The organism is Dermacoccus abyssi (genome assembly GCF_003515945.1).
Classification (GTDB): Bacteria; Actinomycetota; Actinomycetes; order Actinomycetales; family Dermatophilaceae; genus Dermacoccus; species Dermacoccus abyssi.
This window is the reverse complement of the sequence record NZ_QWLM01000001.1, coordinates 1-56167: the sequence shown is the minus strand read 5'-3', so window position 1 is coordinate 56167 and position 56167 is coordinate 1. Positions and strand designations below refer to the sequence as shown.

Below are 56167 nucleotides of genomic sequence, written 5' to 3'. Positions count from 1 at the left end.
GACCTCGATGACGACGCCCGCGTCGCGCAACACCTCGACGGTCATGTCGATGTGCGGGATGCTCGGCAGCGCCTCGCCGGTGTGAACGACCGTGACGCCCTCGCTGAAGCGCGCGCCCGCGAGCAGGAGGGCGGAGACGAACTGGGAACTCGTGGAGGCGTCGACCTCGACGCGGCCACCGTCCACGCGACCCTGGCCGCGCACGGTGAACGGCAGGGCGCTCGCGGGACCACCGTCGGCCTCCTCGACGGGGACGCCCAGGTCGATGAGGGCCTCGAGCACGGGGCCCATGGGGCGCTTGCGGGCGTGCGGGTCGCCGTCGAAGGTGACCGGGCCGTCGGCGAGCGCGGCGACCGGCGGCAGGAACCGCATCACGGTGCCGGCGAGGCCGCAGTCGACGTTCGCAGGGCCCCGCAGGTCGCCGGGCACGACGTGCCAGTCGGCGCCTTCGGGGGAGTCGCCCTCGACGTCGTCGACGCGGACGCCGAGGCTGCGCAGGGCCTCGGCCATGAGCAGCGTGTCGCGGGAGCGCAGCGGCGCTCGCAGGAGCGATTCGTCGTCGGCGAGCGCTGCGAGGACGAGGTAGCGGTTGGTGAGGGATTTGGAGCCGGGGACGCTGAACGTGCCGACGACCGACCGGCGCGCCACGGGGGCGGGCCAGTCGGTCGTCACGGGACTACCAGGGGTCATGCGGGAAGCGCGTTTCCTGCCTGGGCGGCGAGGAGCTTCGCCTCGCGACGGGCAGTCTTGGCCGCACGAGCGGCCTCACGGCGCGAGGTCTTCACGCCGTGCGAGGCGCGCCAGGCGAGGCCCGGCTTGCCCGCGGTGTCGGCGGCCGCGAGCAGCACTCCGCCCACGATCGCGACGGTGCGGAAGAAGTTCGACTGCTTGCGGCCGCGAGCGGCCGGGTCCTTCTCGGCCCAGAAGGCGTCGTGCATGTAGGCGTTCGCACCGACGGTCGGCGTCAGCAGCGCCGCCGAAAGGCGCGGGAACTTGCCGAGCGCGAGCGCGGCACCGGCGCCACCCATGAGGGCGCCCTGGGCCTTGACGACGAGCTCGGGGTCGTTCGGCACCTTCTTGCCGCTCTCGCGGCTGACGAACTCGACGAACGGCGCGGCCTCCTCGGCCTGCGACTGGGTGTTCTTGAACGCCTTGGCAGCCTCGTTGAGGAAGTAGCTGGCGAGAGCCGCGCGGGCGATACGACGAATGGGCATCGTGTCCTCCTTGGTCGAATGATCTCTACCTCCAACTTAGTCGGCGTCGTGCGACGTCGCGACCTCCCGGGCCGGAACGTTTTCCAAACGGATGCCCCTACGCTGGGGCTCATGTGTGGCAGGTATGCGGCCAGCGCCGGGGCGGGTGAGCTCGTCGAGGAGTTCGAGGTGGACGTCGACGCGAGTGGGGAAGCGACGCGTTCGCTCCTCGTCTCGGCGCAGGAACCGCCGGTGGGGGCGCCCGACTACAACATGGCGCCGACGAAGCAGGCGCCCGTCGTGCTCACGCGTGCGAGCAAGCTCGACGACGGCAGCCGCGGCGAGCCCACCCGGCAGCTGCGCCACCTCACGTGGGGCCTCGTGCCGTCGTGGTCGAAGGACACGAAGGTCGGGTTGCGGATGATCAACGCGCGCGCCGAGACCTTGCTCGACAAGGCCTCGTTCGCGAAGGCCGCGAAGGCGCGCCGCTGCCTCGTGCCGGCTGCCGGCTGGTACGAGTGGCAGGTCTCGCCGGTGGCGCACGACGCCAAGGGCAAGCCACGCAAGCAGCCGTTCTACATGCACCGCACCGACGGTCACGACACCGCCTTCGCCGGCATCTACGAGTTCTGGCGTGACCGGACGCTGCCCGAGGGTGACCCGGACGCGTGGGTCGTCTCCTTCTCGATCATCACGACGAGCGCGGGCGAGGGGCTGGACCGCATCCACGACCGTCAGCCGCTCAGCCTCGAGCCGGAGCAGTGGGGCGACTGGCTCGACCCGTCGCTCAGCGACGAGGCCGACGTGGCGGCCTTCCTGCGCCCGGGGGACAGTTCACCCTTCGAGGCGTATCCCATCTCCAGCGCGGTGAGCGCGACGCGCAACAACGGCCCGGGTCTGCTCACCCCGCTGCCGAGCGACCAGCTCGTCGGGGTCCTCGATCCCGTCACCGGCGAGATCATCGGAGGCTGATGATGGCGACGTCCGTTCCGCCGACCCGTGCCCACCGCACGGTCGACGTCGAGACACCACCCGGCACCGCCCGCGTCTACGTCGTCGACCCCAATGGCGCCGCTGACGGCACGCTCGTCCTGGGCCATGGTGCCGGCAAGGGCACGAACACCCCCGACCTCGACGGACTCACGGCGCTGGCCGATGACGGCTGGCGCGTCGTCCTCGTCGACCAGCCGTGGGTCGTTGCCGGACGGCGCCTCGCCACCCCACCCAAGGCCCTCGACGAAGCGTGGTTCGCCGTGATCGAGCACCTACGAGCGGCGGGGGAGATCGAGGGCCGGTTCGTGCAGGGCGGACGCTCGGCCGGGGCCCGTGTCGCTTGTCGCACGGCGGCGCAGTGCAGCGCAGACGCCGCTGTGGCACTCGCGTTCCCCCTCATGCCGCCGGGCAAGCTCGACGTACCCGAGAAGTGGCGCACGAGTGAAGCGCAGAGCGTCGTCGAGGCCGAGATCCCGCTCCTCGTCGTGCAGGGCGCGACGGACACGTTCGGCGGACCCGACGCGGTGCGCGACGCCGTTCCCGGTGCGCAGGTCGTCGGCGTCAAGGGGCCGCACGGTTTCAGCAAGAACCCGACCGACGTCATCGACGCGGTACGCGGCTGGCTGACGAACCTCTCTGAGTGAGGGTGCGTCCGACTGATTGACACGAGCCTGTACTCGGCCGAATTCCCTTTCGGGAATGACGTTCGTCCACCTCCTGTTGACGTGAGCGAACAGCAAGCCCGCCCGCGGGCTTTCGAGGAACCGAAAGTGAATCAGGATGCTTGTCACACCTGTGGTGCCGGTGGAGCCGTCCGGCCTGAGCCTTGGGGCCGGCTTCGTGGCCACGCCCCCGCAACGCGCTCGTGCCGCGTCGCGACCCGCGCTAGGGTTGAAGGCGATGAGTGAGAACACCACGGTCGACGCCGAGAGCTCCACGGACTCCGCCGCCACCGACCCGAGCACGGAGACCCCGGCGGAGCGCGCCGCGCGTTTCGAGCGCGATGCCATGCCGTACCTCGACCAGCTCTACAGCGCCGCCCTGCGCACAACGCGCAATCCCAGCGACGCCGAGGACCTCGTCCAGGAGACGTTCGCGAAGGCCTTCGCGGCCTTCCACCAGTACAAGCCGGGCACGAACCTCAAGGCGTGGCTATACCGCATCCAGACCAACACCTACATCAACAGTTACCGCAAGAAGCAGCGTCAGCCGCTCGAGTCGGATGCGGCCGAGGTGGAGGACTACCAGCTGGCCCGCGCCGAGGCGCACTCGAGCACCGGGTTGAAGTCGGCCGAGAACGAAGCTCTCGACCACCTGCCCGACAACGACATCAAGCGCGCTCTGCAGAACCTTCCGGAGGACTTCCGCCTGGCGGTGTACTACGCCGACGTCGAGGGGTTCCCGTACAAGGAGATCGCCGAGATCATGGACACGCCCATCGGCACCGTGATGTCGCGCCTGCACCGCGGACGCAAGCTCCTGCGTGAGCAGCTCGAGGACTACGCGCGTGAGCGCGGCTTCCTCAAGGAGTCGAAGGGGGAGACGAAGAAATGAGCGACAAATGCCCCGACTACGTCGCCAACCTCTACTCCTACGTCGACGGTGAACTCTCCGCGGAGGAGTACGAGGAGCTGCGTCAGCACCTGCTCGACTGCCCGCCGTGCCTGACGGAGTACGAGCGCGACATGCTGCTCAAGAAGCTCGTCAAGCGAGCGTGTGGCCGTGAGCAGGCGCCGGAGCAGCTCCGGTCCATGATCATGACGCAGATCAGCTACAGCTACACCCAGGTGCGCTACGAGAACTGACGCCCCGAAGCCATGACGAAGGCCCGCTCACCCCGAATGGGGGAGCGGGCCTTCGTGACTCACTGCATCAACGCTCAGGCGTTGGGCTTCTTACCGTGGTTCGCGCCCTTGCCCTTGCGCGAGCGACGCTTGCGTGCGCGCTTGCTCATCGTGAACTCCCTGTGTCGGGGTTGATTCCCCCCGAAAGTCGGGGGCCAACCTGTCCATTCTGTCATATGCGAGGCTGGCGACCACATCGCCGGATTCCTGCCGAGACGCCGAACGGCCCCGACCTGCCACGCAGGCAGTGTCGGGGCCGTTCGTTGCGCAGTACGCGTGCGACGAAGGGTCAGCCCTTCTTCGTCTCGGCGAAGATCTCCGCGATGCGGTCGATCTTGGCGAGGAGCTCGTCGGCCTTGCCGGCGTCGAACTCACCCTTGGTGCCCGTGGCACCGGCGAGCTTCGTGGCCTCGTTGATGAGGGTGTGGAGCTCGGGGAACTTCTCGAAGTGCGGCGGCTTGAAGTAGTCCGTCCACAGCACCCACAGGTGCTCCTTGACGAGCTGGCTGCGCTGCTCCTTGATGACGACGGCGCGCGTGCGGAAATCGGGGTCGTCGTTGTCGGCGACCTTGGCGATGATGGCCTTGACCGACTCGGCCTCGATACGGGCCTGGGCGGGGTCGTAGACGCCGCAGGGCAGGTCGCAGTGGGCCGAGACCTCGGTGGTGGGCGCGAAGAAACGCTTCAGCATGGGGAACTCCTTCTGCTGGTGGTGGACAGTTGCCGAACAGCAACTCTGGTTCCAACCTATCGCTTTTCTCGCTTCTTCCGAAAGGTGGCAACCAAGGTGCGACAGCGTCGCATTGCCGCGACATGGCGCGGTTTTCGCGGCCACAGCACCCGTGCCAGCACCGCGTCGTCGGCGAGCGCACCGACCAGCCAGGAATCCACACCCTCACGGGTGCTGTCGCGTTCGACCCACCAGCCGTCGGGGCCACGTGAGGTGACGCGCTTGACGGCGATGGGGCGCGGCCCCTCCGGCCCGTCGGGCAGCCGCACGACGTGAGGATCGCCGATCCGCGGTTGCGCGCCGTAGACGGCGAGCAGCACGTCGCCGTCGACGTACGTGGGTTCCATCGATCGACCTCTGACGACGACGAAGCCCAGCTGCATGACCCCAGGGTAGGGGAGCAGCCGGGCTTCGCGTCGAGCGCTGCCTCGGGTCAGATGGCCTCGCCGGCCACGAGCGCCGCGACGGTATCGTGCTCGGAGCGCATGCGGGCGAGGAACGACTTCGTCCGCTCGTGCTGGGGGTTGTTGATGACCTGCAGCGGCGGGCCCGTCTCCACGACAACCCCGGCGTCCATGAAGACGACCCGGTCGGCCACGTCACGGGCGAAGCCCATCTCGTGAGTGACGACCACCATCGTCATGCCCTCGCGAGCGAGTTCCTTCATGACCGACAGGACTTCGCCGACGAGCTCGGGGTCGAGGGCCGACGTCGGCTCGTCGAACAGCATGAGCTTCGGCTTCATCGCAAGAGCGCGCGCAATGGCGACACGCTGCTGCTGACCGCCGGAGAGCTGGCTCGGGTAGTGCCCGGTCTTCTCACCGAGACCGACCCGCTCGAGCAGGTCGACGGCCTGCGACTTCGCTTCCGCCTTGGAGACCCCCTTGACCTGCACGGGCGCCTCCATGACGTTCTCCAGCGCCGTCATGTGCGGGAAGAGGTTGAAGCGCTGGAACACCATGCCGATCTCGCGACGCTGGGCCGCGATCTCGGAATCCTTGAGGCGGTACAGCTGCCCGTCCTTGTCGCGGTATCCCATGAGGTCCTCGTCGACCCAGATGCGGCCGGCGTCGATCGTCTCGAGCTGGTTGATGCAGCGCAGGAACGTCGTCTTGCCCGAGCCGGAGGGGCCGAGCAGGACGACGACCTCACCGGGGTGCACGTCGAGGTCGATGCCCTTGAGCACCTCGTTCTTGCCGAACGACTTGCCGACGTTGACGGCGTGGACCAGTGGTTTGTTCATGTTGCCTTCCATGTTCACCCCGTCACCCGAAGCTCAGTGACTTGACCTTGGTCATGAGACCGCCGTCCGTCGCCGAGCCGCCGAAGCCGCGTCCGTACTTTCGCTCGAGGCGGGCCTGCACGAGCATGAGCACCGAGCAGATGATGAGGTACCACAGCAACGCGGCGAAGTAGCTTGGCATGATCTTGTACGTGTTGTTCGCGACGACCTGCGCCTGGTAGAAGAGCTCGGCCGAGACGGGGACGGCGACGAGCAGCGAGGTGTCCTTGACCATGGAGATGGCCTCGTTGCCGGTGGGCGGCACGATGACGCGCATGGCCTGCGGCAGGACGATGCGGCGCATCGTCTTCGAGCTGTCCATACCGAGCGCTTCGGCTGCCTCACGCTGACCCCTGTCGACCGACAGGATGCCCGCGCGGCGATCTCCGCCATGTACGCGGCCTCGGACAGGCCGAGACCGATGATGCCGACGGTGATGCCCGAGCTGATCGTCTTGACGTCGAGCGAGTAGAACGTCAGGCCGAAGTCCTTCATGAACGGCACACCGATGTCGAGCGTCGGGTACAGGTACAGCACGCCGAGGCCGAGGATGACCATGAGGACGTAACGCGGCACCGCGCGGAAGAACCAGGTGTAGACGAACGAGACGCCGCGCAGGACGGGATTGTCCGAAAGGCGCATGATCGCGAGGAGGATGCCCAGGGTGACGCCGATGATCATCGACGCGACAGTGACGATGATGGTGCCCTTGGCCAGGCCTTCGAGCACCGGCGAGTAGTTCATCACCTTGAAGACGAACGGCCAGTCCCACTTCGGGTTGGTGACGAACGAACTGATCATCATCGCGATGACGATCGCGATGACGGCGACGGCAACCCAGCGCCCCGGGTGTCGCACCGGCTTGGCGTCGATGACGCCGGGCCGCTGCTCGTCCGGGGCGGGGGGCGGGGTGGAACCAGACATGGGGTGTGATCAGGCCTTCGGGTTCACCGGGAACTCGTTGACGGCGCCGTCACCGTTGTTCCACTGCTCGAGGATCTTCTTGTAGGTGCCGTCCTTCTCGAGAGACTCGAGAGCCTTCGAAAGGGCCTCGGCGAACTTCGTCTGGTCCTTCGCGACGACGATGCCGTACGGGGCGGCCTCGTAGACGGAGCCGACCTTTTCGAGCTTGTCCTCGTTCTTCGCGACAGCCCACGCCGTGATGGGGGAGTCGGCGGCGAACGCATCGACCTTGCCCGCGATGAGGTCGGCGGTGACCTTCGACTGCTCGGCCTCGACGACGAGCTTGTTGGCCTTCTTGCCCTCGGCAACGCACTTCTTGTTACGGGCCGGCAGGTCGTCGTCGGCCTGGACCGTGCCCTTCTGGACGCCGATCGTGAGACCGCAGGCCTTGTCGACGTCGACCTTCTTCGGGTTGCCCTTGGCGGTGGCCCACGACGTGCCGGCGTTGAAGTACTGCACCATCGAGACCTGCTGCATGCGCTTCTCGTTGATGGTGAACGAGCTGATGGCGAGCGGGTACTTGTTCGACGTGACACCGCCGATGAGCGAGTCGAAGCCACCGTTCTGGAACGTGAGCTTCAGGCCGAGCTTCGCGGCGACGGCCTTGAGCAGGTCGATGTCCATGCCCTGGATCGTCTTGCCGTCCGCGGCCGTGAACTCGTTGGGGGCGTAGGAGGCGTCGGTGCCGACCGTGAGCGTTCCCATCTTCGCGATGTCGGCGGGAACCAGCTTGGCGAGCGCATCGTCCTTCTTGACGGCCGGGGCCGCACTCGAGGACGAGGACGAACCCCCCGAACCGGAATCCTTCGAGTCATCGAGCGAGTCCGAGCCACAGCCGGAGAGCAGGAGTGCGGCGGCGCCGAAAGCGGCGACGGCCGAAGTGGTGGTACGCATGGAGGATCCTTCCGCGGACGGGACGAGTCGCTCGTCCCAGTTGTGGGTTAAGAGTGCCACCCGGTTTGGCGCCGTGGAAGAACTACGCGCATTTGTGTTCCCGATCGTGACCTTTTTGGGCTGGACGCCGCCCCAGCCTGCGTTAAACGCTGGTTCAGGTCGTGTTTGCGGCCCCGCCAAGGCGTTCGCCGTGGCTCGAATTCAGGAATAGGTCGAGTCGCATAGTGAGCGCTAAGATGCTTCGTGCCCCACAACTTCTCCCAGGCCGACCGAGGAATCCTGACACCACCATGACGACACCGACCGCGAAGCAGGGAGCTTCCCCGCGAAGCGACTGGCGACGCAAGATCGTGCTCGTCCTGTTCGTTCTCGACCTCGCCGTCGTGACGTTCAGTGTGGTGGCAGCCTTCTTCGCACGATTCTGGACGGCCGAGACGTCCCTCGCAGCGGTCGACGGTCAGTTCAAGCTGTATGTCGCCGTCGTTGTCAGCCTCGTCGTGGGATGGGTCGCGGCGCTCCAGTGGAACCAGGCCTACCACGTCGACGCCCTGGCCATCGGCTCCGACGAGTACCGGGGCATCGTCCGAGCGACGTTCGGTACGTTCGGCGCGCTCGCCATCGTCAGTGAGTTACTTCGTCTCCAGGTGGCGCGAGGCTTCCTCGCCATCGCACTCCCACTCGGGCTCGTACTGCTCCTCATCGAGCGTGCGCTCGTCCGGCGCTGGATCGTGCAACGGCGCCGTCGTTTCCGGCTCGTCGACGGCGTCATCGTCGTCGGCTCGCCGCAGGAGGTTCGCTACGTCGCCGAGGGCATCACCCGTAACCCCGAAGCCGGCCTCGTCGTGCGCGGGGTGGCCACCGAGACTCACGATGTTCCGACCTTCGAGTTGGCCAACGGACTGGTGGTGCCGCAGATCGGTGGGCTGGCCGATGTTGTGCCGGCTGTGCACAGCCACCACGCGTCGATGGTCATCGTCGCGGGTCACAACCGCGTCAACCGCAAGCAGCTTCGCGAACTCGGGTGGCAACTCGAGGACACCGACATTCGTCTGGCGCTCGCGAGCCGTATGACGGATGTCGCGGGCCCGCGCATCCACTGGCGTCCGATCGAGGGCCTGCCGCTCATGAGCGTCGAGATGCCGCGCTACAGCGGCCTCAAGTACTCGCTCAAGCGACTCTTCGACGTCGTCGTCGCCATTGGCATGCTGCTCCTGCTCTCGCCGCTGCTCCTGCTCATCGCTCTGGCCGTGCGCCTCGACAGCCCGGGGCCCATCTTCTTCCGTCAGACACGCGTCGGCGTCAACGGCTCCCCGTTCAAGATGACGAAGTTCCGTTCCATGGTGGTGGACGCCGAAGCGCGCCTCGCCGCACTGCGAGCCCAGAACGAGGGCTCCGGCCTGCTGTTCAAGATGAAGGACGACCCACGCATCACCCGCGTTGGCAACGTCCTGCGCCGCTACAGCCTCGACGAACTGCCCCAGCTGTTCGACGTCGTCGCCGGTTCCATGTCCCTCGTCGGGCCGCGCCCGCCACTGCCGCAAGAGGTCGACGAGTACGAGACGCACGTCCACCGCCGCCTCAACGTGAAGCCGGGTATCACCGGCCCCTGGCAGGTCGGCGGACGCTCCAACCTCTCCTGGGAAGAATCGGTCCGCAAGGACCTCTACTACGTCGAGAACTGGTCGCTCTCCGGCGACCTCGTCATTCTCTTCAAGACCGTCTGCGCAGTGCTCGCGAGGGACGGCGCGTACTGACCCTCCTTCCGGCCGTCTTCCGGCCAGGCCCCGAGGGGGCCCGGCTCGGTGCGACAGCCGTTCAGGCACGCTCGCGCCCCTGGAGTTCGCCGGGCCCATCCCGATGTTGAGCGGGCATGTGGGCACTGGTGCCTCGTTTTGAAGGCAACATCGGATGGTCATGCGGATTCCTTGTCCCACGCGGGTTCGTGAAGGCACCACAGACCCGAGCGCGTGAAGCGTGAGGCCCGAAGGCCTGTCGCACCGAGCGAGGCTACCGAGCTTGCGAGGTAGGCGCGCCTGAAGACAGGACTAGGGAAGGCTCAGCCAGTCCTGCCACCCCGCGTGGAGGACGAGCCAAGCCATGAGGCCGTAGCCCGCCTGGCCGGGGTGGTATCCGTCGCTCGCGGCGAGGTCGGACTGCCACTGGTCGTGCCCCAGCAGTGGGCGGAAGCAGTCGACGTAGGTGACGCCGCGGCGCGCGCAGACGTCGGCGTGAGCGTCGACGAGCAGTTCGAGCTTCGCGTTGAGCTCGGGGTCGCTCGTGGGCGGCGGGCCGACGACGAACGTCGCGATGCCGTTCGTCGACGCGTCGTCGAGGATGTTGGCGAGGTTGAGGCGCGAGCGGGCCGTCGTCATGCCCTGCGCGACATCGTTCGTACCGAAACCGATGACGAGGCGTCGCTCGTTGCAGTTCTTCCACCGCAGGGCCGTTTCGCTGCGCCAGCGGGCGAGGACGTCGGAGGAGCTCTCGCCGCGCACACCCAGGTTGTACGTCGTCAGCGCCGAGCCGTCGCGCGGGGTGCGCGCCACGACGCGCGAGACCCACCCGAGGGCCTTGGGGTCGCCGTAGCCGTTGACGTAGCTGTCCCCGACGAAGCACAGGCCGATCCGCCGATCGCCCTCGGTGACCTGGAAGTCGGCGCTCGGCCGGAACTGCGGTTCGCTGCCTTCGTGCGGGTATGCCACGGTGTCTTCGCCTTCACTCATTCGTCGTCGTCATCGTCGAGGCGCGCCAGCCACGTGGCCAGGCGCTCGACCGGGATCTCGAACTCGGGGTTGAGGTCGACGAACGTTCGCAGCTGGTCGGCCAGCCACTCGAACGTCACCTCTTCTTCGCCGCGCCGATGGGCGAGTTCCTCGATGCCTCGATCCGTGAAATACACGTGGGCAGCTTATCGTCACGCCCTTCCCGCTGTCGCCCGGCGCGCTGGCGGCACGTCCGCGGACGACGAGAGCGGCGCCGCCCCGAAGGGCGACGCCGCTCTCGTCAGTGCTGAGCGATCAGCGGGTGAAGGCCTGCTCGACGAGCTCGGCCTGCTGCGCCGCGTGACGCTTGCTGTTACCCGTGGCGGGCGACGCGGACGACGGACGCGACACGACGCGCAGACGACGAGTCTCGCCCTGCTCCTCCAGCATGTCGGGCAGGTTGAAGAACATGAACGGCCAGGCGCCCTGGTTCTTCGGCTCGTCCTGCACCCACACGATCTCGGCGTTCGGGTACTCCTTGATCGCCTCCGCGATCTCCTTGGCCGGGATCGGTGCTAGCTGCTCGACGCGCAAGATGGCGGTCGTCTCGTCGCCGCGCTTCTCGCGCTCCGCCTCGAGGTCGTAGACCACGCGGCTCGACGCGAGCAGCACGCGCTCGACCTTGGACGGGTCGAGCTGCTTTGCGTCTTTCAGCACCGGCTCGAACTGGCCGGTCGTGAAGTCCTCCGGCGAGCTCGTGGCGGCCTTGACGCGCAGCAGCTGCTTCGGCGTGAAGACGATGAGCGGCTTGCGCGGACGGGCGTATGCCTGACGACGCAGGAGGTGGAAGTACGACGCCGGGGTCGAGGGGTAGGCGATCGTCATGTTGTCCTCGGCGAACAGCTGCAGGAAGCGCTCAATGCGCGCCGAGCTGTGGTCGGGACCCTGACCCTCGTAGCCGTGCGGCAGGAGCAGGACGACGGAACTGCGCTGCGCCCACTTCTGCTCCGAGCTCGAGATGAACTCGTCGATGATCGTCTGGGCGCCGTCGACGAAGTCACCGAACTGGGCCTCCCACAACACGAGCGCGTCGGGGCGCTCGACGGAGTAGCCGTACTCGAAGCCCATCGCCGCGAACTCCGACAGCATCGAGTCGTAGATCCACAGCCACGCCTGATCGTCGGTGAGGTAGCGAAGCGGCGTCCACTCGTTGCCGTTCTGCTTGTCGATGAGGACGGCGTGACGCTGCACGAACGTGCCGCGGCGGGTGTCCTGACCGGACAGACGCACCGGCGTGCCGTCCATGAGCAGCGAACCGAACGCGATGAGCTCGCCCATCGACCAGTCGATACCGCCGTCGGCGACCATCTTGGTGCGGCGCTCGAGCAGCTGCTTGAGCTTCGGGTGGAGCGTGAAGCCCTCCGGCGGGTTGGTCCAGACCGCACCGATGCGCTCGAGAGCGGCTTGGGTGATGGCCGACGAGCGGCCCGAGGAGTAGGCGCTCTTCGCGTCGTCCTCGAGCTGAGCGGACGGGCGCTCGAGGCCGCCGTGGCCCTCGGCGTCGGTGCCCTGGCTGGAGTCGGCCGCCGGAGCGTCCTGGCTCGCCTGCTTCGTGGCTTCCTTCGTTTCGACGAAGACGCGCTCCAACTGCTGCTGGTAGTCCTTGAGCAGCAGCTCTGCGCGCTCGTCGTCCATGTCGCCACGCCCGACGAGAGCCTGGGCGTACAGACGACGCACGCTCTTCTTGGCCTCGATGAGCTTGTACATGAGCGGCTGCGTCATCGAGGGGTCGTCACCTTCGTTGTGACCGCGACGGCGGTAGCAGACCATGTCGATGACAACGTCCTTGTTGAACGTCTGGCGGTACTCGAACGCCAGCTCGGCCACGCGGACGCAGGCCTCGGGATCGTCACCGTTGACGTGGAAGATCGGCGCCTGAACCATGCGCGCGACGTCCGTGGAGTAGGTGGAGCTGCGCGACGCGCTGGGCGCCGTGGTGAAGCCGACCTGGTTGTTGATGACGACGTGGATCGTGCCGCCCGTGCGGTAGCCACGAAGCTGCGACAGGTTGAGCGTCTCGGCGACGACACCCTGACCGGCGAACGCCGCGTCACCGTGCAGCAGGATCGGCAGCACCGTGAACGCCGTGCCGGCGAGGTTGATGCGGTCCTGCTTGGCGCGGGCGATGCCCTCGAGAACCGGGTTGACGGCCTCGAGGTGGCTCGGGTTGGCGGCGAGATAGACCTTCGTCTTGGCGCCGCTGTCGGCGACGAACTCGCCCTCGGTGCCGAGGTGGTACTTGACGTCACCGGAGCCCTGGACCGAGTTGGGGGCCTGCGTGCCCTCGAACTCGCGGAAGATCTGGCCGTAGGACTTGCCGGCGATGTTCGCGAGCACGTTGAGGCGGCCGCGGTGCGGCATACCGATCGCGACCTCGTCCAGCTCGTTTTCGGCCGCTTCGCTCAGGATGCGGTCGAGGATGGCGATGACGGACTCGCCGCCTTCGAGGCTGAAGCGCTTCTGGCCGACGAACTTCGTCTGCAGGAACGTCTCGAAGGCCTCGGCCTGGTTGAGCTTCTTCAGGATGCGCTCCTGCTCGTCCTGCGTCGGCTTCGCGTAGGCGAGCTCGACCTTGGACTGCATCCAGGCCCGCTCCTCGGGGTTCTGAATGTGCATGTACTCGATGCCGACGGTGCGGCAGTACGAGTCACGCAGGATGCCGAGGATCTTGCGCAGCTTGAGGAAGTTCTGACCGCCGAAACCGCCCGTGGGGAAGGTGCGGTCGAGATCCCACAGCGTCAGGCCGTGGCTCGTGATGTCGAGGTCCGGGTGACGACGCTGCTTGTACTCCAGCGGGTCGGTGTCGGCCATGAGGTGGCCGCGCACGCGGTAGGCGTGGATGAGCTCCTGGACGCGGGCGACCTTGTTGATGTCGTCGTCGTGGTTAGCCGAGATGTCCTGAACCCAACGCACCGGCTCGTAGGGGATGCGCAGCGACTCGAAGATCTCGTCGTAGAAGCCCTGCTCGCCGAGCAGCAGCTGGTGGATCTGACGAAGGAACTCACCCGACGTCGCACCCTGGATGATGCGGTGGTCGTAGGTCGAGGTGAGCGTCAGGATCTTGCTGACGGCGTTGCGGTTGAGCGTGTCGTTGCTCGCGCCCTGCCACTCGGCCGGGTAGTCGAGCGCGCCGACACCGATGATCGTGCCCGCACCCTTCATGAGGCGCGGTACCGAGTGCACGGTGCCGATGCCGCCCGGGTTGGTCAGCGAGATCGTCGTGCCGGCGTAGTCGTCGAGCGTCAGCTTGTTGTTGCGGGCCTTCTTGACCATGTCCTCGTAAGCGGCCATGAACTGAGCGAAGTTCATGCGCTCGGCGCCCTTGATCGAGGGCACGACGAGGGTGCGCGAGCCGTCCGGCTTCTGCAGGTCGATGGCGAGGCCGAAGTTGACGTGCCCCGGCTGGTGAAGCTGCGGCTTGCCCTTCTCGTCGACCGAGAGGGAGGCGTTCATCTCCGGCATGACGCGCAGCGCCTTGACGATGGCGTAGCCGATGATGTGGGTGAAGCTCACCTTGCCGCCGCGGCCGCGGGCGAGGTTCGAGTTGATGACAATGCGGTTGTCGATGAGGGCCTTGGCCGGCACCGCGCGCACGGACGTTGCCGTCGGGACCTCGATCGAGGCCTCCATGTTCTGCACGATCTTGGCCGCGACACCGCGCAGCGGGGTGTCGACGTCCTCGGCCTCCGGCAGGTCGCCCACCGAGGCGTCGCCGTGGTCACGCGGCGTCGGCTGGGGCGTGAAGCCCTCCGCCTGCTTGGGGTCGAGCTTCTGCTGGGAACCCTGGTTGTCGTCCGCGCCCTGGTCGGAGGTGTCCTTCGTGGGCTCGGCCGCCTGCTGCGACTCGGCGCGCTGCTGGTCGCGCGGCGCCTCGGCTGCTGCGGGCTTCTCCGTCTTCTCCTTGGCGGAGTCGGACTTCGTGGACGTCGAGGACTTCGCATCGGTGGAGCCCGCGTCGGAAGTCGCTGACTTGGAGGTGCCGGCACCCGAGCCGCCCTGGCCGGGGCGGTAGTTCGCGAAGAACTCCTGCCACGCGGCGTCCACTGAGTTCTTGTCCTGGCGGTACTGCTCGTAAAGCTCTTCGACGAGCCACTCGTTCGGTCCGAAGGCCTCGAGGTCAGAGCTCTGGGACTGGGATGACACGCAGATGCGCCTCTTTCATGTGCGTCGTTCGGTTGGGCCTGATGGCCGCTGCCGCAGGTGGATGCACGGCATACGACGACCAGCCTATCCCGCAGCGCCACTTCGGGCGAGAGGGCGCTACGAGGTTCGGGTCAGGAAGACGAGAACACGATGAGCCCCGTGATAATTTCAAGCCCTGATGACGCAGTGGATATTGATTCTCCTCGGAGTTCTGCTCACCCTCGGAACGGCACTGTTCGTCGCCACCGAGTTCTCGCTCGTCGCTCTCGACCGGCACGCCGTCCAGCGCGCCATCGACGAAGGTGACGAAGGCGCTCGCCCCGTTCTCGCCGCGTTGCGCAAGCTCTCCACTCAGCTGTCCGCCGCTCAGGTCGGTATCACCCTCACGACGCTGTTGCTTGGTTACCTCGTGGAGCCGTCGCTGGGTCACCTGTTGGAGACGCCCCTCGAGGCGCTCGGGGTGAGTGGGGGAGCGGCCGTCGCGTTGTCGACCGCGCTGGCCATGATTCTGGCCGCTCTGTTCTCGATGATCTTCGGCGAGCTCGTGCCGCAGTTCCTCGGTATCTCGGCGCCGCTTCGGGTGGCCAAGGTCGTCGCCAGACCCGTGCAGATCTTCGCCGTCGTCTTCAAACCGCTCATCGCGCTGCTCAACGGCTCGGCCAATCTCCTGCTGCGCAAGATGGGCATCGAACCGCAGGAGGAACTCTCCGCGGCACGTACCCCGCAGGAGCTGTCGTCGATGGTTCGTCGCTCCGCCGAGGCGGGAACGATCGAGGAGGGCACGGCCGATTTGCTCACGCGTTCGCTCAACTTCGGTGAGCGTACGGCGTCGGACATCATGAGCCCGCGGGTGCGTTGCGAGTCCGTCGATCGCTCGGCTACCGCTGAGGACGTCGTGAATCTCGCGCGCTCCACGGGGCACTCCCGCTTCCCGGTGCTCGGCGACGGGTGGGACGACGTCGACGGCGTCGTCCACGTCAAGAAGGCCATCGCCGTTCCGGTCGAGCGCCGCGGTGACGTGCCCGTCACCGCCCTCATGGTCAAGGCGACGTTCGTGCCCGAGACGGTGACGCTCGAGCCGCTCCTCGTGCTGCTGCGCGGGGCCGGCCTGCAACTCGCCGTCGTCGTCGACGAGTACTCGGGCACCTCGGGTGTCGTGACGCTCGAGGACGTCATCGAGGAGATCGTCGGCGAGGTGAGTGACGAGCACGACAAGCTGCAGGACGCGAGCCGTCACCTGCCCGACGGATCGTGGACCGTGCCGGGGCTGTGGCGTCCGGACGAGGTCGCCGACCGCATCGGTGCGCCCGTGCCCGACGATCGTGCCTACGAGACGCTGGGCGGCTACGTCATGCAGCAGGTCGGACGGATTCCGCGCGCCGGGGACGAGCTGTCGATGCCCGGCTGGCGTCTGCGCGTCATGTCGATGGACGGTCGCCGCGTCAACCGGGTGCGCTTCACGCCGATGTCGGACGCGACCACCGACGCTGGTGTCGGTGATGTCGTCGGCGGTTCGACGCGCGTGGACGGAGACGCCCGATGATGCTCTGGATCTCGCTGTTGCTGCTCGCCGGCAACGCCTATTTCGTGGGGGCCGAGTTCGCCGTCATGGCGGCGCGGCGCTCGCAGCTCGAACCGCTCGCGGAGCAGGGCTCGAAACGGGCCGCTCGCTCACTCGAGGCGCTGGAGAACGTCGCGTCCCTGCTCGCGTGCTCGCAGTTGGGCATCACGGTGTGCTCGGTGCTCCTGGGTGCGGTGGCCGAGGACGCCATTCACCATCTCATCGTGGGACCGCTCGAGGCGACCGGGCTGCCGTCCGGGCTGACGCACGTCGTCAGCCTGCTGCTCGCGCTGTTCGTCGTCGTGTACTTCCACGTCGTGCTCGGCGAGATGGTGCCGAAGAACCTCGCCATCGCCGGCCCGGACCGCGCGGCTCTGTTGCTCGCGCCGTCGCTGCTGCGCATCACGAAGGCGCTGCGTCCGCTCATTCGCGTACTCGAGTCGGTCTCGAAGGGCATCGTGCGCAAGATGGGCATCGAGCCGCAGGACGAGGTCGCCTCGACGTTCTCGACCGAGGAGGTCGAGATGATCGTCGAGGAGTCACACCGTGAGGGCCTGCTCGAAACGGAGCAGGAGCGACGCGTTCGCGATGCGCTCGAGTTCACGGACAAGCTGGCCCAGGACGTGGCCGTTCCTCTCGGCGACCTCGTGACGTTGCGTCTCGGCTCGACGCCTGCGGACGTCGACGCCCTCGTCGCCAAGCACGGTTTCTCGCGATTCCCGGTGACGAGCGTGCGCGGTGACCTCGGCGGCTACATCCACCTCAAGGACGTGCTGTACGCGCAGGACGAGGCGTACACCGAGCCGATCCCGCCGCGGCGGGTGCGACCGCTCGCGACGGTGCGGCCCAAGGACGAGGTGGAGGACGTGCTCGTCACGATGCAGCACTCCGGTGCCCACCTCGCGCGGGTCGTCGGTGACGACGGCGAGACGAGCGGCGTCGTCTTCCTCGAGGACGTGCTCGAGGAGCTCGTCGGCGAGGTGGCTGATGCGACCCAGCGTCCGGCCGCGCGTGCGGGACTGCGTGGGGCGACGCGCGATGATGTCGCTCGCTCGGTCGCGGGGTCACTCGGGAACGACCGTTCGTGAGGCTCCCTGCACGCTGCTAAAGTGTGCAGTCGCGCCTCAGGCGCACGCCGCCCCCTTAGCTCAGGGGATAGAGCACCGCCCTCCGGAGGCGGGAGCGCAGGTTCGAATCCTGCAGGGGGCACTTGTTGAGGAAGGCCGTCACGCCGAAGCGCTAGCGCAGGTGTGGTGGCCTTCCTCAATACCTGAGTAACGCGAAGGATTCGGGAGGAGCCCCGAGCTTGCGAGGTGCGACGGTTCCTGCAGGGGGCACGTGTTCCCTGATTCTCTACGCGGGAACGATCAAGCTGCGGCGCACCAGCGGTAAGCGACTTTGTCTCACTCGCTACGCTCATGCCCATGTTCGACGCGGCCACGACCTCGGCGCTGGGGGAGCGCCTCGGCGTGGCCTGGCGGTGGGCTCCGTCGAAGGAACCCGGCGTCGTCACGAACAACGCGGCGCACGTCATGGTCGAACGGGGACGCGCCAGTTCCGTCGAGGCGGCGCACGCGGCGATTCGGCAGGCGTTGGACGAGACGACCCCCGGAGCGCTTGAGCTTGCGGCCTTCGACGAGGGGCTACTGAGCGTCGACGTGGCTGTGCGTCCTGAGTGGTGCACGCACCTGCGGGCTGACTTCGCCCCTCTCAACGCGGCGACGACGAGGTGGCAATCAGTGCAGCCTGACGTTCGCATCGACGGGGCAGCCATGTCGTTCGCGGCGGCCGCGGAACGCATCGGCCTCGATGCCTTGACCTGGGCGCTTCTCGACGCCGCCCATCCGAAACGGATTCCGGTACCTGTCGCAGCACCTGAGTCCGTCCTCGCCTCGCGCCGTGACGCGAACACTCTGGCTCTGGTGCGACGCGCACACTCGGTCGCGTCCCTCGCCGTCGCGGGCGTCGGGGCCGGCGAGGAGGCGGGAACCGCCGCGGGCACGAGTGCGGATGGCGCCGGGCGGCGACTCCTCGCGGCGCTCGCCCTCGTCCCGCAAGTGGCAGAGGACGCCGTACACACCGGCCGCACCCGTCCGTTGCTCACCCAGATCGTCATCCTCGCGGAGCGCACCACGCAGTTTGCCGAACACTCGCCCGCCACGCGGACGGATCTGCCGGTGTTCGACGCCGCCCGTAGAGTCCTCGAAGGGGCGCTGACGGCGGCCCGCCTGGCCGCCCCCGTACCCTATTGATCGGCTCATCGGCTTGCCCGACGAGCACGACCGGCAGCGATTTCGACACCGCAGGAGACAGCGACGTGAGTTCCGTACCGAACGCGCCGACCGGCCCCCTCGAGGAGATCGTCTGGCCACGCACGGCCCGCCGCGGGGATGACGGCGTCATCAGCATCGCCGGTATTGCCGCCACCGAACTGGCCGACCGCTTCGGCACCCCCGCCTACGTCATCGACGAGGACGACGTGCGCCGGCGCGCCCGCGCCTACCGCGAGGCGTTCTCGCAGGCGTTCGGCGACATCGGCACGATGGCCGACGTCTACTACGCGGGCAAGGCGTTCCTCACGTCGCACATCGCGCGCTGGGTCGTCGAGGAGGGCCTGCGTCTCGACGTCTGCTCCGGCGGCGAACTCGCCATCGCCCGTAAGGCCGAGGTGCCCGGTGAGGCCATCGGCATGCACGGCAACAACAAGAGCCTCGAGGAGATCGACGCGGCGCTCGCGTACGGCGTGGGGCGCATCGTCATCGACTCGTTCGAGGAGATCGAACGCGTCGCCGTGGCAGCCGCCAAGCACGACCTGCGCGCGCCCGTCATGCTGCGCGTCAAGCTCGGCGTCGAGGCCCACACCCACGAGTTCATCGCGACGGCCCACGAGGACCAGAAGTTCGGTTTCTCCCTCGCGGACGGTCAGGTCGCCGACGCCGTGGGCCGGGTGCTCGCCCACCCCGAGCTCGAACTGCTCGGCTTCCACAGCCACATCGGCTCGCAGATCTTCGAATCGGACGGGTTCGAAGAGGCCGCGACGCGCCTCGTCGCCCTCCAGCTCGACGTCGCGCGAACGCACGGCGTCGAGTTGCCCGAACTCGACCTCGGCGGAGGGTTCGGCATCGCCTACCTGCCCAGCGACACCCCGCTCGAGCCGGCGGACATGGCGCAGCAGCTCGCGCGCATCGTCAAGACGGCCTGCGACGACGCCGGTGTCGCCGTTCCGCGTGTCTCGATCGAGCCGGGCCGCAGCATCATCGGCCCCGGCGGCGTGACGCTGTACCGGGTCGGCACGGTCAAGCCCGTGCAGGCCACGGACGACCTCGTGCGTTCCTACGTCAGCGTTGACGGCGGCATGGGCGACAACGCCCGCCCCGCTCTCTACGCCGCCGACTACCACGCGGCGCTCGCGAACCGCGGTGGCGCGGACGACCTCGTGGCCACCCGCATCGTCGGCAAGCACTGCGAGAGCGGCGACATCGTCGTGCGCGACATCAACTTCCCCGCCGACGTCGCGGACGGTGACCTCGTCGCCGTCGCCGCGACCGGCGCCTACTGCCGCGCGCTCGCGTCGCAGTACAACCACGTCCCGCGCCCGCCCGTCGTCGCCGTCAAAGACGGCGACGCGCGCGTCCTGCTGCGCCGGGAGACCATCGACGACCTGCTCGCCCTGGAAGAGGAATGACCATGACGACCAAGCCCATCACGGTGGCGCTGCTCGGCAGCGGCGTCGTCGGCACCGCCGTCGCGCGTGAACTCACCCGCAACGCAGCCGATTTCGAAGCCCGGGTCGGGGCCCCGGTCCAGATCGTCGGCGCGCTCGTTCGGGATGCGTCGAAGGACCGTTCCGAGACGGGTCTGCCCGCCGACGTGTTCACTACCGACGCCGAAGGCCTCGTCGAGCGCGCCGACATCGTCGTCGAGCTCATGGGCGGCACGGAGCCTGCGAAGTCGCTCATCACGAAGGCCCTCGAGAACGGCGCGAGCGTCGTCACGGCCAACAAGGCTCTCCTCGGCGAAGCCGGCCCGGAGCTGTACCAACTCGCGATGGAGCACGGCGTCGACCTCTCCTACGAGGCGGCCGTTGCGGGCGCCATTCCGCTCATCCGCCCGCTGCGCGAGTCGCTCGCCGGCGACGAAGTGACGAAGGTGCTCGGCATCGTCAACGGCACGACGAACTTCATCCTTGACAAGATGGACCGCACCGGCGCGAACCTCGAGGACGTGCTCGCCGAGGCGCAGAGCCTCGGGTACGCCGAGGCCGACCCGACCGCCGACGTCGAGGGCCACGACGCCCAGGCCAAGGCTGCGATCCTCGCCTCCTTGGCGTTCCACACCCGGGTGCGCACGAGTGACGTGCACTGCGAGGGCATCATGGGCCTGACGGCGGAGGACATCAAGGCCGCTCGCCGCGCCGGTTGCGTCATCAAGTTGCTCGCCATCGCCGAGAAGGTCGAGCGCGACGGGGCCGACGGTGGCCCTGGCGTCAACGTCCGCGTTCACCCCGTGCTTCTCGCCCGCTCGCACCCGCTCGCCACGGTGCGCGAGGCGTTCAACGCCGTCTTCGTCGAGACGAAGCTCGCCGGCGAGCTCATGTTCTACGGGCGTGGCGCCGGCGGCGACCCCACGGCATCCGCCGTGCTGGGCGACATCGTCCACGCCGCCCGGCACCGCGTCAGCGGCTCGCACGGCGCGGGGGAGTCGGCGTACGCCAACCTGCCGATCCTGCCGATCGGTGAATCGCTCACCCGCTACGTCGTGCGCGTCGAGGTGGCAGACGAGCCCGGCGTGCTCGGTCGCGTGACGAGCGCCTTCGGCGATCAGGGCGTCTCTATCGAGAGTATGCGCCAAGGCGTGCGCCGCTCCGACGATGGGCTCGCCTCGCTCACGTTCATGACCCACGAGGCCCCCGAATCGGCTCTCGCGACCACGGTCGACACCATCAAGAAGCTGCCCGACGTCACGAGCGTGACGTCGGTGCTGCGCGCGGAAGGAATCTGACATGGCCCACCTGTGGCGCGGCGTCATCACCGAGTACGCCGAGCGTCTGCCGATGCTCGACGGAGCCCCCGTCGTCACCCTCGGCGAGGGCGGCACGCCGCTCATCGAGGCGGAGAAGCTGAGCAAGCGCGTCGGTGCACGCGTCTTCGTCAAGTACGAGGGCCTCAACCCGACAGGCTCGTTCAAGGACCGCGGCATGACGACGGCGATGTCGATGGCCGCGAAGAACGGTGCCAAGGCCGTCATCTGCGCGTCGACGGGCAACACGTCCGCCTCCGCAGCCGCCTACGCGACGAAGGCCGGCATGACGTGTGCGGTGCTCGTGCCGGACGGCAAGATCGCCATGGGCAAGTTGAGCCAGGCCATCGCGCACGGCGCGCAGCTGCTCCAGGTCGACGGCAACTTCGACGACTGCCTCACGGTGGCGCGCAAGCTCGCCGAGAACTACCCGGTCGAGCTCGTCAACTCCGTCAACCCGGCCCGCATCGAGGGGCAGAAGACAGCAAGCTTCGAGATCGTCGACGCCCTCGGTGACGCCCCGGACATCCACGTGCTGCCGGTCGGCAACGCGGGCAACATCACCGGCTACTGGCGCGGCTACCGCGAGTACGCGGCGCCGTTCACCACCGCCCACGGGCGCGAACTGCCGGCCGTCTCCACGAAGACGCCGAAGATGTGGGGCTTCCAGGCCGAGGGTGCCTCGCCCATCGTCGCCGGGCACCCGTTCGACGAGCCCGAGACCATCGCCACCGCAATCCGTATCGGCAACCCGGCGTCGTGGAAGCAGGCCGAGGAGGCCCGCGACGACTCCGGCGGCCTCATCGACTCGGTGAGCGACGACGAGATCCTCGACGCCCACCGCTACCTCTCGAGCGAGGAGGGCATCTTCGTCGAGCCCGCCTCGGCCGCGTCGATCGCCGGCCTGCTCAAGAAGCACGCCGCCGGTCAGGTGCCCGCGGGCGCCACAATCGTCTGCACGGTCACGGGCCACGGCCTCAAGGACCCGCAGTGGGCGCTGCGCAACGCGGACGGTGACGACATCCAGCCCGAGCGCGTCGACGTCGACGCGTACTCGGTGGCGCGGGCGCTCGGCCTCGACTCCTGACGATGGCGCACCGTGTGACGAGCGCCGAACCGCTGCGTGACGGGGCCGTCGTGGCCGCCGGTGCCCGCGCTCGAGTGCGAGTGCCTGCGAGCACGGCCAACCTCGGGCCGGGCTTCGACTCCATCGGCATGGCGCTCGGCGTCTGGGACGAGGCCGAGGCGAGCGTCGAGGGCGACTCGCTCGTCGTCGAGGCCACCGGTTTCGGTGAGGGGGAGGTGCCGCTGGACGAGTCGCACCTGGCCTACCGGGCCATGGTGGCCGCCTGGCAGGCGCTCGGTCTGGACGCTCCGCAGGGCCTGAGGCTGAGCTACCGGGGTGCCATTCCGCACTCGCGCGGGATGGGCTCGTCGGCCAGTGCCGCGGTCACCGGTGTCGCGCTCGGGACGGCCCTGGCGGGCCTCGACCTCGCGGACGACACCGTGCTGCGCTTCGTCAGCGACATCGCCTCGAGCATCGAGGGCCACCCGGACAACGCATCCGCGTCCGTGTACGGCAACGTCACGGTGAGCTGGGCCGGCGATGGTGACGCAGGCGACTGGCGAAGCGCTGTCCTCGCGCCGCACCCCCACCTCGTGCCGGTACTCGTCGTGCCGCAGCGACGTCTGTCGACGGCCACCGCGCGTGCCGCGCTGCCCACCGCCGTTCCGCTCGCCGTCGCCGCTCGCAACTCGGGGCGCACGGCGCTGCTTGCGCACGCCCTCACCGCGGACCCGAGTCTCCTCATGCCGGCCACCCAGGACTACCTTCACCAGGAAGCCCGTCGCCCCGCCTACCCCGAGTCGATGGCCCTCGTCGACGCCCTGCGCGACGCCGGCATCCCTGCCGTCATCTCGGGCGCCGGGCCCACCGTGCTCGCCCTGACGAGCGGGCAGGGAGAGGAAGCCGTGCGTGCGGTGGCCAGCGACGTGGAGATCATTTCGCCCGGCACAACAAGCCGTGGGGTGCACGTGGTTTCGTCCTCGTGAGGTCGGGGGTGTACCGTCAAGGTGCACCCGGGTGAAATTCCCAGGGCGCTCGAGCCGTCACCGTTTCACGGTCGCGGTAGCGGAGGCCTCGAATGTCTTTCGACGTCCCAAGAACGCCTACCTGCCTCGCAGGTGATCCACCCGCGCTTTCGTGCATTGCCGAATCCCCCGTCCGTCCCCGGACGAGGTCGGCAGCGGGTTCGTTTCTGTTCGAACCCGGCTCCACTCACATCCCGTCCGCGTATCTGACACGCGGGCCGAACGAGGGGGAAGGATCCTTCGTGTCTGAACAAACGCCTGCCGCACCGGCGCAGTCCAGCCCGCGCGGCGCGCTGTCCGCGATGCGCCTCGACGAGCTCAAGCAGCTCGCGCAGAGCATGGGTATCGGTGGCATCTCCAAGATGCGCAAGGTCGACCTCGTCGCTGCCATTCGCGCAGCGCGCGCGGAGGCCAACGGTGTGAGCGGCAGCCGCTCGCAGGCCGGCGAGCTCACCTCGACCGCGCCGAGCGCGCGTCGTGCCGTGCGTGAGGAGCAGGCCGCCGAAGCGCCCAGCGAGAAGCCGCAGCGCGTCCAGCGTGACGGTGACTCCACGAACGCGATCGCCGCCGGCGCACCGGCAGGTGACGCGTCGGACGACGGTGACGAGCAGGGGCAGGGACGCCCGCGTACCCGTCGCGGTCGCCGCGGCGGCGAGGAGCGTCCGAAGGGCGACGGCCAGAACGACGGCGCGAACGCTCAGAACGTGTCCGGCCAGAACGACGCGTCGAACGACGGCCGTGGCCAGCGCGACGAGCGCCGTGACGGTGGCAAGCGTGACGGCAACGACTCCGGTTCGAACCGCGGATCCTCCGACCAGTCGGGTTCCGACAAGGGCAACTCCGACAAGGGCCACGACAAGAGCAGCAACGAGCGCCCGGACAAGCACGACGGCTCCGACAAGCGCGAGCGTGGCCAGGGCAACCAGAACGAGCGTCGTGACGGTGAGCGCGGCGACAAGCGGGACAACCGCGAGAACCGCGACAACAACGACCGTTCGGACAAGCGCGACGACCGTTCCGACAAGAACGAGCGTGGCGGGCGCAACGAGCGCAACAACAACGGCAACAACAACGATGACGACGAGCGCGGCGGACGCCGCCGTCGTCAGCGCGGCCGTGACCGTGACCGTTCCGGCCGCCGAGGTGGCCGTGGGCGTGACTTCGAGGACGAGGCACCCGAGATCCGCGAGGACGACGTCCTCGTGCCGGTCGCCGGCATCGTCGACGTCCTCGACAACTACGCCTTCGTGCGCACCACCGGCTACCTCTCGGGCCCGACGGACGTCTATGTCCCGATGAACCTCGTCAAGAAGAACGCACTGCGCAAGGGTGACGCCGTCACCGGCGCCGTGCGGGCCCTGCGCGAGGGTGAGCAGCTGCCGGCACGCCAGAAGTTCAACGCGCTCGTGCGCCTCGACACCGTCAACGGCATGACGGTCGACGCCGCCAAGAAGCGCGTCGAGTTCGGCAAGCTGACGCCGCTCTACCCGCAGGAGCGCCTGCGCCTCGAGACGACGCCGAACGTCCTCACGACCCGCATCATCGACCTCGTCGCCCCCATCGGTAAGGGCCAGCGCGGCCTCATCGTCGCGCCCGCCAAGGCCGGTAAGACGATGGTCATGCAGTCGATCGCGAACGCCATCACGACGAACAACCCCGAGTGCCACCTCATGGTCGTCCTCGTCGACGAGCGTCCCGAGGAAGTCACCGACATGCAGCGCGCGGTCAAGGGCGAGGTCATCGCCTCCACCTTCGACCGTCCCGCCACGGACCACACGACGGTCGCCGAGCTCGCCATCGAGCGCGCCAAGCGCCTCGTCGAGATGGGTCACGACGTCGTCGTCCTGCTCGACTCGATCACCAAGCTCGGACGCGCCTACAACCTCGCCGCCCCGGCGAGCGGTCGCATCCTCTCCGGTGGTGTCGACTCGGCCGCGCTCTACCCGCCGAAGAAGTTCTTCGGTGCCGCGCGCAACATCGAGAACGGCGGATCGCTGACGATCCTCGCCACGGCGCTCGTCGAAACCGGCTCGCGCATGGACGAGGTCATCTTCGAAGAGTTCAAGGGCACCGGCAACATGGAGCTCAAGCTCGACCGAGGCCTCGCCAACCGCCGCATCTTCCCGGCCGTCGACATCAACGCCTCCGGTACTCGACGCGAGGAGATCCTCCTGTCGGCCGAAGAGCTGAAGATCATGTGGAAGCTGCGTCGCGTGCTTGCCGCACTCGACCAGCAGCAGGGCATCGAGCTGCTCATCGACCGCCTCAAGAAGACGAAGCACAACGTCGAGTTCCTCATGCAGGTTCAGCAGACCTCCAACATCAAGCTGGACGACGACGAGGACTGATCCTGTTCAGCAGTGAGGCCGGTGCGAGCGAGCTCGCACCGGCCTCACTGCTTCCAGGGTCCTCGCCGTCGTCCAGGCGCGTCTTGCGGCCAGGCCCTGACGGGCCTGTCTCGCTGCGACACGCGGCGGGTCGGCTTCCAGCGTGGTCCGGCGGTCTGCACCGTCGCCTGCTTGGGGCTCGCAACAGGGACTCTGATCCGATGACGTGTCGCACCCTCTTCTCCGATGACGTGTCGCACTCTTTTCGTGGTACCCGCGTACACGCAAATAGGGATGGTCTCTTCCCTTCTTGTGTCTTCGGGGGCGTTTCTGGACGCAAGTAGGGAAGGTTTCTTCCCCAGTCGCGCCTACGCGCACCGAGGTGCCAGCTGCGTCCACGTCCTGCGTCTGGCTCGGTCCCGCGTCGGCAGTCGACGGCCCGGGAATAGGTTCCGGGCCTCGTCTGTTTTGGAAGGTGTCCAGCTCGTCTGGCAAACTTCATTGTTGGCTTCCGGTTCACGTCGCTCGCCCGAGCAGACGACCCGGCGGCATCCTCAACAGCTAGGAGAACCCCGTGAAGAAGAACCTTCACCCCGAATACGTCGCCACGACGGTGTCCTGCACCTGCGGCAACACGTTCGAGACCCGCAGCACCGCGACGTCCGGCAAGATCAACGTCGAAGTGTGCTCCAACTGCCACCCCTTCTACACGGGTAAGCAGAAGCTCATGGACACCGGTGGCCGAGTCGCTCGCTTCCAGGCGCGCTACGGCAAGAAGGACGCCAAGTAGTCTTCGCGCACGCCGACCCCAGCAACTCTGCTGGGGTCGGCGTTTTGCATTCCCACGTCCTTCCCACGCCCAGGAGCCCCCGTGCTTGAATCCGCAGCCACGATCGTCGCCGAGTACGACGACCTCGAGAAGCAGCTCGCCGACCCCGCGACGCACGCCGACCCGACGCTCATGCGCCGGCTCAACAAGCGGTACGCGCAGCTCGCCCCGACGGTCGCCGCGTACCACGCGTGGAAGAGCGCCACCGAGGACGTGAGCGCCGCCGAAGAGCTCGCTGCAGAAGACCCTGCCTTCGGCGAGGAACTGCCCGCACTGCGCACGCACCGCGACGAGACCGCCGACGTTCTGCGCAAGCTCCTGCTCCCGCGCGACGAGGACGACGATCGTGACGTCGTCCTCGAGGTCAAGGCCGGAGAGGGCGGCGCCGAATCGGCCCTGTTCGCCGGTGACCTCGTGCGCATGTACCTGCGCTTCGCCGAGCGCAGCGGTTGGAAGGCGGAGATCTCCGACGCCACCGACGCCGACCTCGGCGGCTACAAGGACGTCCGCCTCACGGTGCGCGCCAAGGGCACCCCCGAGCCGGGGCAGGCGCCGTGGGCGCGTCTCAAGTACGAAGGCGGAGTGCACCGCGTCCAGCGTGTCCCCGTCACCGAGAGCCAGGGCCGCATCCACACGAGCGCCGCCGGCGTGCTCGTCATGCCCGACATCGAGGAGGAGGACGAGGTCGAGTTCGGCCCGAACGACCTCAAGATCGACGTCTACCGCAGCTCCGGACCGGGCGGCCAGAGCGTCAACACGACCGACTCGGCCGTGCGTATCACCCACCTGCCGAGCGGCGTCGTCGTCTCCTGCCAGAACGAGAAGTCGCAGCTGCAGAACAAGGAGTCGGCGCTTCGCGTGCTCAAGGCCCGCCTGCGTCAGATCGAACTCGAGCGGCGCGAGGCCGAGGCCAGTGCGGCCCGCAAGTCGCAGGTGCGCACCGTGGACCGCAGTGAGCGCATCCGCACCTACAACTTCCCCGAGAACCGCATCGCCGATCACCGCACCGGCTACAAGTCGTACAACCTCGACACCGTGCTCGACGGTGACCTGGACGCCGTGGTCCAGTCCGCCGTTGACGCCGACGAGGTCGCACGGCTGGCTGCCGTCGGCCAGGAGGACTGAACCGGTGGCAGCATCGCTGCGCGACGTAATCCGGAACGCACGTCAGCGCCTGTCCGACGCCGGCGTCGAATCCGCTGCCCACGACGCCGCTGCCCTCATGGCGCACGCTCTCGGTGTGCCCCTGGGGGAGGTGCGACGCCTCGAGATCCTCGGGCGTGACCTCGACGACGCCGACGCTGAGCGCTTCGCCGGCCTCGTGGACGAGCGTGCGGCCCGAGTACCCCTGCAGCACCTCACCGGCAAGGCGCCGTTCCGCCACCTCGAGCTGAGTGTCGGGCCGGGCGTGTTCGTGCCCCGCCCGGAGACGGAGATGCTCGTCGACGAGACGATCCGCTTGGCCCCGCACGGCGGTCGCGTTGTCGACCTCTGCACGGGCTCAGGTGCCATCGCGCTGGCCGTCAAGCACGAGCGCCCCGATCTCGGTGTCTGCGCAGTCGAGCTCGACGAGGCCGCAGCGGCCTGGACAGCCCACAACATCGCCGCGACGAGCCTCGACGTCCACTTGAGCGTTGAGGATGCGCGCGAGGCTCTAGCCGGGCTTGAGGGCAGCTTCGACGTCGTCGTGAGCAACCCGCCCTACATCCCTGTCGGCATGGTGCCGGTCGACCCGGAAGTGGCCGATCACGATCCCTCGATCGCGCTGTACGGCGGCAGCGACGACGGCTTGAGGTTCCCGGTGCAGATCGCCGAGCGTGCGGCCGCACTGCTCAAGCCGGGTGGGCACCTCGTCATGGAGCACGCCGACGTCCAGGGCGAGACGCTGCCCGCAGCTCTCCTCGCGAGCCGTGGGTTCGATCAGGCCCGCGACGTGCGCGACGCAGCCGACAAGCCGCGCATGACGATCGCCCGCCGCGAGGGTGGGGGTGCGTTCGAAGCGGTCGCGCCCCACGAGCGTCCCTCGCGAACTCGTGAGGCGGTGCGCCTCATCGTTCTCGACGAGAGCGACGCCGTTCTGCTCTACGTCGACTCCGACCAGGGCCTCGACCCGGTCTTCACCTGGTGGGCCACCCCGGGCGGCGGCGTCGATCCGGGGGAGGGTGCCCGAACTGCTGCGGTGCGGGAGCTGTGGGAAGAAACGGGTTTACGCATCGACGAGGCCGACGTCGTGGGCCCTGTCGCCTCGCGGACCGTTTCCCACGGATTCTCCGACCAGATCACCTACCAACACGAGACCTTCTTCGTCGTCCGATGCCCTCGCTTCGACGTCGAGCCCGCAGCTCTCACCCCGGAAGAGCAGATGACGATGCAGGAGTGGCGGTGGTGGTCGCTCGACGATCTCGACGCCGCGTCTCACCCCGTCTGGCCGGCGGACCTCGTCCGGCTGGCCCGCGATGTCATCGCGGGCCGGTCCACCCATCTCCCCGACGTCGAGGAATCCTCCGTTCCGCTCGACGCCCATCACACCCAGGAGCGTTCATGAGCCAGATCCTCGTCGCGGTGCCCGCCGCGCTGGCCGCTTGCGTCCACGTCTACATCTTCGTGCTCGAGTCGCTGCGCATCACCGACCCCGCGACGATGAAGGTCTTCGGCATCGCGAGCCGCGAAGAGGCCGAGATCATGCGCCCCTGGGCATACAACCAGGGTTGGTACAACCTCCTCCTCGCGCTCCAGGTCGGCGTCGGAGTCGTCTGCCTGTGGGCAGCACCGACCGTCGGTTCGACCCTCGTCGTCGCCGGGTGCGCCTTCATGGTGGCGGCGGCGCTCGTTCTCGTGACGAGCGATCGCGCCAAGCTGCGGGCCGCGACGGTCCAGGGAGCCCTGCCGCTGCTCGCTCTGCTCGCGTGGGCTCTCACGTGATGACGCGGCGGGCTCCGTCGCGGCGTGGCACGGGTTCGACGTGCGAGCGCCGGTGGGGGAGACTTGCGGAAGCAACAAGGGCGGATTCGACCTGGAGGAGTGTGGCGTGAGCCCGGTTTTTGACGTCTCGACCAGCGGGGATCGCGCTGCGGCGATCGAGGCCGCCACGGTGGCGATCGGCGAGGGCAAGCTCGTCGTCCTGCCCACCGACACCGTCTACGGAGTTGGCGCCGACCCGTTCAACCCCGACGGTGTCGCAGGCCTGCTGGCCGCCAAGGGACGTGGCCGTGAGAAGCCGCCCGCCGTTCTCGTGCCCAGTGCCGAGACCGTCGACGGTCTCGCGATGAACGCGCCCTCCTACGCGCGACGCCTCATGGAGCGCTTCTGGCCCGGTGGCCTGACGCTCATCTTCCGCGCCCAGTCTTCGCTCATGTGGGATCTCGGTGACACGAACGGCACTGTCGGCCTGCGCGTGCCGGACGACGAGATCGCTCTTGAGCTGCTGCGCTCGAGTGGGCCGATGGCGGTCAGCTCCGCGAACCGCACCGGTGAGGAGACCGCCCGCACCGTCACGGAGGCGGGTTTCGCCTTCGGTCCCAGCGTGGAGGTCTACCTCGACGGCGGTGAGCGTTCAGGTGCCCTCGCGAGCACGATCATCGACTGCACGAAGGCCGACCCGGTGCTTCTGCGCCGCGGTGGCATCACGCCCGAGCAGCTGCGTGAGGTGCTCGGCCCGATCGATCTGCTCGACTCCACCGGCGCTCCGGTCTCCGAGACGCCCCGGGCCGGCGAGGAAGCCGCCGCCGAGGCCGACGCCTCGACGAGCGACGAGAGCGACGCTACCCACGCCGCACAAAGTCCCACCCACTCCCGCGACGAGAGTGCTGCCGACGAGAGCGCGGCGGCCCCCGCCACGCGGGTCGAGCGGCGCACGCGTGCCGTCCCGGTGACGCTCGGCGCGGGCGCTGACGTCGACCGCTCGAGCGACGCCACCCAGGCCATGCCTGCGGGCGGCGTGGGCGCCGAGCCGCCCTTCGAGCGTGAGCCCGTGCGAAGTGCCGAACTGCCCGGTCGTCCCGGGCGTCCCACCGACTAAGGTTGAACCCATGACGACGTTCTACGGCTCCGACTATGCCGCCCTCGAGTTCTTTGATCCCGACATCGCCGGTGTGCTGATTTCCGAACTCGATCGTTTGCGCGGCGGTCTGCAGCTCATCGCGAGCGAGAACATGTCGAGCCCGGCCGTCCTCACGGCGCTCGGTTCGACGCTGTCGAACAAGTACGCCGAGGGCTACCCGGGCCGCCGCTACTACGGCGGTTGCTCGGAGGTCGACAAGGCCGAGGAGATCGCCATCGAGCGCGCCAAGGCGCTGTTCGGCGCAGATCACGCGAACGTCCAGCCGCACTCGGGTGCCTCCGCGAACCAGGCTGTCTACGGCGCCTTCATGCAGCCGGGCGAGACCATCCTCGCCATGAGCCTGCCCATGGGCGGGCACCTCACGCACGGCGCCAAGGTTTCGTTCTCGAGTAAGTGGTTCAACGCGGTCGGCTACGGCGTCGACAAGAAGACCGAGGACATCGACTACGACGAGGTCGAGCGCCTCGCCAAGGAGCACAAGCCGAAGGTCATCCTCGCCGGCGGCTCCGCCATCCCGCGTCTCATCGACTTCGAGCGCTTCCGCGCCATCGCCGACGAGGTCGGCGCCATCTTCTGGGTCGATGCAGCGCATTTCATCGGTCTCGTGGCAGGCAAGGCGATCCCGTCGCCTGTGCCCTACGCCGACGTCGTCTCCTTCACCACGCACAAGGTGCTGCGCGGCCCGCGCTCGGGCGCCATCGTCTGCAAGGAAGAGCACGCCAAGGCCATCGACAAGGCCGTCTTCCCGATGATGCAGGGTGGCCCGCAGATGCACACGATCGCTGCGAAGGCGGTCAACTTCAAGGAGTGTGCGACGCCGGAGTACCAGAAGTACGCGAAGGACGTCATCGCCAACTCCCAGCGTCTCGCCGAAGGCCTTGCAGCCAAGGGCATCCGTCCGACCACGGGTGGCACGGACACGCACCTGTCGCTGCTCGACCTGCAGGGCGTCGGTGTCACCGGCGCTGACGCCGAACTGCGCTGCGACGCCGCAGGCATCACGCTCAACAAGAACGCCATCCCGTTCGACCCGCAGAAGCCGAACGTGGCCTCGGGTATCCGTGTCGGCACGCCGTCGGTGACGACGCAGGGTATGGGTCTCGAGGAGATGGACGTCATCGCCGACGTCATTCACCGTGCCGTCACCGAAACCGACGGCTCGGCCGACAACACCGTCACCAAGGAGATCCGCGAGCAGGTCACCGACCTCGTCACGCGTTTCCCCGCCTACCCCCGCTGAGGTCGGCACCGGCCCGTGCGTGAGTACTTCCTCATCAGCGTCGTCGCGGCGGTCTTCACGTTCGTCGCGACGCCGCTCGCACGATGGGCGGCCATCCGTTTCGGCGCGGTGACCCAGGTGCGGGCCAGGGACGTGCATGCCGTCCCGATCCCGCGCCTGGGCGGCACGGCTCTGTTCATCGGTTTCGCCGCCGCGACGCTCGTCTCGTCGCAACTGCCGTACCTGTCCCAGATCTTCGGCACGCGTGAAGCCGTCGGCACACTCATCGCGGCCGGCATGATGTGTGCCCTCGGCGCGTGGGACGACTTCGCCGAGCTCAACTGGGCCATCAAGTTCGGCGGGCAGGCGCTCGCGGCCTGCGTCCTCGTCGTCTCCGGTGTCCAGTTCCTCATGCTGCCGCTGGGGGAGCAGACCGTCCTACCGACGCCGTTCCTCGTCGTCCTGTCGGTCTTCGTCATCCTCGTCATCGTCAACGCGGTGAACTGGGTGGACGGCCTCGACGGTCTGGCGGCCGGCATGGTCGCCATCGCCTCGGCGTCCTTCTTCTTCTACGCCTACCAGCAGGCCTCGGCGTCAGGGGATCGGGTCTTCTCGACCTCGGCCTTCATCTCCGCCGCAACGGTGGGCGCCTGCGTCGGCTTCCTGCCGCACAACTTCCACCCGGCGCGCCTGTTCATGGGGGACGCGGGGTCGTTGTTGCTCGGCACTCTTATGGCGTCGGCCACGATCTCGTTCGCGGGAAACCTCGACCCGGCTGTCGTCTCGAGTGCGGGTGACGCGTCGGTCGCCTTCATGCTTCCCCTGCTCGTGCCGCTGGCCATTCTGGCGGTGCCGCTGTGGGACTTCGCGGCCTCGATCGTCAGACGCATCCGATCCGGGCAGAAGCCGTGGGAGGCGGACGGCCGTCACCTGCACCACCGGATGCTGCAGATCGGTCACACCCACCGCGCGGCCGTGCTCATCCTCTACCTGTGGTCCATCGGCATCGCGCTCGGTCTGGTCTCGATGGCGTACTGGCCCGTGGAGCGCTCGCTGGCGGCTCTCATCGGGCTCACCGTGCTCGCCTTCGCGCTCACGTGGGGCCTGCCCCGTTGGCGACGCCGAAGGGCCTTGTGATAGTTTTCACAAGCGCCCGGACGCCCCGAAATCCGGCCCTCCGCCCGACGTCAACCCGCACGCCAGAGCAGATTGAGAGCCCTCCCATGGACTCCCACGACACCGCACCGCGCGGGGTGACCTCCGTGTCGCCCTTCGACGCCATGTTGCGCTCGTCGTTCCTGCCCAGCGCTCTCGTCGGGCTCGTGTGTGCCGCGGTCTTCTTCGTCCTCGGTGGTGTCGCCGGGGGCCTTTCCGCCCTCTTCGGCGCGGCGCTGGCCCTGGGCTTCTTCGCGAGCGGTCTGCTCGTCCTTCGCACGTTGCGCAACCTCAACCCCATGGCCATCATGGCTGCGGCCATGGCCGTCTTCTTCGGCCAGATCATCGTGCTCGGCCTGGTTCTCGTGGCTGCGCGCCGAATCGACTCGCTCGACGGGCCGGCAACCGGTATCACGGTGGCCGTCGTGGTCGTGGCGTGGCAGATCTTCCAGGTGCGCAGCTTCATGCGAACGCGCCAATTCGTCTACGACCCGGAGGCTGGCGACGCAGGGGCAGGTGGGCGAACGTGAACCGCGCCACTGCGTCGGGTAGAATGCGTTCTGTCTCCGGCGTGCACGACCGGTCGGGCCCCCCGCCGAGGGCGGCAGGGCCGATCCGATTGCAACAGACACTGTGACTTTTCTTGCTGGATGCTGACTGAGGAGAATTTGTGAGCTTCATCGCGGGCGCGGCCCTCGTTGCCGAAGGGGAGTCCTTCGAGTCTCCGACCACGAGCGATTTCTGGTGGCCCCTCATCGGCGGCGACAGCAACTGGGCGATCACGCGCCCGGCGGTCGTTTTCCTCATCTCGGCCCTACTCATCGGCTGGTTCTTCGTCTCGGTCACGGGCAAGAAGCTCTCCGTCGTGCCGAGCAAGCGTCAGTTCATGGCCGAGGGTGCCTATGACTTCGTGCGCAACACGATTGGCCGAGACATCATCGGCTCCAAGGACTTCATGCGGTTCGTTCCGCTGCTGCTCACGTGCTTCACGCTGATCCTGTTCAACAACCTGGCGGGCATCATCCCGTTCATCCAGTATCCCAGCACGGGTCGCATCGCCTTCCCGATCGTTCTCACGATCATCGTCTTCATCACCTACCACGTGGTTGCGGTGAAGACGAAGGGTGGCTTCGGCAAGTACATGGGTTCGCTCATCCCCCCGGGTCTGCCCGGCTGGCTCAAGCCGATCATGTTCGTGCTCGAGTTCCTCACATACTTCGTCATCCGCCCGCTGACGCTCGCACTGCGACTCTTCGGAAACATGATGGCCGGGCACCTCATGCTGCTCGTGTTCATCGTCGGTGGCGAGTACCTGCTCCTGCACGGTGGCAACATCGGGCTGCAGGGCGCGGGAATCCTGTCCTTCGCCTCGGCCATCCTGATGACCTTCTTCGAACTCCTCATCGAGTTCCTGCAGGCCTTCATCTTCACCATGCTTGCCGCTCTGTACATCGCGGACGCGGCGTCCGAACACCACTGATTCGGACACTCTGACCCTCTGAACTCAGCGACACCGGGAAAAGGTCCCGGTGCCACTCGAAAGGAAAAGCACATGACCGGCGACATCGCATTCCTCGGCTACGGACTCGCTGCTATCGGCCCCGGCATCGGCATCGGCCTGATCTTCGCCGCCTACATCCAGGGTGTGGCTCGCCAGCCCGAGGCTCGCAACATGCTCCAGACCATCGCCTTCACCGGCATGGCCCTCACCGAGGCCCTTGCCATCCTGGGTCTGGTCTTCGCGTTCGTCTTCCAGGGCTGATCCAGCTCTTCGAACCTGATCAGTCCCCTCAACAGATAGGAAGCCAAGGTGTTCCTCGCATCTGAAGGCGCCGGTTGGCCGGAGGCACTTCCCCTCCTGCCGCACCCGGCCGAGATGATCATCGGGCTCATCGCCTTCGCGATCCTCTACTGGCTGTTCAAGACGAAGGTCGTTCCCAACATGGAGCGCATGTACGCGGAGCGTACGGCGGCCATCGAGGGCGGCATCGCCAAGGCGGAGGAGGCCCAGAAGGAGGCCGACGCCGCGAAGCAGCAGTACGAGTCGCAGCTCGCCGACGCGCGCGCTGAGGCCGCGAAGATCCGCGAGGACGCCCGTGCCCAGGGCGCGGCCATCATCGCGGAAAGCCGCGAGCAGGCCACGGCCGAGGCAACGCGTATCACCGAGAACGCGACGAAGCAGATCGCGGCCGAGCGTCAGCAGGCCACGGTTCAGCTCCGCAGCGAGGTGGGCGGTCTGTCCACCGAGCTCGCGAGCCGCATCGTCGGTGAGTCCCTGCACGACGAAGCGCGTCAGAAGGGCATCATCGACCGCTTCCTCGCCGAGCTCGAGTCCGGCAACATCCGTCCGGAAGCCTCCGGCAGTTCGCGAGTGGATGCCTGATGCAGGGCTCTTCGCGTACGGCTCTCACCTCGACCCGTCGGGTGCTCAACGGCACGCTGTCGGGCCTGAGTGACCCGAAGGCCACGGCGCGTGACCTGTTCGCGGTCATCGACGTCATGGACACGAATGCCACGCTCCGTCGTGCGTTCGCCGACTCGTCGCGTGACGCCGACGCCAAGCGCGGGCTCGCCCAGCGCCTGTTCGGCGGCAAGATCGGCAACGAGGCCAGCGAGGTGCTCACCGCTGCGGTGGGTGAGCGTTGGTCCTCGGAGCGTGATCTGTCCGACGCACTCGAGCAGTTGGCTGTCGAAGCCCTCACCGCCTCGGCGGAGAAGGCCGAACGCGCCGACTCGTTCGAGAACGAGATGTTCCGCTTCGAGCGCACGGTTGCCTCCGATGCCGGTCTGCGCGACGCGCTGGCCGACCGCGGTCGTAGCGGCGCGGACAAGCGAGGCCTCGTCTCCCGTCTGCTCGAGGGCAAGGTGAGTGAGGAGACTCTCTTCCTGGCCGGTCGCGCAGCGGGCAACCCCCGCGGACGACGCTTCGACCGGACGATGGAGGAATTCCTCGCCGGTATCGCAAGCCGCCGTGGTCAGTCGCAGGCACTCGTCACGAGCGCCGTCGAACTGACGGGCGAGCAGTCGGAGCGACTGCGCGCCGCGTTGTCCACGATGTACGGCAAGCCCGTGCAGACGAACGTCGTCATCGACCCCGAGGTCGTCGGCGGCATCAAGGTTCAGGTGGGTGACGACGTCATCGACGGCACGATCTCGCGCCGTCTCGACGAGGCACGCGCCCACCTGTCCGGCTGACACGACGCCATCCCGGGCCGCTACCGCGGCCCAGCTAAAACAGCTCGGCGCCCGAAGCGGGCCCATGACAAGGAGTGATGATGACGGAGCTTTCGATCCGTCCGGAGGAGATCCGGGAAGCGCTGAACGCTTACGTTCAGTCCTACGAGCCCGGCGCGGCCTCCCGCGAAGAGGTCGGCCGCGTTGCCGATGCCGCTGACGGCATCGCGCACGTCGAGGGTCTGCCCTCGGCCATGACCAACGAACTGCTGCAGTTCGAAGACGGCACGCTCGGTATCGCGCTGAACCTCGACGTTCACGAGATCGGTGTCGTCGTCCTCGGCGAGTTCGCCGGCATCGAAGAGGGCCAGCCCGTCAAGCGCACGGGCGAGGTGCTCTCGGTTCCGGTCGGCGACGGCTTCATGGGCCGCGTCGTCAACCCGCTCGGTCAGCCGATCGACGGTCTCGGTGACATCGAGGCCGAGGGCCGCCGCGCCCTCGAGCTCCAGGCGCCCACCGTCGTTCAGCGTAAGTCGGTCCACGAGCCGCTCATGACCGGTATCAAGGCCATCGATTCGATGACGCCGATCGGTCGCGGTCAGCGTCAGCTGATCATCGGTGACCGCAAGACGGGCAAGACGACGATCGCCACCGACACGATCATCAACCAGAAGCAGAACTGGGAGACGGGCGACCCGGACAAGCAGGTTCGCTGCATCTACGTCGCCATCGGTCAGAAGAACTCGACCGTCGCCGAGGTTCGCGCCACGCTCGAAGAGGCCGGCGCCCTGGAGTACACGACGATCGTCAACGCTCCGGCGGGTGACGCGGCGGGCTTCAAGTACCTGGCTCCGTTCACGGGTTCGGCCATCGGCCAGCACTGGATGTACCAGGGCAAGCACGTCCTCATCGTCTTCGACGACCTCAGCAAGCAGGCCGAGGCCTACCGCGCCATGTCGCTGCTGCTGCGCCGCCCGCCGGGCCGTGAGGCCTACCCGGGTGACGTCTTCTACCTGCACTCGCGTCTGCTCGAGCGTTGCGCGAAGCTCTCCGACGACCTGGGCCACGGCTCCATGACGGGTCTTCCGATCATCGAGACGAAGGCCGGTGACGTCTCGGCGTACATCCCGACCAACGTCATCTCGATCACCGACGGTCAGATCTTCCTCCAGTCCGACCTGTTCAACTCGAACCAGCGCCCGGCCGTCGACGTGGGTATCTCCGTGTCGCGAGTCGGTGGTGCCGCCATGACGAAGGCCATGAAGGCCGTCACCGGTTCGATCAAGGTCGACCTCGCTCAGTTCCGCGAGATGCAGGCGTTCGCCATGTTCGCCTCCGACCTCGACGCCGCTTCGCGTCGTCAGCTCGCTCGCGGTGAGCGCCTCATGGAGATGTTCAAGCAGCCGCAGAACAACCCGTTCCCGGTCGAGAACCAGGTCGCGTCGCTGTGGGCCGGTACCACCGGTCAGTTCGACGACGTCAAGACCGAGGACGTGCAGCGCTTCGAGGCCGAGTGGATCGAGTACATGAACCGTGAGAACGGTGACTTCATGCGCGCGATCCGCGAGAGCGGCAAGCTGGCCGACGACGGCAAGGACGTCTTCGCCAAGAACATGGAAGCGTTCAAGAAGCAGTTCCAGGCTTCGTCCGACCGCAGTGGTGAGGGTTCCGAGCAGTTCGACGAGATCGACGAGGACCACATCAACCAGGAGAAGATCACCAAGCGCAAGCAGTGATCCTCCTCGTACCGGCCCCGTCGGGGTCTCCCACGGGGCCGGTACGAAGGTCATCCCCACCACCACGTCAGAACCAGTACAGAGAGGCGGAAAGCTATGGGAGCGCAGCAGCGGGTCTACCGCCAGCGCATCCGGTCCGTCCAGGCGACCAAGAAGATCACGCGCGCGATGGAGCTCATCGCTGCCTCGCGCGTGGTCAAGGCTCGTGAGGCCGTCGCGAAGTCGACGCCCTACGCGGTCGCCCTGACGCGAGCGGTCTCCTCGGTCGCGTCGTCCACGTCGGACATCGACCACGCACTGACCACCGAACGCGAGCACGTCAAGCGCGCGGGTGTCCTCATCGTCACTGCCGACCGCGGCCTCGCCGGCTCGTACTCGGTCAACGCGATGAAGGAAGCCCAGGAGCTCATCACGCGCCTGGAGAACGACGGCAAGGAGGTCGTTCCCTACATCGTCGGACGTAAGGGCGTGGGCTACTACAAGTTCCGTCGCCGTCCGTACGAGGCCGAGTGGACGGGCTTCACCGACAGCCCCAAGTTCGAGAACGCCGAAGAGATCGGTGATCGCCTCACCGAGGACTTCATCAAGGGTTCGGACGAGGGCGGTGTCGACGAGCTTCACGTCGTATACACCCAGTTCAAGAGCATGGTGACGCAGCAGTCCCGCGTCATCCGCCTCCTGCCCCTGGGCGTGGAGGAGCGCGAGGCCGAAGCGGACGACGCCGAGGGCCTCATGCCGCTGTACGAGTTCGAGCCGAACCCCGAGGGCGTGCTCGACGCGCTGCTCCCGCGGTACGTCAACGCTCGTATCTTCAACGCGCTGCTGCAGTCGGCTGCTTCCGAGCTCGCTGCACGTCAGCGCGCCATGAAGTCCGCGACGGACAACGCCACGGAACTCGTCAAGACTTACACCCGACTGGCCAACCAGGCCCGTCAGGCCGAGATCACGCAAGAGATCAGCGAAATCGTGGGTGGCGCCAGCGCCCTCGCGGACGCCAGTTGAGCGCCTCAACGCAAAGGAATCACCATGACTGCCACCATTAACGAAAGCCAGTCGGCGGCTCCCGCCGCGGCCGGCGTTGGCCGCGTCTCGCGCGTCATCGGCCCGGTCGTCGACGTCGAGTTCTCCGCCGACACCATGCCGGAGGTCTACAACCTCCTCAAGCTCGACGTCACGCTGAACGGCGAGACGAAGAACATCAACCTCGAGGTCGCCCAGCACATCGGTGACTCGATGGTGCGAGCCATCTCGCTGCAGCCGACGGACGGCATCGTCCGTGGCTCCGAGGTGCGCGACACCGGTGCCCCCATCTCGGTGCCCGTCGGCGACGTGACGCTCGGCAAGGTCTTCAATGCCACGGGTGACTGCCTCAACCTCGAAGAGGGCGAGACGCTCGAGGTCAACGAGCGCTGGGGCATCCACCGCACCGCTCCGGCCTTCGACCAGCTCGAGTCGAAGACGCAGATGTTCGAGACCGGCATCAAGGTCATCGACCTTCTCACCCCGTACGTGCAGGGTGGAAAGATCGGTCTGTTCGGTGGTGCCGGTGTCGGTAAGACCGTTCTGATCCAGGAGATGATCGCTCGAGTCGCTCGCGACCACGGCGGTGTGTCCGTGTTCGCCGGTGTCGGTGAGCGTACCCGTGAGGGTAACGACCTCATGGTCGAGATGGAGGAGGCCGGCGTTCTCGGTCAGACCTCGCTGGTCTTCGGCCAGATGGACGAGCCGCCGGGCACGCGTCTTCGCGTCGCTCTGTCGGCCCTGACGATGGCGGAGTACTTCCGTGACGTCCAGAAGCAGGACGTGCTTCTGTTCATCGACAACATCTTCCGCTTCACGCAGGCCGGTTCCGAGGTCTCCACGCTGCTCGGCCGTATGCCGTCCGCCGTGGGTTACCAGCCGACGCTGGCCGACGAGATGGGTGTTCTCCAGGAGCGCATCACCTCGACGCGTGGTCACTCGATCACGTCGATGCAGGCCATCTACGTGCCGGCTGACGACTACACCGACCCGGCTCCGGCAACGACGTTCGCCCACCTCGACGCCACCACCGAGCTCTCGCGTGACATCGCGTCGATGGGTATCTACCCGGCCGTGGACCCGCTGACGTCGACGTCGCGAATCCTCGACCCGCGTTACATCTCGCGTGAGCACTACGACACCGCGGTGCGCATCAAGGGAATCCTGCAGCGCAACAAGGAGCTCCAGGACATCATCGCGATCCTCGGTATCGACGAGCTTTCGGAAGAGGACAAGATCCTCGTCAACCGCGCTCGCCGCATCCAGCGCTTCCTGTCGCAGAACACCTACGTTGCCAAGCAGTTCACGGGCATCGAGGGCTCGACGGTTCCGCTGAGCGATTCGATCGAGGCGTTCACGAAGATCGCCGACGGCGACTACGACCACGTGCCGGAGCAGGCCTTCTTCATGTGCGGTGGCCTCGACGACGTCGAGCGTCAGGCCGCGGAGATCGCCAAGCAGGACTGATCTCGGTGAGCCGGACGCCGCAGGTGTCGGGCAACCCGTGATGATTCGGACGAGGGGCCGGGGGCGAGAAGCCTCCGGCCCTTCGTCCGTCATGTGACGAACGAACGAAGGACGACGTGATGGATCTCGGGCTCAAGTGGCGGCCGCACGACGGCGACCTGACGCGGGCCGGTGCCGTGGTGGCGCCGGACGAGCGGCTCGCGTGGCCGAAGACGATCGGCATCGGTATGCAGCACGTCGTCGCCATGTTCGGCGCCACGTTCCTCGTGCCGTTGCTGACGGGCTTCCCGCCCTCGGCGACGCTGTTCTTCTCGGGCATCGGAACGATGCTCTTCCTGCTGCTCACGGCCGGTCGTGTACCGAGCTACCTCGGGTCGTCGTTCGCCTTCATCGCGCCGCTCACCGCAGCCACGAAGTCGCATGACATGGCCACCGCGCTCGGCGGCGTCGTCATGGCCGGTCTGGCGTTGTTCCTCGTCGGTCTGCTCGTGCAGGTCGTGGGTGACGGCTGGTTGCGAGCCCTCATGCCGCCTGTGGTCACAGGAGCCATCGTCGCGCTGATCGGCCTCAACCTCGCCCCGGCCGCGAAGCAGAACTTCATCAAGTCGCCGGTGACGGCTCTCGTGACGCTTCTCGTCGTCCTCGCCGTCACGGTGCTGGCCAAGGGCCTGCTGGGGCGTCTCAGCATTCTGCTGGGTGTCGTGGCGGGTTACGCCGTCGCGTGTTTCCGCGGGGAAGTCGACTTCAAGGCGCTCGGCGCTGCCGATTGGCTTGGCCTGCCGGACTTCCACTCGCCGTCCTTCGACCTGAGCGTCATGGGATTGTTCGTGCCGGTCGTGCTCGTGCTCGTCGCGGAGAACATCGGGCACGTGAAGTCGGTCGCGCAGATGACGGACCGCAACCTCGACGACGTGTCGGGCCGCGCGCTCATGGGTGACGGTCTCGCCACGACCCTGGCCGGTCTCGGTGGTGGCTCCGGTACGACGACCTATGCCGAGAACATCGGCGTCATGGCCGCGACGAAGGTGTACTCGACCGCGGCCTACTGGGTCGCCGCCGTCACCGCCGTGCTGCTCTCGTTCTGCCCGAAGGTCGGCGCGGCCATCGCAACGATTCCGCCGGGTGTCCTCGGGGGAGTGGCCACCGTTCTCTACGGCATGATCGGCATGCTCGGCGTGCGGATCTGGATGGAGAACAAGGTCGACTTCGCCAACCCGGTCAACCTCATGACGGCCGCAGTGGCCCTCATCATCGGTATAGCCGATTACACCTGGAAGGTCGGCGACCTCACGTTCGCCGGCATCGCGCTCGGCACGTTCGCCGCCGTCGCCCTCTTCCACACCATGCGTTTCGCGGCGCGCACGAGCGGCGCCGTGCCCGACCCACTCGCCAAGGCCGACGACGTCGAACGTCGCGAGCCGAAGGCCTGAGACGAAGCCCACGTTTCCCCGGTTATCATGGGGGAACTCACCGACTCGAAGAGGAATCGCCCTGATGAGCAACCTGAACGTCAAGTTCGTCGCCGCCGACCGTGAGGTCTGGGAAGGCGAAGCGAGCCGTCTGATCGCCCGCACCACCGAAGGTGAGATCGGCATCCTGCCCGGTCACCAGCCCCTGCTTTCCGTGCTCATCGAGGGCGACGTCGTCGTCGTCCCGACCTCGGGCGAGCGTCGCACGGTCCAGATCGACGGTGGCTTCCTCTCCGTCGACAAGAACGTCGTCACGGTAGTCGCGCAGCACGTCGAGATGGCCGACGCCTCCTGAGGCAACGACGCACGATGTCTGATGCGCTGACGGCCGGCGAGATCGTTCTCGCGCTGGCCGTCATTGCGTTGCTCGTAAGGCTCGGCGCGATGGTGTATCGCACCCGCAGCCTCTCGCGCGAGGGAAACCTCGCTGTCATGGCCACCCGTTACCCGAACGGCTCGTGGCGCACCGGCATGGTGCGCTACCGGCCGGATCGGCTCGAGTGGTTCACTTTCCGGACTCTGCGGCTCACGCCTGAGCGCATCTGGAAGCGTGGCGAGTTCGTTCTCGGCTCGCGCAACGCGCTCGACTCGAGCGAGTTGCCGCGGGCGATGACGGGGGATGCGGTCGCGGTCGATGTCGAGTGTGCTGTCGAGCGCTTCTCGATCGCCATGGCGCCTGCCGACTACACGGCCTTGCGATCCTGGAGTGAGTCGGCTCCGCCCGGCCTGCGCTCGCAGGGCTACTGAGTCAGGCGCGCACAGGAGGGCCCCCGACACATCGGTGTCGGGGGCCCTCCTGCGCGCACGGGTGTGCGTTGCGGGCGTCAGGTTGTGGAAGCGCCCTCTTCGCGGCCACCGCCGGGCTGCCACAGCACATCCCCAGGGCCCTGGGCGTTGGCGTAGCGCGCGAAGACGAAGAGCGCATCCGACAGCCGATTGAGGTACTTCGCCGTGAGGACGTTGACGCCACCGGGGCGTTCGGCGCTCTTGCCGTCACCGGACGCCGGCTCGTCCCCGTGTGCGTCGAGGGCAGCCCAGGCTGCCCGCTCCGCACGCCGGACGACGGTGCGCGCGAGGTGGAGGTAGGCCGCTGCCTGCGTCCCACCTGCGAGGACGAAGGAGCGCAGCGTCGGTAGCTCGGCGCCGAACTCGTCGCACTGTTGCTCCAACTCGTCGATCCACTCCTCGCGCACGCGAAGTGGTGGGTGCGCCGGTGCTTCGACGAGAGGCGTCGAGAGATCGGCTCCGACGTCGAAGAGGTCGTTCTGGATGCGCAGGAGGACGGGGCGCAGGGCCTCGGGAAGGTCCGGGGCGCAGGTGAGCGCGAGGCCGATGGTGGCGCCTGCCTCATCGGTGTCGGCGTAGGCCGCGAGCCTCGGATCGTTCTTCGAGGTGCGCGAGAAATCGCCGAGGCCGGTGGAACCGTCGTCGCCGGTGCGGGTGTAGATGGTGCTGAGTACGACCATGGCATCACCCTGCCAGACGAAGGGCCGCCGTGTCGGCGCAGGCGTGTGGCCGTCCCCGCCGTCAGCTGGGCGTGAGAGCGGCGCGTTACGACCCTTTGGCAGTCGTTATGTTTTCGTTACCGAAATGGGCGAACCTCACGTGGGGGTCGCGCGTCAGAGTAGAGGTAAGCGAAGCAAAGCGGCGCCCGCCGCCGCCCCGAGCCCGTCCTGAACGCACGAAGGGGAACGACATGTCCCAGCCGGTTGCAGACAAGACCGATGCACGTGCGCGCGAGCGCACCGCCGAGGTGCGCCACATCGTCGACGGGGTCGAACTCGGTGTTGTGGGGTCGATCTGTGCCAGCACGAGCAGTGAGGTGCGCAGCGAGCTCACCCAGGCGATCGGCGCGGGCGAGGGCGACCTCGTCGTTCACCTCTCGGAGGCCGAGGTGTGGGACGCCACGGGCCTCGGCGTCATCGTCGGAGCTCACCGCCGCGCTGCTGCCGAAGGACGGCGACTGGTCGTGGCCGACGCCTCGCCGCGACTGCGCCGCCTGATGTGTGCGACGAAGCTCGACCGTCACCTCGAGGTCGAGCGGGAGCTGACGCAGTTCGTCCCGCTCGCCGCCACCGCCTGAGCGAACCGGCTCAGAACAGGCGTGTCTCGGAGTCGTCGATTCCCTTGAGGGCGTCGTAGTCGAGCACGACGCAGCGGATGCCGCGGTCCGCTGCGAGCGTTCGGGCCTGGGGCTTGATCGTCTGGGCAGCGAAGACACCCGACACGGGGGCGAGGTGCGGGTCGCGGTTGAGCAGTTCGAGATAGCGCGTCAGCTGTTCGACGCCTTCGATCGTGCCGTGCCGCTTGAGTTCCACGGCCACCGTGGCCCCGGTGGAGTCCTTGCACATGATGTCGACGGGTCCGATGGCCGTCATGTACTCGCGGCGCATGAGCGTGTAGCCCGAACCGAGGGTCTCGATGTGTTGAGCGAGCAGCTTCTGCAGCTGCGCCTCCACACCGTCCTTGACAAGGCCAGGGTCGACGCCGAGTTCGTGGGCGCTGTCGTGGTGGATGTCGTACAGCTTGATCCGCAGTCGATCGTCGGACTTGGCGTGCTGCACGAGCCACACGGAGCTGACGCCCTCTACCGTCTCGACCTCGTCGGGCTCGATCTCGGCCATGGCGCACGGCGGGGCCATCCAGTTGAGGGGCTTGTACGAGCCTCCGTCGGAGTGCACGAGCACGGAGCCGTCGGCCTTGACCATGAGAAGCCGCTTGGCCAGGGGGAGGTGGGCCTGCAGGCGGCCCTCGTAGTCGACGCTGCAGTCGGCAATCACGATTCGCACGAGGAGTAAGCCTACGCTTCCGCCTCGCTGCGTCCGGCCAGGGCGATACAGGCACCGAGGGTGAGGACGAAGCCCGCGACGGCCAGGACCTGCGTGTTCGGCCGCACCCCGTCGCCGAGGAGGGCGAGGCCGACGAGGGATGGTGCCACGGTTTCCAGGGCGAAGGTGATCGCCGCGACAGACGTCGTTTCGCCGGCGTCGAGGGCGAACCCGTAGGCAACGGTCGCGATGACGGCGTGCAGCACAAGCGCCCACAGTGCCCAGGTCCCGAGGGCATCGCCCAGGCTGCCGTTCCACGGCAGGATGCGGGCGCCGACGGCGAGACCGCCGTACCCGAGCCCCGCGACCACAGCCAGCACGGAGCTGGCGCGACGACGCGCCGCAAGGACCCCGACGGCGGCAAGCAGGACGGCCACGGCGACGAGGGCCGGCGCCAGCCACGACGGCGGATCGTGCGGCGGCGTGTCCCGTGCGGTGGCGGCCAGGCAGACGAGCCCTAGGGCGACCACCGCCAGAGCTGCGACCTCACGCCGCGTCAGTTTGGCGCCCAGCACGATGACGGCGAGCACCGCCGTCACGGCGACCGACGATGCAATGACCGACTGGACGAGGAAGAGGGGGAGAGCGCGCAGCGCGCCCACGGAGGCGGCGAACGCCACGACGTCGAGTCCCAGGCCCGCGGCGTACAACCACCCGGCTCGCGCCCGCTGCAGGAGGGTGCTGCCGGCCGGGGCCGCCCGGAGTCCGCGCACGCCGAGTGCCTGGAGGATCGTGGCGCTTCCGTACGCCAGCGCGGCGAGCAGAGCGCCGAGGAGTCCGAGGAGCATGCGCTGACTGTGTCACCCTCCTCGCAGCATCGGGAGCCTCGGCCCGTGGCGCGGACACATCTGAGAGACTGGCGACCATGATCAACACAGTGGGTGTCATCGGGCTCGGCACGATGGGTGCGGGCATCGTCGAGGTCTTCGCGAAGGCCGGTTTGAGCGTCATCGCCGTCGACGGTTCGGCCGAGTTGGCCGAGCGCGGCAAGGGCTTCCTCGAGAAGTCGCTCGGTCGTGCGGTGAGCAAGGGCAAGCTCGACGAGGCGGCGCGCGACGAGATCGTCGGCCGCGTCTCGTTCGGCGACGACCTCGGTGCGATGAAGGACGCCGACCTCGTCATCGAGGCGGTGCCGGAGCGGCTGGAGATCAAGGAATCGATCTTCACGACGCTCGACGGCATCGTCCGTGAGGACTGCGTGCTCGCGACGAACACGTCGTCGCTGTCGATCACCGAGATCGCGCGGGCCACGAAGGTGCCGTCGCGGGTCATCGGTATGCACTTCTTCAACCCGGCGCCGGTTCAGCCGCTCGTCGAGGTCATCCGTTCCGTCATGAGCGACGAGACGCTTGTCGAGCAGGTCCGCGAGCTGGCCGAGCGCCTCGGCAAGAAGCCGGTCGTTGTCGGCGACCGCGCCGGTTTCGTCGCCAACGCTCTGCTCGTCTCCTACCTCGCGCGGTCCATCCGCGCCTACGAGTCCGGCCTCGCCTCACGCTCCGACATCGATGCGGCCATGGCCGCCGGCGTCGGTCTGCCGATGGGCCCGCTCACGCTGTGCGACCTCGTCGGCCTCGACGTCATCCACGAGGTGTGCGGCGTGCTCTACAACGCCACGGGTGACCCGAGCGTCGCCTCGCCGTCGATCCTGCGCCAGTTGGTGACGGCCGGTCGCCTCGGCCGCAAGAGCGGTCACGGCTTCTACACCTACGACGGTGTCGGTTCCGGCACGGTGGTCGACGACGCTGCCACGACGGCACCCGCCAAGCCCCTCGAAGGCAAGGTCGGTCTCGTCGGCGAGGGTGACCTCGTCGACGCCCTCGGCTCGGAGCTGAGCGACGCAGGCGTCGAGGTCGTCCGGGTTGTCTCGGCGGACGACGCAGCCTCGCTCAAGGGCGTGGCCGTCACGCTCGCCGTTGACGCGGTCGAGCTCGACGGCGACTGCTGCGGCGGCGGATGCTGCGGTGGAGACGACGCCTCGCACGGCGACGTCGAGAGCGGCCTCGAGATCGGGGCGAAGCCGGTGCTGCGCGCCGTGCGTGACGCCATCGGTGACGCAGGCGTCATCGCTGCGCTCGGCGAGGGATCCGTCGAGACCGCGTCCACGGGCGACCCGACGATCGACGCCACCATCGTGCCCGTCGTCCTGCACGAGAAGCAGAGGGCCGGCCAGGTGCTCGAGATCGGCCGTTCGGTCGCCATCAGCGACGAGGCCGTCGAGACGGTGCGTTCGCTCGCCGCTGCGGCCGGCTGGACGCCCGTCGTCGGTAAGGACCGTGCAGGCCTCGTCGTCGACGCGCTGCTCTATCCGCACCTCAACGACGCCGCGAAGATGCTCGACTCCGGCTACGCCACGGTCGAGGACATCGAGACGGCGATGAAGGCAGGCTGCGGTTACCCGCAGGGCCTGTTCGAACTGCTCGACGAGGCCGGCCCCGACGACGTCCACGGTGTACTCTCGGAAATGCACTTCGAAACCGGGGAACAGCACCTCGTGCCGTCGCCGCTGCTCACCGAGCACATCCTCGCGGATCGTCCCTTCCGGAACTGATGCCTCGGCGGAACCGACCCCGCCGGGACGAGACGCGCGGCGACGTCAGCGCGGCGTTCCGTCCCGTCGATGTCGTCCAGAGCTACGCCGGCGGACGCTGGACGGTGCGGGTGCTGCGGGGCAACAGCGAGGGCAAGGTCTACACGTGCCCCGGCTGCCAGCAGCAACTTGCGTCGTCGCTGCCGCACGTCGTCGTCTGGCCGATGGACCGGCTCGGTGACGTGACCGACCGACGCCATTGGCACACGAGCTGCTGGCAGGCTCGCGACCGGCGTCCGCCGCAGGGCTCTTGGCGCTGAACCACCGGACGAGGGAAATCGACATGACGATGCAGGAGATCCGCTCGAACACCGTGCTCGCCGCGCGGCGCGAGGAGATCGAGTTGCACACCGCGGACGGCCTGAAGCTCGTGGGTGAACTGGCGCTGCCGCCGTCGAACGATCCAGTGGCCACACTCGTGACGCTGCACCCGCTGCCGACGCATGGCGGCTTCATGGACAGCCATGTCTACAAGAAGGCCGCCAACCGGCTGCCGGCGCTCGCGGACATCGCGGTGCTGCGGTTCAACACGCGTGGCACGTCGTCGCCGCGCGGGACGTCGGAGGGTGCGTTCGACTCGGCTGACGGTGAGCGGTTCGACGTCGCCGCCGCCATCGAGTTCGCGGAGTTCCACGAGTCGCCGGCGCTGACCAATCGTTGGCTGGTGGGGTGGAGCTTCGGCACGGATCTGACGCTCATGCACGGGCTCGATCCGTCGATCGAGGGCGCGATCCTGCTGTCGCCGCCGCTGCGGTGGTCGCAGCCCGAGCACCTCGCGGCGTGGGCCGAATCGCGCAAGCCGGTGACGGCGCTCGTGCCCGAACTGGATGACAACCTGCGCCCCGACGAGGCGCGCGACCGGTTCGCGGCCATTCCGCAGGCTGACGTCATCGGCGTCGATGGCGCGAAGCACCTGTGGGTGGGGGAGAAGTACGTGCGGCGCGTGCTCGACGAGATCGTGCGCATCGTCGCGCCGTCGAAGCTGCCCGAGGGTGGCCTGCCAACCGAGGTCGACGCTTCGCTCGTGGTCGAGGGCTGAGTTGACACGCAAGCGGTGGGCGCCTCTGTGAGCCCGGGCACCCTTGGTGGCTGTCTCGGACCGGTTGTCGACACTGACGTTCGGCGCCGCGAGGTTCTGTACGTCGTTCTACTACCCCCTGACCGGGGCATAACCACGTGCAGAGCCACCCCAGCTTGGGTGGTGGAGAAACGACCGTTTCTGCACCCCGAGGCGATCAGAGGTCGATGCGGTACTGGTACTCGTCTCCCTGTTCACCGACGCGGGACATGCCGGCGTGTTCAAGGGTGCGTTGGGAGGCGATGTTGTCCATGGCAGTGGCGGCGACCACGTGATCGAGGCCGAGCTCACGGGCCGCGTCAATGAGCGCGCGCGAAGCCTCGGCGGCGAATCCTGCGCCACGTGCGGAAGGGACGAGGCCGTATCCGATCTCCACCGAGCCATCCTGGGGCTGACCCTTGAACCCAATGCCGCCAACGGCGCGACCGTCGCTGCGACGGATGATGACGTAGAAACCGAACGGCTGCTGATCCCCGGATGTGTTGGTGGCGCGCAAAAACATCGTCGCTCCGATGACATCGCCCTCGAACGGGAAGTCTTCCGCCCACAAGTCATCGGGCGCCGGGTCGCGCCCCACAATGCGCTCGGCCTCGTCCGGCGTAGCTGGGTGCAGGACAAGTCGCTCAGTGGTGAAGTCACTCATGCTCGCACCCAATCGGTTTTCGACCTGGCCGGTCAACCATTTTTCGCGCCATGCCCCTGTAGCTCAAACGAAGGGTTCTGCACCATCGTGCTGGCCCGGTAGCTCAACCCACCGTTTCCGCACCTCTGGGTGGGGATCAGCTCGTGATGCAGGGCGACTCCCATTCCGGGCCGTCCGTATCAAAGTAAGGGTCGCCGTCGGGGCCGAGCGATCCGCCACTGATGCGAGTCACCACGGGGGCCGGTTCCTGTTTGCGGACTGCCACGGAGTACGCCGGGTCACCTGCGCTCTTGACCGTGACCTCAGCGACGTAACAGGCGCCCTGCGACACGAAGCTGTTGACCTCCACCTGATTGTCTGAGACATGAAGACGATCAGCGGCTGCGTGACGGATGACTGAACGATCCTCAGCTGGCCCCCGCAGGTGCATCACTGCGCCCAGTGAGAGGATCGCGACACCCAGGAGAGCCGCTAGGAAGACACACATCTTGCTTGCCCGGGTCTTGGTCATAGGGACAGCATTCCCGAGCTAGACAAAAACGAAGGCGAGTTCAACCGGTCAACGCACCACCACCGATAGGGGATCGTGGGTGTCATGGCCGGGTTGTCGAACGAGCAGCAGGAGAACGTCTGGGCGTTGTGGGCGAAGGGTGAGTCGTTCAGGCTCATCGCCCGCACGATCGGCGTCAGCCAAACCCCAGTCCGGACGCTGCTGCGCCGCCATGGCGGAGTGAAACCGCCGCCGCGCGCCCGGAACCGGCGGCACCTGTCGCTGAGTGAACGTGAAGAGATCTCCCGCGGCCTCGCCGCCGGCTTGTCGTGCCGTGTCATCGCCGCTCGGCTGGGACGGCATCACACGAGCATCAGCCGCGAAGTCGCCCGCCACGGCGGCCCCGGCACCTATCGCGCGGCCAGCGCTGACGCGGGCGCGTGGCGCAACGCGCGCCGCCCGAAACCCTCACGTCTTCACCGCGACCCGGCGCTGTCGAGCCTAGTCGCGGCGAAGCTGGAACGAGGGTGGTCACCCACCCAGATCGCCCACTGGCTACGGCGCGAACAGCAGGATTCGTTGTCGCACGAGTCGATCTACCACGCCCTGTACACCGGCCAGATCCGTGCGCCACGACAGGGAAGCCTCCTGCGATCAGGGCGATCCCTGCGCCATGCGCGCGTCGCGAAGCCCCGACAACGCCGCGGCGTGTTGCGGAACATGACCTCCATCCACGATCGACCCGCCAGCGTCGAAGACCGGGCCGAAGTCGGCCATTGGGAAGGTGACCTCATCATGGGCCAGCGCCCATCAGCCGTGGCCACCCTCGTCGAACGCTCCACCCGCCTGGTGCGCGTCGTCGCCCTGCCCGACGGGTACAAGGCTGACGCCGTCAGGGACGCTCTCATCGAGAATCTCGCCGACATGCCGCCGCAGTTTCGTCGGTCGTTGACGTGGGATCGCGGCAGGGAAATGGCCTTCCACGACCAGGTGACGCACGCCCTGGGCATGCAAGTGTTCTTCTGTGACGCCCGTTCGCCATGGCAGCGCGGCACGAACGAAAACACGAACCGCCTGCTGCGTCAGTACCTCGCGAAGAACGCCGACCTACGCTCCTTCACCCAGACCGACCTCGACACCATCGCGACGCGCATCAACGAACGGCCCCGCAAGGTCCTCGGCTGGGCCTCATCCCACGACGCCTTCACCGATAGCCTGAACACCATCAATGGTGCGTTGACCGGTTGAATCCGCCAACGTTTTGCGACGACGCCGAGCCTTGGGGTAGAAACGATGGGCTGCCTCAGTGTCCTTCAGCCGCCGGCTCGACAAGTTCGACGAGCACGCCGCCGGCATCCTTGGGGTGGATGAAGTTGATGCGGCTGCCGCCGGTGCCGATCTTCGGCGCGTCGTAGAGCAACCGCATCCCGCGCTCGCGCAGCGTCGCGCTCACCGCGCCAAGGTCTGCGACGCGGTAGGCGAGTTGCTGCATGCCGGGGCCGGAGCGGTCGAGGAACTTCGCGATGCTCGACTCCGGCGACAGCGGCGCGAGCAGCTGGATGTGGCTGTGCGGGGCATCGGCCGGGCCGACGCTCATCATCGCCTCACGCACACCCTGCTCTTGGTTGGTCTCCTCGTGAGCAAGCGTCATGCCGTACGTGTCTCGATAGAAGGCGATCGCGTCGTCGAGGTCGGCCACCGCGATGCCGACGTGGTCGATCGCCTCGAACAGGTGCGTGAAAGAGCCGGTCATGACCCCACCATATGGTTTGCTGGAAACAGCGTCTTTGGTTAATGACGATTAACTCAATGTGGAGGAAGACATGACCGACACCACCGCCGTCATCGTCGGGGGTGCCCGTACCCCCATGGGTCGCCTGCTCGGCTCGCTCAAGGGTTTCTCGGGCTCCGATCTTGGCGGGATCGCCATCAAGGGGGCCCTCGAGAAGGCCGGCGTCACGGGCGATCAGGTCGAATACGTCATCATGGGTCAGGTGCTCACCGCCGGCGCCGGCCAGATCCCGGCCCGTCAGGCCGCGGTCAAGGGCGGCATCCCGATGAGCGTGCCCGCCCTGACGATCAACAAGGTCTGCCTCTCGGGTCTCGACGCGGTGGCGCTCGCCGCGCAGCTCATCCGCGCCGGTGAGTTCGACGTCGTCGTGGCCGGTGGTCAGGAGTCCATGACCCAGGCGCCGCACCTTCTCGAGAAGTCCCGTGAAGGCTTCAAGTACGGCGACGTGTCGATGCGCGACCACATGGCCTACGACGGTCTGTGGGACGCCTTCACCGACCAGGCCATGGGCAACCTCACGGAGCAGGCCAACTGCGGTGATGCGCAGTTCAGCCGCGAGGAGCAGGACGCCTTCTCCGCTGCGTCGCACCAGAAGGCTGCCGCCGCCTGGGAGAAGGGGTACTTCGACGACGAGGTCGTCTCCGTCGAGATCCCGCAGCGCAAGGGCGAGCCGGTGCAGTTCAAGAACGACGAGGGCGTGCGCGCCGACACGACGACCGAATCGCTCGGCAAGCTGCGTCCGGCCTTCAGCAAGGACGGAACGATCACGGCCGGCTCGGCCTCCCAGATCAGTGACGGTGCCGCGGCGCTCGTCGTCATGAGCAAGGCGAAGGCCGACGAACTCGGGCTCGAGGTCCTCGCCGAGATCGGTGCCCACGGCGTCGTCGCCGGCCCGGACTCGACGCTCCAGAGCCAGCCCGCGCGTGCCCTCGCGGCTGCCTGCGCCAAGGACGGCATGTCGCCCACCGACCTCGACGTCGTCGAGATCAACGAGGCGTTCGCGGCCGTCGGCCTCGCGTCCACCAAGGAACTCGGCCTGGATCCGGAGAAGGTCAACCCGAACGGCGGCGCCATTGCCATGGGCCACCCGATCGGCATGTCCGGAGCCCGTCTCGTTCTCACGCTGGCCCACGAACTGAAGCGTCGTGGTGGCGGGGTCGGCGCCGCTGCGCTCTGCGGTGGCGGGGGACAGGGTGACGCGCTCGTCCTGCGCGTGGCCGCGGAAGGCTGATCAGCCGTGCCGCGCGAGATCGACGTGCCCCAGCTCGTCGCGCAGATGCGCGACGGCAGCAGGCGTGCGCTCGCGCGGCTGCTGACTTGCGTCGAGAACGGACACCCCAAGCTCGAGGAGATCGGAGCAGCCATCGCGCCGCACACGGGCGAGGCGCAGATCATCGGTCTCACGGGGCCGCCCGGGGTCGGTAAGTCGACGTCGACGAACGCGCTCGTCGAGGCCTACCGCAAGGACGGCAAGACGGTGGCCGTCCTTGCGGTCGACCCAAGTTCGCCGTTCTCCGGAGGAGCTCTGCTGGGCGACCGCATCCGGATGGTCGGCCACTCAGGTGATGAGGGCGTGTTCGTCCGCTCGATGGCGACGCGCGGCCACCTCGGTGGTCTCGCGGCCGCCGCTCCGGCGGCCCTGCGCGTGCTCGACGCAGCAGGCTTAGACATCGTGCTCGTGGAGACCGTGGGCGTCGGACAGTCGGAAGTGCATATCGCGGGCCTCGCGGACACGACGATCGTCCTGCTCGCGCCCGGTGCCGGAGATTCCATCCAGGCCGCGAAGGCCGGTGTCCTGGAGGTCGGTGATCTCTTCGTCGTCAACAAGGCCGACCGGGACGGTGCGCCTGCAACGGTGCGCGATCTGCGGCACATGATCTCGCTCGGCATGTCGGGTGAACCCGGTGAGTGGCGCCCGGAGGTCGTCTCCACGGTGGCCGAGAAGGCGCAGGGCGTCGAGGACGTCGTCGCGGCCGTCGAGGCACACAGGGCGTGGATGCTCGAGCACGACGAGCTCAGCGCGCGCCGCCGACGTCGGGCCGCGGGCGAGATCGAAGAGCTGGCGGTGCGGCGACTGCGTGAGCGCTGGGAACGCCCCAATGCCGAGGTGAAGCTCGACGACCTCGCTGAGGCTGTCGCTCGAGGGGTTCTGGACCCCTACGCCGCGGCGCAGGCCGTCGCGGGTTGAGGGTGAGGGGCTCGATGCGCGTCCGAAACCGCGCGAGAGCCCATGGCAGCGAGGCGTCGCCAGAGCGTGTTCTGAGGTGCGTCGCCGGCCGGTATCAGCTCTGATTCCGCGGAATACCGGGGTTGTCGGCGCCGATACATAGACTTGGAGCATGAAGCCTCGTACGCCCGTCATCATGCTCATCGCGGCCGCTGAGCACGCCGAAGAGATGCGGGACGAATTCACCCACCGCTACGCTGCCGACTACGACCTGCAACTCGCCACGACGCTCAGCGAATCGATGACGATGGCGCAGGGCCTCAACGCGCGCGGCATCCCGGTCGCGATGTTCGCCGCGACGACGCAGGTGGGCGACGCGACGGGCCTCGTCACGCTGCAGTGCCTGCATGCCGTCATGCCGGCGGCCAAGCGGGTCATGGTGCGCCTGCGCAGCGAACCGTGGGCGGTGGAGGAGCAGCGCGTCGCGCAGATCAGCGGCCAGATCGAGGCCGCGCTCCTGCTGCCGAGCGGCCCGCGCGACGAGGAGTTCCACACCGCCGTCACCGAGTTGCTCTCGGACTGGGGGTGGTCGGCGGGTGGCCCCGAGATCGAGCTCGTCAACATCGTGGCGCCCGCAGGCGACCCCAACGTCGGGGTGCTGCGCGACTTCCTCGACCGCCAGGGCATCCCGATGGGGGTCTGGCCGCCGGACGCTCCGCACGCAGCCAAGACGCTCGAGATGGCGCGTTCGCAGGGCATCGAGATCGCCTATCCGCTCGTGCGCATCGCCGAGCGCGAGGTTCACGCCAACCCTGACGTCCGTGTGCTCGGGCGCGCCTTCGGCGCCACCGTCGACGAGTTGGGCGAGGGCCACGTCGTCGACCTTGCGATCGTCGGTGCGGGCCCGGCCGGCCTCGCTGCCGCGGTGTACGGCGCGAGCGAGGGGCTGAGCACAGCCGTCATCGAGGCCGACGCCGTGGGCGGCCAGGCCGGCACGAGCTCGATGATCCGCAACTACCTGGGCTTTCCCCGCGGCATCTCGGGCATGCGCCTCGCGCAGCGCGCGCGGTTCCAGGCCACCCGGTTCGGCGCGGGCATCTACTCGGCCACCGAGGTCACCGGTTTCACGCCCGGCTATCGCGGCGAACCGCACGTGCTCGAGACCGACGACGGGCCGGTCTGCGCCCGCGCCGTTCTCATCTCGACGGGCGTGGCCTACCGTCGCCTCGGCGTCGAGGAGGTCGAAGGCTTCGTCGGACGCGGCGTGTACTACGGCGCGGCGTCGTCGGCTGCCCGCGAGTGCGAGGGCGGGCACGTCCTCGTCGTCGGCGGTGGCAACTCGGCGGGCCAGGCCGCCATCCACCTCTCACGCTTCGCGCGCTCCGTCAGCATCGTCGTGCGTCGCGACGGGCTCGCGGAGACGATGTCTGACTACCTGATCCGCGAGATCGAGGCGAACCCGCGAATCGTCGTCAAGACGAATGCGGAGATCGTCGGGGCGAGCGGCACCGATCGGCTGCAGCACGTGACGATCCGCTTCAACGAGAAGGACCAGGAGCTGACGGTTCCCGCCTGCGGGCTGTTCCTCCTGCTTGGCGCGCACCCGTGCGTCGACTGGCTCGACGGCACCGTGGCGCGTGACGCCAAGGGTTTCGTGCTCACCGGTCGTGACGTGCCGCAGGAGTTCTGGCGTGACGGGCTGCCCCCGGAAGCGCTCGCGACGAGCGTGCCTGGCGTGTTTGCCGCAGGCGACATCCGCGCCGGGTCGATGAAGCGCGTCGCCGCGGCGTCGGGTGAGGGCGCGGGGGCCGTGACGCTCGTTCACCACTGGCTCGAGGCCGTCGTGACGGGGACGTGCGACCCGGACGCCTGCGCGAGCTGATCCTGCCCGGCCCAAGACGCGACGCTCGTCGCACGCCGCGCGGGTGGCTGACGTGCGAACCTGACTGCATCGTTCCCATCACCTTCGAGGAGATCATGATGCTCGTCGCTTTCTCCGTCGCACCGTCGGCGACGGACGACCCGGACGGTTCCGTCAGCGAGGCGGTGGCCGCAGCCATCCGCGTGGTGCGTGAGTCGGGCATCCCGAACCGCACCGACGCGATGTTCACGACCCTCGAGGGGGAGTGGGACGAGTGCATGGACGTCGTGAAGCGGGCCTGCGAAGCCGTCGGAGCCGTTTCGCCCCGGGTCTCACTCGTGCTCAAGGCTGATATCCGGCCCGGTTTCACCGGCCAACTCGACGCCAAGGTCGCGCGCATCGAGGAGCGACTCACGGGCGAGTGACACCTCGTCGCGCGTGGTGTGCGCGAAGCTCCCGGGCGTCAGTGGCCCGCCTTCTCGAGAACCACCGTGAGGATGGCGGCCTGATGCCGCAATCGCGCGACCGACTCTGGCTGACCGTCGCCGAGAAGACTTGCGGCCCGGGAGAGTTCGTCGATCTCGTGCTGGACGATGTCGAGCACATCGCGTGAGGTGAGGTCACACCGTTCGGCCTCTGTCGAGCCGACGCCGATGTTGGGCAACTCGCCCGATCGGACTCCGCGCTTCGTGGTCAAGTCCCGGGTAGTGGTGTAGCGCTGCGTTCCTTCGTTGGGGTTGTTCAGGCGGTGATTGCGGGCAGGTCGTCAGCTCCGATCTGGGGTTCGGTG

58 protein-coding genes and 1 tRNA gene (1 of these 59 cut by a window edge) are annotated in these 56167 nt (G+C 67.8%); 41 read left to right on the top strand and 18 right to left on the bottom strand.

What is annotated here, in order from left to right; translation table 11 throughout:
• Positions 1-690 carry the 5' portion of a 3-phosphoshikimate 1-carboxyvinyltransferase gene (gene aroA / locus D1832_RS00290; RefSeq protein WP_118912134.1) on the bottom strand. Its footprint begins 657 nt before the window's first position, so the window shows 690 of its 1347 coding nt (coding positions 1-690); the start codon lies at positions 688-690; its stop codon lies off the left edge, out of view.
• On the bottom strand, positions 687-1214 hold the full coding sequence (locus D1832_RS00285; protein ID WP_118912133.1) for a DoxX family membrane protein: 528 nt from the start codon (positions 1212-1214) through the stop codon (positions 687-689). The genes aroA and D1832_RS00285 overlap by 4 nt, the downstream gene beginning before the upstream one ends.
• Before the next feature lie 111 nt (positions 1215-1325).
• On the opposite strand from D1832_RS00285, the gene D1832_RS00280 reads away from it, so the two are divergent.
• From D1832_RS00280 to rsrA, 4 genes are all read left to right on the top strand, one after another.
• Entirely contained in the window at positions 1326-2165 is an 840-nt protein-coding gene (locus D1832_RS00280) for an SOS response-associated peptidase (protein WP_118912132.1), read from the top strand.
• A gap of 2 nt (positions 2166-2167) precedes the next feature.
• A complete protein-coding gene (locus D1832_RS00275; RefSeq protein WP_241510786.1) occupies positions 2168-2830 on the top strand; it encodes an alpha/beta hydrolase family protein in 663 nt (220 codons plus the stop codon).
• Between the two features lie 256 nt (positions 2831-3086).
• On the top strand, positions 3087-3740 hold the full coding sequence (locus D1832_RS00270) for a sigma-70 family RNA polymerase sigma factor (protein ID WP_165357823.1): 654 nt from the start codon (positions 3087-3089) through the stop codon (positions 3738-3740).
• A complete protein-coding gene (rsrA, locus tag D1832_RS00265) occupies positions 3737-3991 on the top strand; it encodes a mycothiol system anti-sigma-R factor (protein WP_118912129.1) in 255 nt (84 codons plus the stop codon). Before D1832_RS00270 ends, rsrA begins: the two co-directional genes overlap by 4 nt.
• A 74-nt stretch (positions 3992-4065) precedes the next feature.
• Here rsrA and D1832_RS16150 read toward each other — a convergent pair whose 3' ends face one another.
• The 6 genes from D1832_RS16150 to D1832_RS00240 all read right to left on the bottom strand — a co-directional run bounded on the left by D1832_RS16150 (position 4066) and on the right by D1832_RS00240 (position 7899).
• Positions 4066-4140 (bottom strand): 50S ribosomal protein bL37, encoded by a 75-nt coding sequence (locus tag D1832_RS16150; protein WP_369798754.1) that lies wholly within the window; start codon positions 4138-4140, stop codon positions 4066-4068.
• A 179-nt stretch (positions 4141-4319) separates the two neighbouring features.
• Complete coding sequence (sodN, locus tag D1832_RS00260; RefSeq protein ID WP_047310274.1) at positions 4320-4721, bottom strand: superoxide dismutase, Ni; 402 nt, start codon at positions 4719-4721, stop codon at positions 4320-4322.
• Positions 4722-4777: 56 nt separating this feature from the next.
• Positions 4778-5143 carry a S24/S26 family peptidase gene (locus tag D1832_RS00255; protein WP_118912128.1) on the bottom strand — a complete coding sequence of 122 codons (366 nt, stop codon included), beginning with the start codon at positions 5141-5143 and terminating at the stop codon, positions 4778-4780.
• A 50-nt stretch (positions 5144-5193) separates the two neighbouring features.
• Positions 5194-6003 (bottom strand): amino acid ABC transporter ATP-binding protein, encoded by an 810-nt coding sequence (locus tag D1832_RS00250; protein ID WP_118912318.1) that lies wholly within the window; start codon positions 6001-6003, stop codon positions 5194-5196.
• Positions 6004-6025: 22 nt separating this feature from the next.
• Positions 6026-6364, bottom strand: a complete 339-nt coding sequence (locus D1832_RS15620; protein WP_241510785.1) for an ABC transporter permease subunit — start codon at positions 6362-6364, stop codon at positions 6026-6028.
• Between the two features lie 611 nt (positions 6365-6975).
• Positions 6976-7899, bottom strand: coding sequence for an ABC transporter substrate-binding protein (locus D1832_RS00240; protein WP_118912127.1), 924 nt, complete (start codon positions 7897-7899; stop codon positions 6976-6978).
• Between the two features lie 290 nt (positions 7900-8189).
• Between D1832_RS00240 and D1832_RS00235 the strand changes: the two genes are divergently transcribed.
• Entirely contained in the window at positions 8190-9653 is a 1464-nt protein-coding gene (locus D1832_RS00235) for a sugar transferase (RefSeq protein WP_182434595.1), read from the top strand.
• Positions 9654-9944: 291 nt separating this feature from the next.
• On the opposite strand, the gene D1832_RS00230 is transcribed toward D1832_RS00235, so the two are convergent.
• From D1832_RS00230 to D1832_RS00220, 3 genes are all read right to left on the bottom strand, one after another.
• A complete protein-coding gene (locus D1832_RS00230) occupies positions 9945-10601 on the bottom strand; it encodes a GDSL-type esterase/lipase family protein (protein WP_082128708.1) in 657 nt (218 codons plus the stop codon).
• Positions 10602-10618: 17 nt separating this feature from the next.
• Complete coding sequence (locus D1832_RS00225; protein WP_047310269.1) at positions 10619-10798, bottom strand: DUF6104 family protein; 180 nt, start codon at positions 10796-10798, stop codon at positions 10619-10621.
• Positions 10799-10916: 118 nt separating this feature from the next.
• A complete protein-coding gene (locus D1832_RS00220) occupies positions 10917-14804 on the bottom strand; it encodes a multifunctional oxoglutarate decarboxylase/oxoglutarate dehydrogenase thiamine pyrophosphate-binding subunit/dihydrolipoyllysine-residue succinyltransferase subunit (protein ID WP_118912125.1) in 3888 nt (1295 codons plus the stop codon).
• Positions 14805-14982: 178 nt separating this feature from the next.
• Between D1832_RS00220 and D1832_RS00215 the strand changes: the two genes are divergently transcribed.
• The 27 genes from D1832_RS00215 to D1832_RS00085 all read left to right on the top strand — a co-directional run bounded on the left by D1832_RS00215 (position 14983) and on the right by D1832_RS00085 (position 42678).
• A complete protein-coding gene (locus D1832_RS00215) occupies positions 14983-16347 on the top strand; it encodes a hemolysin family protein (RefSeq protein ID WP_118912124.1) in 1365 nt (454 codons plus the stop codon).
• Positions 16344-17453: a hemolysin family protein gene (locus tag D1832_RS00210; protein WP_118912123.1), complete on the top strand. Its 1110-nt coding sequence runs from the start codon at positions 16344-16346 to the stop codon at positions 17451-17453. Before D1832_RS00215 ends, D1832_RS00210 begins: the two co-directional genes overlap by 4 nt.
• Positions 17454-17502: 49 nt before the next feature.
• Positions 17503-17574 (top strand) — tRNA-Arg (locus D1832_RS00205).
• A 215-nt stretch (positions 17575-17789) separates the two neighbouring features.
• Positions 17790-18617 carry a hypothetical protein gene (locus tag D1832_RS00200; RefSeq protein WP_118912122.1) on the top strand — a complete coding sequence of 276 codons (828 nt, stop codon included), beginning with the start codon at positions 17790-17792 and terminating at the stop codon, positions 18615-18617.
• A gap of 65 nt (positions 18618-18682) precedes the next feature.
• Positions 18683-20050, top strand: coding sequence for a diaminopimelate decarboxylase (gene lysA, locus D1832_RS00195; RefSeq protein ID WP_118912121.1), 1368 nt, complete (start codon positions 18683-18685; stop codon positions 20048-20050).
• 2 nt (positions 20051-20052) lie between these two features.
• Positions 20053-21366, top strand: a complete 1314-nt coding sequence (locus D1832_RS00190; protein ID WP_118912120.1) for a homoserine dehydrogenase — start codon at positions 20053-20055, stop codon at positions 21364-21366.
• Position 21367: 1 nt separating this feature from the next.
• A complete protein-coding gene (thrC, locus tag D1832_RS00185) occupies positions 21368-22471 on the top strand; it encodes a threonine synthase (RefSeq protein WP_118912119.1) in 1104 nt (367 codons plus the stop codon).
• A 2-nt stretch (positions 22472-22473) separates the two neighbouring features.
• Complete coding sequence (gene thrB, locus D1832_RS00180) at positions 22474-23436, top strand: homoserine kinase (protein WP_118912118.1); 963 nt, start codon at positions 22474-22476, stop codon at positions 23434-23436.
• Between the two features lie 341 nt (positions 23437-23777).
• On the top strand, positions 23778-25823 hold the full coding sequence (rho, locus tag D1832_RS00175) for a transcription termination factor Rho (protein ID WP_241510804.1): 2046 nt from the start codon (positions 23778-23780) through the stop codon (positions 25821-25823).
• Positions 25824-26376: 553 nt separating this feature from the next.
• Positions 26377-26592 carry a 50S ribosomal protein L31 gene (rpmE, locus tag D1832_RS00170; protein ID WP_047310260.1) on the top strand — a complete coding sequence of 72 codons (216 nt, stop codon included), beginning with the start codon at positions 26377-26379 and terminating at the stop codon, positions 26590-26592.
• 81 nt (positions 26593-26673) lie between these two features.
• Entirely contained in the window at positions 26674-27756 is a 1083-nt protein-coding gene (gene prfA / locus D1832_RS00165) for a peptide chain release factor 1 (RefSeq protein WP_118912116.1), read from the top strand.
• Between the two features lie 4 nt (positions 27757-27760).
• Positions 27761-29176, top strand: coding sequence for a peptide chain release factor N(5)-glutamine methyltransferase (prmC, locus tag D1832_RS00160; protein ID WP_118912115.1), 1416 nt, complete (start codon positions 27761-27763; stop codon positions 29174-29176).
• Positions 29173-29553, top strand: a complete 381-nt coding sequence (locus D1832_RS00155) for a DUF1304 domain-containing protein (RefSeq protein WP_118912114.1) — start codon at positions 29173-29175, stop codon at positions 29551-29553. Before prmC ends, D1832_RS00155 begins: the two co-directional genes overlap by 4 nt.
• Positions 29554-29659: 106 nt before the next feature.
• A complete protein-coding gene (locus tag D1832_RS00150; RefSeq protein WP_118912317.1) occupies positions 29660-30649 on the top strand; it encodes an L-threonylcarbamoyladenylate synthase in 990 nt (329 codons plus the stop codon).
• Positions 30650-30659: 10 nt separating this feature from the next.
• Positions 30660-31931 carry a serine hydroxymethyltransferase gene (locus D1832_RS00145; protein ID WP_118912113.1) on the top strand — a complete coding sequence of 424 codons (1272 nt, stop codon included), beginning with the start codon at positions 30660-30662 and terminating at the stop codon, positions 31929-31931.
• Between the two features lie 15 nt (positions 31932-31946).
• Complete coding sequence (locus D1832_RS00140; protein ID WP_118912112.1) at positions 31947-33047, top strand: MraY family glycosyltransferase; 1101 nt, start codon at positions 31947-31949, stop codon at positions 33045-33047.
• An 86-nt stretch (positions 33048-33133) separates the two neighbouring features.
• Complete coding sequence (locus tag D1832_RS00135) at positions 33134-33595, top strand: Cg1360 family ATP-synthase-associated protein (RefSeq protein ID WP_118912111.1); 462 nt, start codon at positions 33134-33136, stop codon at positions 33593-33595.
• A 140-nt stretch (positions 33596-33735) separates the two neighbouring features.
• Entirely contained in the window at positions 33736-34545 is an 810-nt protein-coding gene (gene atpB / locus D1832_RS00130; protein ID WP_118912110.1) for a F0F1 ATP synthase subunit A, read from the top strand.
• 72 nt (positions 34546-34617) lie between these two features.
• Entirely contained in the window at positions 34618-34827 is a 210-nt protein-coding gene (gene atpE / locus D1832_RS00125) for an ATP synthase F0 subunit C (protein WP_118912109.1), read from the top strand.
• Positions 34828-34875: 48 nt separating this feature from the next.
• Positions 34876-35448, top strand: coding sequence for a F0F1 ATP synthase subunit B (locus D1832_RS00120; protein ID WP_118912108.1), 573 nt, complete (start codon positions 34876-34878; stop codon positions 35446-35448).
• Positions 35448-36260 carry a F0F1 ATP synthase subunit delta gene (locus D1832_RS00115; protein ID WP_118912107.1) on the top strand — a complete coding sequence of 271 codons (813 nt, stop codon included), beginning with the start codon at positions 35448-35450 and terminating at the stop codon, positions 36258-36260. Before D1832_RS00120 ends, D1832_RS00115 begins: the two co-directional genes overlap by 1 nt.
• Before the next feature lie 80 nt (positions 36261-36340).
• A complete protein-coding gene (atpA, locus tag D1832_RS00110) occupies positions 36341-37975 on the top strand; it encodes a F0F1 ATP synthase subunit alpha (RefSeq protein WP_118912316.1) in 1635 nt (544 codons plus the stop codon).
• A 96-nt stretch (positions 37976-38071) separates the two neighbouring features.
• Positions 38072-38977, top strand: coding sequence for a F0F1 ATP synthase subunit gamma (locus tag D1832_RS00105; protein ID WP_118912106.1), 906 nt, complete (start codon positions 38072-38074; stop codon positions 38975-38977).
• Positions 38978-39001: 24 nt separating this feature from the next.
• Positions 39002-40462, top strand: coding sequence for a F0F1 ATP synthase subunit beta (gene atpD, locus D1832_RS00100; protein WP_047310248.1), 1461 nt, complete (start codon positions 39002-39004; stop codon positions 40460-40462).
• Between the two features lie 116 nt (positions 40463-40578).
• Positions 40579-41892: a uracil-xanthine permease family protein gene (locus D1832_RS00095; protein WP_118912105.1), complete on the top strand. Its 1314-nt coding sequence runs from the start codon at positions 40579-40581 to the stop codon at positions 41890-41892.
• Positions 41893-41956: 64 nt separating this feature from the next.
• Positions 41957-42226: a F0F1 ATP synthase subunit epsilon gene (locus tag D1832_RS00090; RefSeq protein ID WP_047310246.1), complete on the top strand. Its 270-nt coding sequence runs from the start codon at positions 41957-41959 to the stop codon at positions 42224-42226.
• Between the two features lie 14 nt (positions 42227-42240).
• Complete coding sequence (locus D1832_RS00085; RefSeq protein WP_118912104.1) at positions 42241-42678, top strand: DUF2550 family protein; 438 nt, start codon at positions 42241-42243, stop codon at positions 42676-42678.
• A gap of 77 nt (positions 42679-42755) precedes the next feature.
• Here the strand turns inward: D1832_RS00085 and D1832_RS00080 are convergent, their stop codons facing one another.
• Entirely contained in the window at positions 42756-43397 is a 642-nt protein-coding gene (locus D1832_RS00080) for a cob(I)yrinic acid a,c-diamide adenosyltransferase (protein ID WP_118912103.1), read from the bottom strand.
• A 230-nt stretch (positions 43398-43627) separates the two neighbouring features.
• Here D1832_RS00080 and D1832_RS00075 point away from each other — a divergent pair, with 230 nt between their 5' ends.
• Positions 43628-44014, top strand: coding sequence for an STAS domain-containing protein (locus D1832_RS00075; protein WP_118912102.1), 387 nt, complete (start codon positions 43628-43630; stop codon positions 44012-44014).
• 10 nt (positions 44015-44024) lie between these two features.
• Here D1832_RS00075 and nucS read toward each other — a convergent pair whose 3' ends face one another.
• Positions 44025-44720, bottom strand: a complete 696-nt coding sequence (gene nucS / locus D1832_RS00070; protein WP_047310243.1) for an endonuclease NucS — start codon at positions 44718-44720, stop codon at positions 44025-44027.
• 11 nt (positions 44721-44731) lie between these two features.
• On the bottom strand, positions 44732-45547 hold the full coding sequence (locus D1832_RS00065) for a hypothetical protein (RefSeq protein WP_118912101.1): 816 nt from the start codon (positions 45545-45547) through the stop codon (positions 44732-44734).
• Between the two features lie 77 nt (positions 45548-45624).
• Here D1832_RS00065 and D1832_RS00060 point away from each other — a divergent pair, with 77 nt between their 5' ends.
• Genes D1832_RS00060 through D1832_RS00050 form a run of 3 tightly spaced genes read left to right on the top strand, consistent with a single transcriptional unit; the run spans position 45625 to position 48385 of the window.
• Positions 45625-47307 (top strand): 3-hydroxyacyl-CoA dehydrogenase family protein, encoded by a 1683-nt coding sequence (locus tag D1832_RS00060; RefSeq protein ID WP_118912100.1) that lies wholly within the window; start codon positions 45625-45627, stop codon positions 47305-47307.
• Positions 47307-47606, top strand: coding sequence for a hypothetical protein (locus D1832_RS00055; protein ID WP_047310241.1), 300 nt, complete (start codon positions 47307-47309; stop codon positions 47604-47606). Before D1832_RS00060 ends, D1832_RS00055 begins: the two co-directional genes overlap by 1 nt.
• A 23-nt stretch (positions 47607-47629) precedes the next feature.
• A complete protein-coding gene (locus D1832_RS00050; protein ID WP_118912099.1) occupies positions 47630-48385 on the top strand; it encodes an alpha/beta hydrolase in 756 nt (251 codons plus the stop codon).
• A 196-nt stretch (positions 48386-48581) separates the two neighbouring features.
• Here D1832_RS00050 and D1832_RS00045 read toward each other — a convergent pair whose 3' ends face one another.
• Positions 48582-49067, bottom strand: coding sequence for a GNAT family N-acetyltransferase (locus D1832_RS00045; protein ID WP_118912315.1), 486 nt, complete (start codon positions 49065-49067; stop codon positions 48582-48584).
• A gap of 136 nt (positions 49068-49203) precedes the next feature.
• Positions 49204-49578: a hypothetical protein gene (locus D1832_RS00040; RefSeq protein WP_118912098.1), complete on the bottom strand. Its 375-nt coding sequence runs from the start codon at positions 49576-49578 to the stop codon at positions 49204-49206.
• An 84-nt stretch (positions 49579-49662) separates the two neighbouring features.
• Between D1832_RS00040 and D1832_RS00035 the strand changes: the two genes are divergently transcribed.
• Positions 49663-50805 (top strand): IS30 family transposase, encoded by a 1143-nt coding sequence (locus D1832_RS00035; protein WP_118912314.1) that lies wholly within the window; start codon positions 49663-49665, stop codon positions 50803-50805.
• Positions 50806-50860: 55 nt separating this feature from the next.
• Here the strand turns inward: D1832_RS00035 and mce are convergent, their stop codons facing one another.
• On the bottom strand, positions 50861-51310 hold the full coding sequence (mce, locus tag D1832_RS00030) for a methylmalonyl-CoA epimerase (RefSeq protein ID WP_118912097.1): 450 nt from the start codon (positions 51308-51310) through the stop codon (positions 50861-50863).
• Between the two features lie 70 nt (positions 51311-51380).
• On the opposite strand from mce, the gene D1832_RS00025 reads away from it, so the two are divergent.
• The 4 genes from D1832_RS00025 to D1832_RS00010 all read left to right on the top strand — a co-directional run bounded on the left by D1832_RS00025 (position 51381) and on the right by D1832_RS00010 (position 55802).
• Positions 51381-52580, top strand: a complete 1200-nt coding sequence (locus tag D1832_RS00025) for an acetyl-CoA C-acetyltransferase (RefSeq protein ID WP_118912312.1) — start codon at positions 51381-51383, stop codon at positions 52578-52580.
• A gap of 6 nt (positions 52581-52586) precedes the next feature.
• Entirely contained in the window at positions 52587-53537 is a 951-nt protein-coding gene (gene meaB / locus D1832_RS00020; protein ID WP_241510784.1) for a methylmalonyl Co-A mutase-associated GTPase MeaB, read from the top strand.
• Positions 53538-53688: 151 nt separating this feature from the next.
• Positions 53689-55398, top strand: coding sequence for an NAD(P)/FAD-dependent oxidoreductase (locus D1832_RS00015; protein ID WP_118912096.1), 1710 nt, complete (start codon positions 53689-53691; stop codon positions 55396-55398).
• A 98-nt stretch (positions 55399-55496) separates the two neighbouring features.
• The gene (locus tag D1832_RS00010) at positions 55497-55802 is read left to right on the top strand and encodes a thiamine-binding protein (protein WP_118912311.1); all 306 of its coding nucleotides are present in this window, start codon (positions 55497-55499) and stop codon (positions 55800-55802) included.
• Between the two features lie 38 nt (positions 55803-55840).
• On the opposite strand, the gene D1832_RS00005 is transcribed toward D1832_RS00010, so the two are convergent.
• Positions 55841-56074 carry a hypothetical protein gene (locus tag D1832_RS00005; RefSeq protein WP_118912095.1) on the bottom strand — a complete coding sequence of 78 codons (234 nt, stop codon included), beginning with the start codon at positions 56072-56074 and terminating at the stop codon, positions 55841-55843.
• Positions 56075-56167 lie beyond the last annotated feature (93 nt).

Bases quoted from the DNA above. Each gene is read 5' to 3' on its own strand.
- D1832_RS00285 (WP_118912133.1), bottom strand. From the start codon at position 1,214: ATGCCCATTCGTCGTATCGCCCGCGCGGCTCTCGCCAGCTACTTCCTC.
- D1832_RS00280 (WP_118912132.1), top strand. From the start codon at position 1,326: ATGTGTGGCAGGTATGCGGCCAGCGCCGGGGCGGGTGAGCTCGTCGAG.
- D1832_RS00275 (WP_241510786.1), top strand. From the start codon at position 2,168: ATGGCGACGTCCGTTCCGCCGACCCGTGCCCACCGCACGGTCGACGTC.
- D1832_RS00270 (WP_165357823.1), top strand. From the start codon at position 3,087: ATGAGTGAGAACACCACGGTCGACGCCGAGAGCTCCACGGACTCCGCC.
- rsrA (WP_118912129.1), top strand. From the start codon at position 3,737: ATGAGCGACAAATGCCCCGACTACGTCGCCAACCTCTACTCCTACGTC.
- sodN (WP_047310274.1), bottom strand. From the start codon at position 4,721: ATGCTGAAGCGTTTCTTCGCGCCCACCACCGAGGTCTCGGCCCACTGC.
- D1832_RS00255 (WP_118912128.1), bottom strand. From the start codon at position 5,143: ATGCAGCTGGGCTTCGTCGTCGTCAGAGGTCGATCGATGGAACCCACG.
- D1832_RS00250 (WP_118912318.1), bottom strand. From the start codon at position 6,003: ATGAACAAACCACTGGTCCACGCCGTCAACGTCGGCAAGTCGTTCGGC.
- D1832_RS15620 (WP_241510785.1), bottom strand. From the start codon at position 6,364: ATGGACAGCTCGAAGACGATGCGCCGCATCGTCCTGCCGCAGGCCATG.
- D1832_RS00240 (WP_118912127.1), bottom strand. From the start codon at position 7,899: ATGCGTACCACCACTTCGGCCGTCGCCGCTTTCGGCGCCGCCGCACTC.
- D1832_RS00235 (WP_182434595.1), top strand. From the start codon at position 8,190: ATGACGACACCGACCGCGAAGCAGGGAGCTTCCCCGCGAAGCGACTGG.
- D1832_RS00215 (WP_118912124.1), top strand. From the start codon at position 14,983: ATGACGCAGTGGATATTGATTCTCCTCGGAGTTCTGCTCACCCTCGGA.
- D1832_RS00210 (WP_118912123.1), top strand. From the start codon at position 16,344: ATGATGCTCTGGATCTCGCTGTTGCTGCTCGCCGGCAACGCCTATTTC.
- D1832_RS00200 (WP_118912122.1), top strand. From the start codon at position 17,790: ATGTTCGACGCGGCCACGACCTCGGCGCTGGGGGAGCGCCTCGGCGTG.
- D1832_RS00190 (WP_118912120.1), top strand. From the start codon at position 20,053: ATGACGACCAAGCCCATCACGGTGGCGCTGCTCGGCAGCGGCGTCGTC.
- thrC (WP_118912119.1), top strand. From the start codon at position 21,368: ATGGCCCACCTGTGGCGCGGCGTCATCACCGAGTACGCCGAGCGTCTG.
- thrB (WP_118912118.1), top strand. From the start codon at position 22,474: ATGGCGCACCGTGTGACGAGCGCCGAACCGCTGCGTGACGGGGCCGTC.
- rho (WP_241510804.1), top strand. From the start codon at position 23,778: ATGCGCCTCGACGAGCTCAAGCAGCTCGCGCAGAGCATGGGTATCGGT.
- D1832_RS00155 (WP_118912114.1), top strand. From the start codon at position 29,173: ATGAGCCAGATCCTCGTCGCGGTGCCCGCCGCGCTGGCCGCTTGCGTC.
- D1832_RS00145 (WP_118912113.1), top strand. From the start codon at position 30,660: ATGACGACGTTCTACGGCTCCGACTATGCCGCCCTCGAGTTCTTTGAT.
- D1832_RS00135 (WP_118912111.1), top strand. From the start codon at position 33,134: ATGGACTCCCACGACACCGCACCGCGCGGGGTGACCTCCGTGTCGCCC.
- atpE (WP_118912109.1), top strand. From the start codon at position 34,618: ATGACCGGCGACATCGCATTCCTCGGCTACGGACTCGCTGCTATCGGC.
- D1832_RS00115 (WP_118912107.1), top strand. From the start codon at position 35,448: ATGCAGGGCTCTTCGCGTACGGCTCTCACCTCGACCCGTCGGGTGCTC.
- atpA (WP_118912316.1), top strand. From the start codon at position 36,341: ATGACGGAGCTTTCGATCCGTCCGGAGGAGATCCGGGAAGCGCTGAAC.
- D1832_RS00105 (WP_118912106.1), top strand. From the start codon at position 38,072: ATGGGAGCGCAGCAGCGGGTCTACCGCCAGCGCATCCGGTCCGTCCAG.
- atpD (WP_047310248.1), top strand. From the start codon at position 39,002: ATGACTGCCACCATTAACGAAAGCCAGTCGGCGGCTCCCGCCGCGGCC.
- D1832_RS00090 (WP_047310246.1), top strand. From the start codon at position 41,957: ATGAGCAACCTGAACGTCAAGTTCGTCGCCGCCGACCGTGAGGTCTGG.
- D1832_RS00085 (WP_118912104.1), top strand. From the start codon at position 42,241: ATGTCTGATGCGCTGACGGCCGGCGAGATCGTTCTCGCGCTGGCCGTC.
- D1832_RS00080 (WP_118912103.1), bottom strand. From the start codon at position 43,397: ATGGTCGTACTCAGCACCATCTACACCCGCACCGGCGACGACGGTTCC.
- D1832_RS00075 (WP_118912102.1), top strand. From the start codon at position 43,628: ATGTCCCAGCCGGTTGCAGACAAGACCGATGCACGTGCGCGCGAGCGC.
- D1832_RS00065 (WP_118912101.1), bottom strand. From the start codon at position 45,547: ATGCTCCTCGGACTCCTCGGCGCTCTGCTCGCCGCGCTGGCGTACGGA.
- D1832_RS00060 (WP_118912100.1), top strand. From the start codon at position 45,625: ATGATCAACACAGTGGGTGTCATCGGGCTCGGCACGATGGGTGCGGGC.
- D1832_RS00055 (WP_047310241.1), top strand. From the start codon at position 47,307: ATGCCTCGGCGGAACCGACCCCGCCGGGACGAGACGCGCGGCGACGTC.
- D1832_RS00050 (WP_118912099.1), top strand. From the start codon at position 47,630: ATGACGATGCAGGAGATCCGCTCGAACACCGTGCTCGCCGCGCGGCGC.
- D1832_RS00045 (WP_118912315.1), bottom strand. From the start codon at position 49,067: ATGAGTGACTTCACCACTGAGCGACTTGTCCTGCACCCAGCTACGCCG.
- D1832_RS00040 (WP_118912098.1), bottom strand. From the start codon at position 49,578: ATGACCAAGACCCGGGCAAGCAAGATGTGTGTCTTCCTAGCGGCTCTC.
- D1832_RS00035 (WP_118912314.1), top strand. From the start codon at position 49,663: ATGGCCGGGTTGTCGAACGAGCAGCAGGAGAACGTCTGGGCGTTGTGG.
- mce (WP_118912097.1), bottom strand. From the start codon at position 51,310: ATGACCGGCTCTTTCACGCACCTGTTCGAGGCGATCGACCACGTCGGC.
- D1832_RS00025 (WP_118912312.1), top strand. From the start codon at position 51,381: ATGACCGACACCACCGCCGTCATCGTCGGGGGTGCCCGTACCCCCATG.
- D1832_RS00015 (WP_118912096.1), top strand. From the start codon at position 53,689: ATGAAGCCTCGTACGCCCGTCATCATGCTCATCGCGGCCGCTGAGCAC.
- D1832_RS00010 (WP_118912311.1), top strand. From the start codon at position 55,497: ATGCTCGTCGCTTTCTCCGTCGCACCGTCGGCGACGGACGACCCGGAC.